The organism is Stenotrophomonas chelatiphaga (assembly GCF_001431535.1).
Classification (GTDB): domain Bacteria; phylum Pseudomonadota; class Gammaproteobacteria; order Xanthomonadales; family Xanthomonadaceae; genus Stenotrophomonas; species Stenotrophomonas chelatiphaga.
The window spans coordinates 1-47,424 of record NZ_LDJK01000004.1; the positions used below are offsets into that span (position 1 = coordinate 1).

At 67.6% G+C, this 47,424-nt stretch carries 41 protein-coding genes; 18 read left to right on the forward strand and 23 right to left on the reverse strand.

The genetic code is table 11. The features are described from left to right. Nucleotides 1–113 precede the first annotated feature (113 nt). A complete protein-coding gene (locus tag ABB28_RS00950) occupies nt 114–1,088 on the reverse strand; it encodes an RluA family pseudouridine synthase (RefSeq protein ID WP_057506832.1) in 975 nt (324 codons plus the stop codon). A 408-nt stretch (nt 1,089–1,496) separates the two neighbouring features. Here ABB28_RS00950 and ABB28_RS00955 point away from each other — a divergent pair, with 408 nt between their 5' ends. Next, a complete protein-coding gene (locus ABB28_RS00955; protein WP_057506833.1) occupies nt 1,497–4,970 on the forward strand; it encodes an Rne/Rng family ribonuclease in 3,474 nt (1,157 codons plus the stop codon). A 177-nt stretch (nt 4,971–5,147) separates the two neighbouring features. Here ABB28_RS00955 and ABB28_RS00960 read toward each other — a convergent pair whose 3' ends face one another. From ABB28_RS00960 to ABB28_RS01005, 10 genes are all read right to left on the reverse strand, one after another. Next, nucleotides 5,148–6,083, reverse strand: a complete 936-nt coding sequence (locus tag ABB28_RS00960; protein ID WP_057506868.1) for an endonuclease/exonuclease/phosphatase family protein — start codon at nt 6,081–6,083, stop codon at nt 5,148–5,150. 5 nt (nt 6,084–6,088) lie between these two features. Continuing rightward, nucleotides 6,089–9,256: a discoidin domain-containing protein gene (locus ABB28_RS00965; RefSeq protein WP_057506834.1), complete on the reverse strand. Its 3,168-nt coding sequence runs from the start codon at nt 9,254–9,256 to the stop codon at nt 6,089–6,091. Next, nucleotides 9,253–10,089, reverse strand: coding sequence for a carbohydrate ABC transporter permease (locus ABB28_RS00970; RefSeq protein ID WP_042615044.1), 837 nt, complete (start codon nt 10,087–10,089; stop codon nt 9,253–9,255). Before ABB28_RS00970 ends, ABB28_RS00965 begins: the two co-directional genes overlap by 4 nt. Then, complete coding sequence (locus tag ABB28_RS00975) at nt 10,086–10,967, reverse strand: carbohydrate ABC transporter permease (RefSeq protein WP_057506835.1); 882 nt, start codon at nt 10,965–10,967, stop codon at nt 10,086–10,088. The genes ABB28_RS00970 and ABB28_RS00975 overlap by 4 nt, the downstream gene beginning before the upstream one ends. After that, the gene (locus ABB28_RS00980; RefSeq protein WP_083491852.1) at nt 10,964–12,334 is read right to left on the reverse strand and encodes a sugar ABC transporter substrate-binding protein; all 1,371 of its coding nucleotides are present in this window, start codon (nt 12,332–12,334) and stop codon (nt 10,964–10,966) included. The genes ABB28_RS00975 and ABB28_RS00980 overlap by 4 nt, the downstream gene beginning before the upstream one ends. Then, a complete protein-coding gene (locus tag ABB28_RS00985; RefSeq protein WP_057506836.1) occupies nt 12,303–13,907 on the reverse strand; it encodes a glucoamylase family protein in 1,605 nt (534 codons plus the stop codon). Before ABB28_RS00985 ends, ABB28_RS00980 begins: the two co-directional genes overlap by 32 nt. Nucleotides 13,908–14,145: 238 nt before the next feature. Then, a complete protein-coding gene (locus ABB28_RS00990; protein ID WP_057506837.1) occupies nt 14,146–17,205 on the reverse strand; it encodes a TonB-dependent receptor in 3,060 nt (1,019 codons plus the stop codon). 76 nt (nt 17,206–17,281) lie between these two features. Continuing rightward, nucleotides 17,282–18,346 (reverse strand): LacI family DNA-binding transcriptional regulator, encoded by a 1,065-nt coding sequence (locus ABB28_RS00995; RefSeq protein WP_057506838.1) that lies wholly within the window; start codon nt 18,344–18,346, stop codon nt 17,282–17,284. A gap of 147 nt (nt 18,347–18,493) precedes the next feature. Further along, nucleotides 18,494–18,754 (reverse strand): BolA family protein, encoded by a 261-nt coding sequence (locus ABB28_RS17610; protein ID WP_083491856.1) that lies wholly within the window; start codon nt 18,752–18,754, stop codon nt 18,494–18,496. 14 nt (nt 18,755–18,768) lie between these two features. Next, nucleotides 18,769–19,068 carry a YciI family protein gene (locus tag ABB28_RS01005; RefSeq protein ID WP_057506840.1) on the reverse strand — a complete coding sequence of 100 codons (300 nt, stop codon included), beginning with the start codon at nt 19,066–19,068 and terminating at the stop codon, nt 18,769–18,771. Nucleotides 19,069–19,437: 369 nt separating this feature from the next. Between ABB28_RS01005 and ABB28_RS01010 the strand changes: the two genes are divergently transcribed. The 3 genes from ABB28_RS01010 to ABB28_RS01020 are packed head-to-tail and all read left to right on the forward strand — an operon-like array spanning nt 19,438 to nt 22,970. Further along, on the forward strand, nt 19,438–20,343 hold the full coding sequence (locus ABB28_RS01010; protein WP_057506841.1) for a segregation and condensation protein A: 906 nt from the start codon (nt 19,438–19,440) through the stop codon (nt 20,341–20,343). Between the two features lie 13 nt (nt 20,344–20,356). Next, entirely contained in the window at nt 20,357–21,265 is a 909-nt protein-coding gene (gene scpB, locus ABB28_RS01015; RefSeq protein ID WP_057506842.1) for an SMC-Scp complex subunit ScpB, read from the forward strand. Next, nucleotides 21,258–22,970, forward strand: coding sequence for a pseudouridine synthase (locus ABB28_RS01020; RefSeq protein WP_057506843.1), 1,713 nt, complete (start codon nt 21,258–21,260; stop codon nt 22,968–22,970). Before scpB ends, ABB28_RS01020 begins: the two co-directional genes overlap by 8 nt. A gap of 127 nt (nt 22,971–23,097) precedes the next feature. Here ABB28_RS01020 and ABB28_RS01025 read toward each other — a convergent pair whose 3' ends face one another. The 3 genes from ABB28_RS01025 to ABB28_RS01035 all read right to left on the reverse strand — a co-directional run bounded on the left by ABB28_RS01025 (nt 23,098) and on the right by ABB28_RS01035 (nt 25,599). Further along, nucleotides 23,098–23,535 (reverse strand): hypothetical protein, encoded by a 438-nt coding sequence (locus ABB28_RS01025; protein ID WP_057506844.1) that lies wholly within the window; start codon nt 23,533–23,535, stop codon nt 23,098–23,100. Nucleotides 23,536–23,626: 91 nt separating this feature from the next. Next, complete coding sequence (locus ABB28_RS01030; protein ID WP_057506845.1) at nt 23,627–24,454, reverse strand: amidohydrolase; 828 nt, start codon at nt 24,452–24,454, stop codon at nt 23,627–23,629. Continuing rightward, the gene (locus ABB28_RS01035; RefSeq protein WP_057506846.1) at nt 24,451–25,599 is read right to left on the reverse strand and encodes a pyridoxal phosphate-dependent aminotransferase; all 1,149 of its coding nucleotides are present in this window, start codon (nt 25,597–25,599) and stop codon (nt 24,451–24,453) included. Before ABB28_RS01035 ends, ABB28_RS01030 begins: the two co-directional genes overlap by 4 nt. Before the next feature lie 149 nt (nt 25,600–25,748). Here ABB28_RS01035 and ccmA point away from each other — a divergent pair, with 149 nt between their 5' ends. The 9 genes from ccmA to ABB28_RS01080 are packed head-to-tail and all read left to right on the forward strand — an operon-like array spanning nt 25,749 to nt 32,524. After that, the gene (ccmA, locus tag ABB28_RS01040; protein ID WP_057506847.1) at nt 25,749–26,387 is read left to right on the forward strand and encodes a heme ABC exporter ATP-binding protein CcmA; all 639 of its coding nucleotides are present in this window, start codon (nt 25,749–25,751) and stop codon (nt 26,385–26,387) included. Continuing rightward, entirely contained in the window at nt 26,384–27,079 is a 696-nt protein-coding gene (gene ccmB / locus ABB28_RS01045) for a heme exporter protein CcmB (protein WP_057506848.1), read from the forward strand. Before ccmA ends, ccmB begins: the two co-directional genes overlap by 4 nt. A gap of 33 nt (nt 27,080–27,112) precedes the next feature. Continuing rightward, nucleotides 27,113–27,862 (forward strand): heme ABC transporter permease, encoded by a 750-nt coding sequence (locus ABB28_RS01050; protein WP_057506849.1) that lies wholly within the window; start codon nt 27,113–27,115, stop codon nt 27,860–27,862. Further along, nucleotides 27,859–28,044 carry a heme exporter protein CcmD gene (gene ccmD / locus ABB28_RS01055; RefSeq protein ID WP_057506850.1) on the forward strand — a complete coding sequence of 62 codons (186 nt, stop codon included), beginning with the start codon at nt 27,859–27,861 and terminating at the stop codon, nt 28,042–28,044. Before ABB28_RS01050 ends, ccmD begins: the two co-directional genes overlap by 4 nt. Further along, entirely contained in the window at nt 28,041–28,502 is a 462-nt protein-coding gene (ccmE, locus tag ABB28_RS01060) for a cytochrome c maturation protein CcmE (protein ID WP_057506851.1), read from the forward strand. Before ccmD ends, ccmE begins: the two co-directional genes overlap by 4 nt. Next, nucleotides 28,503–30,422, forward strand: a complete 1,920-nt coding sequence (locus tag ABB28_RS01065; RefSeq protein WP_057506852.1) for a heme lyase CcmF/NrfE family subunit — start codon at nt 28,503–28,505, stop codon at nt 30,420–30,422. Between the two features lie 14 nt (nt 30,423–30,436). Next, the gene (locus ABB28_RS01070) at nt 30,437–31,054 is read left to right on the forward strand and encodes a DsbE family thiol:disulfide interchange protein (protein WP_057506853.1); all 618 of its coding nucleotides are present in this window, start codon (nt 30,437–30,439) and stop codon (nt 31,052–31,054) included. Between the two features lie 37 nt (nt 31,055–31,091). After that, nucleotides 31,092–31,523, forward strand: a complete 432-nt coding sequence (locus ABB28_RS01075; RefSeq protein WP_152983342.1) for a cytochrome c-type biogenesis protein — start codon at nt 31,092–31,094, stop codon at nt 31,521–31,523. After that, nucleotides 31,517–32,524, forward strand: a complete 1,008-nt coding sequence (locus ABB28_RS01080) for a tetratricopeptide repeat protein (RefSeq protein ID WP_057506855.1) — start codon at nt 31,517–31,519, stop codon at nt 32,522–32,524. The genes ABB28_RS01075 and ABB28_RS01080 overlap by 7 nt, the downstream gene beginning before the upstream one ends. A 127-nt stretch (nt 32,525–32,651) precedes the next feature. Here the strand turns inward: ABB28_RS01080 and dksA are convergent, their stop codons facing one another. Continuing rightward, nucleotides 32,652–33,935 carry an RNA polymerase-binding protein DksA gene (gene dksA / locus ABB28_RS18510; RefSeq protein WP_083491854.1) on the reverse strand — a complete coding sequence of 428 codons (1,284 nt, stop codon included), beginning with the start codon at nt 33,933–33,935 and terminating at the stop codon, nt 32,652–32,654. Nucleotides 33,936–34,306: 371 nt separating this feature from the next. On the opposite strand from dksA, the gene yidD reads away from it, so the two are divergent. From yidD to ABB28_RS01105, 3 genes are read left to right on the forward strand one after another with little or no spacing between them, the layout of a single operon-like run. Beyond that, complete coding sequence (yidD, locus tag ABB28_RS01095) at nt 34,307–34,561, forward strand: membrane protein insertion efficiency factor YidD (protein WP_042615209.1); 255 nt, start codon at nt 34,307–34,309, stop codon at nt 34,559–34,561. A 1-nt stretch (nt 34,562) separates the two neighbouring features. After that, nucleotides 34,563–35,909, forward strand: coding sequence for a dihydroorotase (locus ABB28_RS01100; protein ID WP_057506858.1), 1,347 nt, complete (start codon nt 34,563–34,565; stop codon nt 35,907–35,909). Beyond that, nucleotides 35,909–36,748, forward strand: a complete 840-nt coding sequence (locus ABB28_RS01105) for a M23 family metallopeptidase (protein WP_057506859.1) — start codon at nt 35,909–35,911, stop codon at nt 36,746–36,748. The genes ABB28_RS01100 and ABB28_RS01105 overlap by 1 nt, the downstream gene beginning before the upstream one ends. Before the next feature lie 255 nt (nt 36,749–37,003). Here the strand turns inward: ABB28_RS01105 and ABB28_RS01110 are convergent, their stop codons facing one another. The 5 genes from ABB28_RS01110 to efp form a co-directional block, all read right to left on the reverse strand. Beyond that, a complete protein-coding gene (locus ABB28_RS01110) occupies nt 37,004–37,708 on the reverse strand; it encodes an isoprenoid biosynthesis enzyme family protein (protein ID WP_057506860.1) in 705 nt (234 codons plus the stop codon). Nucleotides 37,709–37,718: 10 nt separating this feature from the next. Beyond that, nucleotides 37,719–38,414 carry a phosphoglycolate phosphatase gene (locus ABB28_RS01115; protein ID WP_057506861.1) on the reverse strand — a complete coding sequence of 232 codons (696 nt, stop codon included), beginning with the start codon at nt 38,412–38,414 and terminating at the stop codon, nt 37,719–37,721. Then, nucleotides 38,411–39,127, reverse strand: a complete 717-nt coding sequence (gene ubiG, locus ABB28_RS01120; RefSeq protein ID WP_057506862.1) for a bifunctional 2-polyprenyl-6-hydroxyphenol methylase/3-demethylubiquinol 3-O-methyltransferase UbiG — start codon at nt 39,125–39,127, stop codon at nt 38,411–38,413. Before ubiG ends, ABB28_RS01115 begins: the two co-directional genes overlap by 4 nt. 42 nt (nt 39,128–39,169) lie before the next feature. Beyond that, nucleotides 39,170–40,513 carry a TRZ/ATZ family hydrolase gene (locus ABB28_RS01125; protein WP_057506863.1) on the reverse strand — a complete coding sequence of 448 codons (1,344 nt, stop codon included), beginning with the start codon at nt 40,511–40,513 and terminating at the stop codon, nt 39,170–39,172. A 200-nt stretch (nt 40,514–40,713) separates the two neighbouring features. Next, nucleotides 40,714–41,280, reverse strand: a complete 567-nt coding sequence (gene efp / locus ABB28_RS01130) for an elongation factor P (protein WP_057506864.1) — start codon at nt 41,278–41,280, stop codon at nt 40,714–40,716. 120 nt (nt 41,281–41,400) lie between these two features. Between efp and epmB the strand changes: the two genes are divergently transcribed. Beyond that, nucleotides 41,401–42,405 carry an EF-P beta-lysylation protein EpmB gene (epmB, locus tag ABB28_RS01135; RefSeq protein WP_057506865.1) on the forward strand — a complete coding sequence of 335 codons (1,005 nt, stop codon included), beginning with the start codon at nt 41,401–41,403 and terminating at the stop codon, nt 42,403–42,405. A 7-nt stretch (nt 42,406–42,412) separates the two neighbouring features. Here the strand turns inward: epmB and ABB28_RS01140 are convergent, their stop codons facing one another. From ABB28_RS01140 to ABB28_RS01150, 3 genes are all read right to left on the reverse strand, one after another. Further along, nucleotides 42,413–44,545 carry a putative bifunctional diguanylate cyclase/phosphodiesterase gene (locus ABB28_RS01140; protein WP_057506866.1) on the reverse strand — a complete coding sequence of 711 codons (2,133 nt, stop codon included), beginning with the start codon at nt 44,543–44,545 and terminating at the stop codon, nt 42,413–42,415. Beyond that, a complete protein-coding gene (locus ABB28_RS01145; RefSeq protein ID WP_083491855.1) occupies nt 44,542–45,474 on the reverse strand; it encodes a phosphate/phosphite/phosphonate ABC transporter substrate-binding protein in 933 nt (310 codons plus the stop codon). The genes ABB28_RS01140 and ABB28_RS01145 overlap by 4 nt, the downstream gene beginning before the upstream one ends. Nucleotides 45,475–45,552: 78 nt before the next feature. Beyond that, entirely contained in the window at nt 45,553–46,317 is a 765-nt protein-coding gene (locus ABB28_RS01150; RefSeq protein ID WP_057506867.1) for an RNA methyltransferase, read from the reverse strand. 115 nt (nt 46,318–46,432) lie between these two features. Here ABB28_RS01150 and ABB28_RS01155 point away from each other — a divergent pair, with 115 nt between their 5' ends. Continuing rightward, entirely contained in the window at nt 46,433–47,260 is an 828-nt protein-coding gene (locus ABB28_RS01155; protein ID WP_042615229.1) for an inositol monophosphatase family protein, read from the forward strand. Nucleotides 47,261–47,424 lie beyond the last annotated feature (164 nt).

The following is a 47,424-nucleotide window of genomic DNA, read 5'->3' on the forward strand; positions in this document are numbered from 1 at the left end:
AACGAGGCCCGCAGGAGCGGGTTTTGCCGTCCCCCGCACAGCCCCGGCGCCCGGCCCAACCCGGGATGCAGCCCGAAAACCACCCGCCGCGAGGGGCTCCGCCGTTCGCCGACCTACTTCAACCGATCCAGCGCCTCGACCAGTTCCTCGGCCAGCGGCGCGTTCAACACGTAAGGGGTCTTGCCCGCGTCCAGCGCGAATTCCAGCGAGGCCGCATGGAGGAACAGCCGCTTCAGCCCGATCTGGTCACGAAACCGCTTGTTGACGACCGGATCGCCGTACTTGTCGTCACCGGCCACCGGATTACCCAGGTGCTGGGCGTGTACGCGGATCTGATGGGTGCGCCCGGTTTCGATCCGCACCTCGCAGTAGGAATGGCCGCCGCGGCGCTCCAGCACCTTGAAATGGCTGATTGACGGCTTGCCGATCGCATTCACCTGCACGTGCCGCTCGCCACCTTGGCGCAGGCCCACGTGCAGCGGCGCATCCACCGTCATGGTGCCGTCGGGCATGCGCCCGGCCAGCAGCGTCAGGTATTTCTTGCGGATGCCGGCACCATGGTCCTCGCGCAGCAGTGCCTGCAGCTCGCTGAGCGCCGAACGCTTCTTGGCCACGATCAGCAGCCCGGAGGTGTCACGGTCCAACCGGTGCACCAGCTCCAGCGTCTTGCCCGGACGCAGCGCCCGCAGCGTTTCGATGGCACCGAAACTGATCCCGCTGCCGCCATGGCTGGCCACCCCGGAGGGCTTGTTCAGGGCCAGCAGACGCTCGTCTTCATAGACAATGGCCTGCTCCAGCCGGCGCATGAACGACTCCGGCGGGCCAGCCTTGTCTCCCTCCTCGCTGAGATGGACCGGCGGGATGCGGATCACCTCCCCGCCCTCCAGCTTGCGTTCGGCCTTGGCGCGGCCGCCGTTGACCCGGACCTGGCCGCTGCGGACCAGCTTGTAGACCAGGCTGCGCGGCGCCCCTTTCAGTTGTCCGAGCAGGAAATTGTCCAGCCGCTGTCCCGCCCGGTCGTCGGGTACGGTGATCATGCGCACGGAAGGCTTGTCGGAGTTGGGCTTTGCGGGGTCTTGAGCAGTCATCAGCCTGTTTATTCTGTTACACTCGGGCGGCGAGATAAGGGATTGATTTCGTTGGAAGTTACTCCGGGCCAGAAGCCTGTCTTCCAACGAATCCGGCACAGTGCGCGACCACCGCCCCCGGGGCGGCCATGTTAGCGGCTCACCGGCGCTCCCGGCCATCGCCGATTGCCTGACACGCAGTCGCGCTGAACATGTCCCGTGTGGCGCTCCAGTTTAGGCTGACAGCTGCCGCCGGTCCCGCAACACCCAAAAACCAGATAACAAGAGCGCTCCCGCGGCCTGCCGTGGTGTCGTAGCGCTGGAAACCCGGGCCACCCTCCCCGCGCCTGCGCGAATGGGCGGCCAGCCGTATCCAGAGGCGAAACTCCATGGCGTTCCGCGCGGTAGCCGCTTGCGAGGAACGCAACAATGAAGCGAATGCTGATCAACGCCACGCAGGCCGAAGAACTGCGTGTCGCCATCGTGGATGGCCAGTCGTTGTATGACATCGACATCGAGCAGCCGGCCAAGGAACAGAAGAAGTCCAATATCTACAAGGGCCGGATCTTCCGCATCGAGCCCTCGCTGGAAGCCGCCTTCGTCGAATACGGCGGTGGCCGCCATGGCTTCCTGCCGCTGAAGGAAATTTCCCGCGATTATTTCCAGGCCGGCGTCGACCACAACAAGGCCGGCATCAAGGAGCTCCTGCGCGAAGGCCAGGAAATCGTGGTGCAGATCGACAAGGATGAACGCGGCAACAAGGGCGCTGCCCTGACCACGTTCATCTCGCTGGCCGGCCGCTACATGGTGCTGATGCCGAACTCGCCGAGCGCCGGTGGCGTCTCGCGCCGGATCGAAGGCGAAGACCGCGCCGCGCTGAAAGACGCGCTGGACAAGCTGAACATTCCCGACGAAATGGGCGTGATCATCCGCACCGCCGGCGTCGGCCGCGATGCCGAAGAGCTGCAGTGGGACCTGGATTACCTGCTGAACGTGTGGCGCGCCATCGCCGAAGCGGCGCTGAGCAAGCCCGCCCCGTTCCTGATCTACCAGGAATCGCGGCTGATCGTGCGCGCCCTGCGCGACTACCTGCGCGCGGACATCGGCGAGATCCTGGTCGACACCGAAGAGATGTACCAGCACGCCCGCGAGTTCATGCAGCAGGTGATGCCGCAGACCCTGCGCAAGCTCAAGCACTACACCGACGACATCCCGCTGTTCAACCGCTTCCAGATCGAGTCGCAGATCGAAGGCGCCTACGAGCGCAACGTGCGCCTGCCGTCGGGCGGTTCGATCGTGGTCGACCAGACCGAAGCACTGACCGCCATCGACGTGAACTCCTCGCGCGCCACCAAGGGCAGCGACATCGAGGACACCGCGTTCCAGACCAACCTGGAAGCGGCCGAAGAAGCGGCCCGCCAGCTGCGCCTGCGCGACCTCGGCGGCCTGGTGGTGATCGATTTCATCGACATGTCCTCCAACAAGCACCAGCGCGAGGTCGAGAACCGCCTTGCCCAGGCGCTGAAGTACGACCGTGCCCGCGTGCAGGTCGGCCGCATCTCGCGCTTCGGCCTGCTGGAAATGAGCCGCCAGCGCCTGCGTCCGAGCCTGGGCGAATCCAGCCAGCTGGTCTGCCCGCACTGCGACGGCCACGGCCGCATGCGCAGCGTGGAATCGCTGTCGCTGTCGATCATCCGCGTCGCCGAAGAGCATGCGATGAAGGAGAACACCGGGCAGGTGCTGGTCCAGGCCCCGGTCGAGATCGCCAACTACCTGCTCAACGAAAAGCGCAGCGCCCTGCGTGAAATCGAAGCGCGCCACGAAGCCCCGATCGTGATCGTGGCCGACGAGCAGCTGCACACCCCGCACTACACCGTGACCCGCCTGCGCGAGAACGACCTGGGCGAGGAAAGTGGCAAGCCGAGCTACCAGCGCGGCACCCCGCGCAAGCTGCCCGTGCATGCCCTGACCAAGGGCCAGCTGAACATTCCGCCGCCGGCCGTGACCCAGGTCCAGCACAATTCTCCGGCCCCGATCCGCGAAGAAGCCGCGCCGCAGCCGGCACCGGTTGCCGTGGCCGCTCCGGTCGCTGCACCGGCCGCTACCGGCGGCGTGGTCGGCTGGTTCAAGCGCATCTTCGGTGGCGAACCGGCTGCCGCACCGGCTCCGGCACCGGCCGCACGTTCGAACGGCGCTGAACATGGCCGCAAGGACCGCAACGGCAAGGATCGCAACGGCAAGGACCGCAAGGACCGCCGCGACGACAGCCGCAGCGCCGGCAATGGCGCCCCGCAGGCACAGGGCCAGGGCCGCAAGGAACGAGGCGAACGTGGTGAGCGTGGTGAGCGCCGCCAAGGCAACGGCCAGGGCGGCAACGCGCAGGTCGTGGCCTCCGCCAACGCGCAGGCCGGCAGCGGCAATGGCCAGCAGCAGCCGAAGCAGCGCCAGGAACAGGGCCAGCAGGGTGGCAAGCAGCGCAATGAGCGTGGCGAGCGCACCGAGCAGGCCCAGGCGCCGGCACAGGCCCAGCAGCAGCCGAAGGTGAAGCAGCCGCGTCAGCCGCGTCCGCAGGAAAGCGACAAGCCACAGCGCGACGGCAACGACATCGCCGCCGCCGCTGCCGCGGCAACCGTGCCGATGGGCGTGGACGCAGCTGCCGACGCGGCCGCCGCATCGCGCCTGGCCAACCAGCAGCTGCGCGGCGAAGTGGCCGACACGGTCGCTGCCACGCCGGCGGCGCCGCAGGCAACGGAAGCAGCAGCACCGATCCACGCTGCCGTGACCGATGCCGAAGCGGAAGCAGTGAATGCAGTGGGCACCGAAGCAGGTGCCGACGGCATCAGCGCGCCGGCCTCTGAGGACGGCAATGGCGAGGGCGGTTCGCGCCGTCGTCGTGGTCGTCGTGGTGGTCGTCGCCGTCGTCGTGGCAATGCGGAAGGCACCGCCACTGATTCGCTGGGTCATGACGATTCGGACGAAGACGACAATGACGCCGACGAGCAGGACGTGGCTGCGGTCTCCGGCCTGGCCGATGTGGCCGGTACGGAAAAGCGCGAGCCCGCCTCGACGCGTCCGCAGCCTGAGTTCGACTTCGATGACGAAGGCGACGCGCCGGCTCCGGCCGAACGCGAAAAGCGTGCAGCTGCCGTGCTGGCGACCGCCGCCATCGTGCCGGCTGCCGCCAGCGCGCTGACCGCCTCGCCCGCCGCGGTGGTGGAAGCCCCGAAGGCCGTGGAAGCGCCGAAGGTTGAAGCCGCGAAGGTCGAGGCCCCGAAGGTGGAAACCGCTCAGGCCGAGGCCCCGAAGGTGGAAGTTGCGAAGGTCGAGGCCCCGAAGGTGGAGGCCCCGAAGGTCGAGGCAACGGCCGTCGAGGCAGCGGCCCCGCCGGCAGTGACCGCCGAGATCGACCGTCCGCAGCACGATGCCGTCACGCCGGTGCAGGCCGACGTGCGGAAGCCTGAAGCGCCCGTCGCTGCAGCGCCCGCTGCGGCAGTGCCGGCCGCCGCCGAGCAGGCTCCGAGCTGGCAGCCGGTGCCGCAGGCAGCGCCCAAGGTGGAGGCCGTCCAGGCCGAAGCCGAAGCGCCGAAGCCTGCCGCCATTGCAGCACAGCCGGCACCGGTGCAGACCAGCATGCTCGACGCCATCGATGCCGCTGCGCCGCAGGCTCCGGCCGTCACCGCACCCGCGGCGATTGAGCCGGTCGTGACGCCGGTTGCCGCTCCGCTGCCGGCTGCGGTTGCCGCCCCGGCCGTGGTCGAAGCGGTCGAAGCCGCCGAGCCGGCCATCCTGGCCGGTGGCACCGATGCCGCCGCCCAGGCTGCGGTCGTGGCCCAGCCGGCAGCGGACGCCGAATCGGAAGCCGAGGACGACAAGGCCAAGCCGGGCAACCTGCCGCAGGGCTGATCCCCTGCCGTGGTGCAAACGAAAACAGCGGCCTTCGGGCCGCTGTTTTTTCATGCGTTGGTGGCGCCGAGCCGTGCTCGGCGAGCGCAGCGGCAAGGGCGTGACGACCAACGGTCGCCACCCACCCGCGCAGAAGCTGACGGCCAGCGGCCGTCACTACCCGGCCAGCGGCCGGCGCTATCTGGGCGCGGACGCGGTGTCCGGTGCGAACTGCAGGCGCGTCCACACGCCGTAATGGTCCGACGCCCAGCGTCCGCCTTCGTCGGGCTGGTCGAACAGGATCTTCGCCTCGCGCGCCAGCAGTTGGTCCTGCTGGAAGAAGATGTGGTCGATGCGCGATGGCGCCTCGAAATAGTGCCGGTTGAGCGTGCTGACCTGCGCCAGGTCATTGTTGATGTGCACGCTGCCGTAGCTGTCGCCGTAATGACTGCGCAGCTCGCTCAGGTCACCCGCATCGACCATCGCATTGAAGTCACCGGCGATCACCACCGGTGCACCCGCCGAGGTGCTGCTGATGAAACGCAGCAGGTCTTCCACCTGGGTGCGGCGGGTCTGGATGCCCTTTTCATCGGAACGTTCATTGAGGTGCGTGGCGTAGACATTGACCGGCCTGCCATCGACCTCGATGCGCAGGTGGCCCACGGTGCGGTAGTCACCCAGTGGCTGCAGCAGGTGCTGGCCGCGCGCCAGTACCGGCCGGCGCGTCAACAGCGCATTGCCGTAGCGCTTGGCCGCCCCGGGCGGATCGGTGGATACGAACAGGTACGAATAGCCCAGTCGAGTGGCCAGCCATTCGGCCTGGTTGCGCACGTTGCGCTTCTGGATCACCTCCTGCAGCGCGATCGCATCCGGCTGCAGGCGCTGCAGTTCGGCCAGGATGGTCTTGCGGCGCCCGGGCCAGTCCTCGCGGTCATGGTGCAGGTTGAAGGTCACCATGCTCATGCCCGCCTCGCGCGTCGCGCCGACCGGCGCGCTGTTCAACGCAGCGACCGCGGCACGCGGCGGGGCATCCGCCGACAGCGCCACACCCGGCAGCAGCAGTGACACGCACACGGCTGCACCCAGCAACGTCCGCACGACACCTTGCGTGCCCTCCCCGCCCCTCACCCGCATGCTGGTCACCCCTTGCGTTCGGCCCGGCGCACGGCGGCCGGGACCTCGATCTCGATCTTCGCCGGCACCTGGTGCACGTGCAGTTCGCCGCCGATCCATTCCACCGGCTCGCCATTGATCGTGGTAGCGCCGGGCTCGCCCGCATACGGCCACGGCAGCACCAGGCCACCGGCAGGCGGCAGCACGCCGGCACCGACGTCCAGCACCAGTTGCCTGTCGCTGCGTTGCAGCCGGTAGTCCAGCTGGCCCTGCGGCGTGCGCAGTCCCTTCACCGCGATGCCCTGCCCCTCGAACCAGCGCACCGGCACGCCCGCGGCCAGCACCAGCGCCTGGTCCACGTCACGGTTGTAGGCAAACATGTCCAGCGCCGAACGCACGAAGTCCGAGGCCACCCAGGCATGCGGCAGGTCGCCGACGAAGAACGGCTTGCGCGGCGTGCGCGACACCACTTCGGCCCACTGGTTCCAGGCCTGCGGCGAGCGGTCCTTGAAGAAGAATTCGGTTGCCTGCCAGGCGCGGTCACGCCAGCCCAGGCGCACGAAGGCGGCGACGTTGCGCCATTCGTACGGGGTGTAATCCTTCCACTCGCGCTTGCCGTCGCGGCGTGCCACGAACTCGGTCCAGTAGCGCTGGAAGGTGTTGTCCAGCTGTGGCTGCGGCAGACGACCCTGCTCACCGCCGGGCGCCAGTGCGATGGTGGTGGAGGTCGCGTCGAAGTCGCCCAGCTCCGCCGATCCCGGCAGGAAGTCGATGCGATGCTGGTCCATCGCCGCATACAGCGATGCCTGCAGGTCGGCGCGGAATTCATCGCGCGCGCCGGTGATCGCCAGCACTTCCATCTTCTGCAGGCGCTCGGCGATGATCCCGGCGTCCTTGTAGCCGCGCAGCGCCCAGAAGTTGTCCCAGTACGAATGCATCGGCTTGGCCGAATAGCCTTCGTGGCTGATCGAGGCCGGCATCATCCCGTAGAACGCCGGATTGCGCGCGCGGTTCTCTTCGGTGCGCTCGCTGGCGCGCAGCCGTTCCATGTAATGGAACGCGCCCACCACGTGCGGCCACATCGCCTCCAGGAAGGCATCGTCACCGGTGTAACGCCAGTATTCGGCGATGTTGTAGATCAGCTCGCCGTGGCTGTCGTTTTCCGGCACGGGGTCACTGCCGCGGTCGTCCACGCAGCACGGCACCTTGCCGTTGTCGAACTGGAACGGGGCATACCACTGCACGTAATCGCGCACCGCATCGCTGCGGCCCATGCGCAGCAGGCCCTCGGAAATCATCGCGCCATCGCGGATCCAGCTGCGCCCGTAGGACCGCGTACCGGGCTGCAGGCGCGGGCCCACGCGGGAAATCAGCATGTGCGCCAGCGCCGTGCGCAGCGTGTCGGCCAGCGGCTGGCCCTCGCGCGGCAACTGCAGCTGCAGGCCATCCAGCTTTTGCCGCCACATCGCCGCCACCTGTGCCTGGGCTTTGCCGGCGTCAAAGCCGCGCGGATTGAAGCTGCCCACCTGGGGCAGCACCAGCGCCACTTCGCGGCTCTGTCCCGGCTCCAGCTTGAACGTGTACAGCAACGCGCCGGACGCCATCCCGGTCGGGTCCTTCACCGAGGTGGTGGTCGGCAGCGTGCCAGCGGCCAGGTGCATCACCTCCAGCTTGCCGTCGAACGGGGTGGCGAAGCGCGCATCCGGCGTCTGCACCGGATACAGCCGCGGCTCGCCGTTGACCTTCACCAGCCCTTCTTCCACATCCAGGCTGTCGATCCGGCTGAAGCCGCCGACGGTGTTGAGGAACTGGGTCGGCGGATTGACCTGCCAGGGGCGGATCGCCAACGCCAGGGTGTATTCGTGGGCCACCTTGTCCGGGTTCTTCAGCGAATAACGCGCCACAAGCTGCGAGGTGTCCGGCGTGCCCTGCACGAAACCGGTGACCGACAGCGACGCCTTGTCATGCTGCCAGTCCACGCTGGCGATCGGCAGGTAGCTGTCCTGCAGCGACTGGATCGGGCTGACGTCGGCCCAGCTGACCAGTTTGCCGTCCAGCTTCAGGAACGGCTCCACGCTGAAGCTGCCACGCGCCATTTCCAGCGCGCCGTCTTCGCTGATCAGCGCCTGTTCGCGGCCGCCATCCAGTCCCAGCAGGGTCCAGCTCGGCTGCTCGCCCACGTACGCGCGCGGCAGCGAACCACGCGGCAGGTCGGCGGCCACCGATGACAGGAACGCATTCGGGGTGGCGGCGAAGGCCAGCGGCTTCAGCGCGATATCGCGGATGCCATAGCGCCAGTTCGGGCCGCCCTGCAGGTCGAAGCGCAGGTAGCGCGCATCGGTTTCCGGCAACGCCAGCCAGTCACGGCCACCACTGCCGGCGGTCACTTCGCGGATCGTGCGCCAATCGCGCCCGTCCTGCGAAGCGCGCACGGTGTAACGCGTGGCCTCCAGGCCGGGCAGCCAGTCGATGACCGCCCCGCCCACTTCGCGCGGCTTGCCCAGGTCCAGGCTGATGGTCTGCTGCTTGACCCCGCCGCTGACCCAGAACGTATCGGCCTTGCCATCGATCATGCGGTCCTGCAGGGCCGGGGCGGTATCGGCCAGCACCTCCGGGTGCAGCGCCGAATCATCCTGCGCGGGCAGGCCCTGCAGGGTCAGCTTGTCGAAGCACACCGTGCCGCGGCCGCCGACCTTGCTGTAGATGGTGAACTCCATCGACGCGCTGCGCTTGAGTTCCTTCTCCGGCGACGGGCCCCAGGCCTTGTCGATGTGGCGCTTGCGGAACTCCACCGGGGTCCAGGCCTTGGGGAACGCGTAGCCCGGGCGGTTGACCCACCACACGTTGTCACCGCTGGCGTCGATCAGCTTGAACTGCAGGTCGTTGGCCGGCGAATCCCCGCGCAGCTGGAAGCCGAAGCGGTAGTTGGCCGGGTAGTCGATGTTCAGCGCGCGGCGCACGCCGACATAACCGGAGACCTCGTGGAAGTCGTAGTCCAGGCACATCGCGCGGCCGCCGCCGGCACCGGCGACGTTGCGCAGCGAGCCGCTGACCTGGTCGGACAGCACCAGCGTCCATTGGCCCATGTCGTCGAAATCGTCGATGACCTTCGGTGCGGGAGCGGCAGGAGGCGGGGCAGCAACTGCCACGCAGGACCACAACAGCGCCAGGCCGGCGACGATTCGACGATTCACCCTTTGACACTCCCCAACATGAGACCCTGGATGTAGTACCGCTGCAGCAGCAGGAACAGCGCGAGCACCGGGATCACCGTGACCACCGCGCCGGCCATCATCATCTCAACATCCATGATGTGTTCGCGTGACAGCGTCGCCAGTGCGACCGGCAGGGTGTAGTGCTCCTGGTCGGTCAGCACGATCAGCGGCCACATGAAGTCGTTCCACGCGCCCATGAAGGTGAAGATGGACAGCGTGACCAGCACCGGCTTGAGCATCGGCAGCACGATCTGGAAGAAGATCCGCATCTCCCCTGCCCCGTCCATGCGCGCCGCTTCCAGCAGTTCATCCGGGATGGAGCGCGCGTACTGGCGCACCAGGAAGATGCCGAACACGGTGGCCAGCGCCGGCACGATCACCCCACCGAAGCTGTTGACCAGGCCCAGCTGCTTCATCAACAGGAACAGCGGCAGCATCGCCACCTGCGCCGGAATCACCAGCGCGGCCATCAGCACCTGGAACAGGCGGTCACGGCCGACGAATCGCAGCTTGGCGAAGGCGTAGCCGGCCATCGTGTTGAGCAGCAGCGACCCGAGCGTGATCGCCACCGACACCAGCAGGCTGTTGGCGAAGTTGACGCCCATGCCGGTGCGCGCGAACAACTCATGGTAGTTGGCGAAGGTGACGTGCGAGGGCGTCAGCGGCGGCGGGAACGTGGTCGCCTCGCCGGCCGGCATCACCGACACCGACACCATCCACAGCAGCGGCGCCAGGCTGACCAGTGCCAGCACCAGCAACCCGCCGTTGATCCACCACCCGTGCCAGCGTGACTGGCCGATTTCGCGACTCATACCATCTGCCTTTTGCGCCCGAAGCGCAGCATCACCGAGGTCACCGCCAGGATGATCAGGAACAACAGGAACGCCACCGCCGATGCACGGCCGAGGTTCCACCACTTGAAGCCTTCTTCGAACATGAAGTACAGCACGCTGACGGTGCTCTGCAGTGGGTCGCCGCGGGTCATCACGTAGGGTTCGGCGAACAGCTGGAAGTAGCCGGACACGGTGATCACCCCGACCACCAGCAGCACCGGGCCGAGCATCGGCAGGGTGATGTGCAGGAACTGCTTCCAGCGCGACGCGCCGTCGATGCGCGCGGCCTCGTACAGGTCATGCGGGATCGCCTGCAGGCCGGCCAGGAAGATCACCATGTTGTAGCCGAAGTTCTTCCATACCGCGAACAGCATGATCGTCGGCATGGCCCAGTCCGGATCGCCGAGCCAGTCGATCGGGCTGATGCCGATGTGCCCCAGCCCGTAGTTCACCAGCCCGTAGCTGGTGTGGAACAGGTAGCGCCAGATCACTGCCACCGCCACCAGCGTGGTCACCACCGGGGCGAACAGCGCGGTGCGGAACAGGGCCTTGAAGCGTGCCGCCGGGGCGTTGAGCAGGATCGCCGCGCCGAGCGACACCGCGATGGACAGCGGCACGCCGATCACCACGAAGTACGTGGTGTTCCACAGCGATTTCCAAAACATCGGCGTCTGCAGCAGGTCGATGTAGTTGCCCAAGCCGACGAAACGCAGGTTGGCGCCGTCGGCCAACGAGTACAGGTCGAAGTCGGTCACGCTCAGCGCCAGCGCCGAAGCCACCGGCAGGCCGAAGAACACACCCAGCACGATCACCGCCGGTGCAGCGAAGATCCAGCCCGCAAGCGAGGAACGGTTCATGGCTGGCCTCCGGTGGCCACGGGCGCGGCATCGCGCTGTTGTTCGATCACCTGCTCATGCATCCAGCGCCGCTTGGCCAGCACTTTGTCCACCCGGTCATCCAGTTCAGTCACCGCAGCATCCTGCGCCTGCCCGCCGCGCACCACTTTTTCAGTGACGATGCGCATTTCCTGCACGATGCGCTCCCATTCCAGCACCTTCGGCGTCGGCTTGACGCGCTCGAGCTGGTCACGGAACGCCGCAGCCAGCGGATCACCGGCCAGCGACGGGGCCTGCCAGGTGCTGCGACGCGGCGGCAGGTCGCCGATGATGGAATGGAAGCGTTCCTGGATCGCCGGCCGCGACAGGAACTCGATCAGCTTCCACGACGCTTCCTTCTGCTGCGCCTTGCGGAAGATCACCAGGCTGGTGCCCCCTGCGATGCCGGCACCAAGGCCGTCCGGACCCGGCAGTGCGGCAGTGCCCCACTTGCCGGCCAGTTCCTTCGGTTCCAGCTTCTTGAACTCGCGGATGTTCCAGGGGCCGGAGATGTAGAACACATTGAAGCCACGGAAGAACTCGTCCCAGACGTTGGAGATCTGGGTTTCGGACATCTTCGGTGCCCAGCCCTTTTCAAACATGTTGGCGTAGAAACCCAGCGTGCGACGGAAGCCGGGGCTGCGGAAGTTGCCGCGGGTATCGTCATCGCGCAGCAGCGGATCGGGCTGCTGCAGGGCGAAGGACAGCTGCTGCTCGAATTCGTTGATCGGCATCAGCACCGCGTAACGGTTCGGGCCCTGCATCTTCTTGATGTCGGCCATCTGCTGTTCGAACTCGGCCCAGGTGCGCGGTGGCGCATCGTGGCCGGCCTGCGCGAGCAGGTCCTTGCGGTAATACAGCAGGCGGGTGTCGACGTACCACGGCACGCCGACCACCTCGCCATGGATCACATTGGTGTCCCAGATGCCGGGGAAATAATCGGCCGGTTCGACCACGCTGGAACGGTCGATGTACGGCTGCAGCGGCTCCAGCGTGTTGAGTTCGGCGAACTCCGGGATCCAGGTGTTGCCGAGCTGGCAGACATCGGGCAGCCCGTCGGCGGCGAAGGCGGTCAGCAGTTTTTCGTGCGCGGCCGTCCACGGGATGTTCTGCACGTCCACCCGGATGCCGGGGTTCTCCGCTTCGAACTCGTGGATCAGCTCGGCCACCACTTCGGCCTCGCGCCCCATCGCCCAGAAGCGCACCGTGGTGCCCTCTTCCTTGCGCGCGCAGCCCCCCAGCACCAGGCCCGCCACCAGCGCGGCGACCCAGCGCAGGCGACGGCCCGGGGACGTGTTCTTCGTTGCCAGCTCCGGCTTACTTGCCGGGGTTGTTGTTGCGCGATGCATTCTTCTGTTCCTGTGCCGCGGCGGCGCGTGATTCTGCAATGCCGACCGCGCGTGCGTCGGCGGCCTTCTCGTCTTTTTCCAGCTGCAGCGGCTGCTGTTCGCCTTCCGGGGTCAGCCAGCCGCCGCTGAAACCAGCGCGCTCCAGCCCCTTGCGGATGTGCGGGTTCTTCTTCATCACCTCCCACACGAAATCGTTGCGGTAGTTGGCGATCATGGTCAGGATCGGGCCCTGGTCGATGCCGATGTAGTCACTCGCCACCCAACCGCGGTCGGGCACCATGCGCCCGGTCTTGATCGGGATGTCGTAGTTGAAACTCGGGTTGAACGAATCCAGGAAGCCGTAGCTGGAATAGATGTAATCACCGAAGCGCTTGTGCATTTCCTGGGTGGCCGGGATCACTTCTTCCGGCGCGAACACGATGGAGGAAATGGCCGCGGTGGGGGCGATGGTGCCGTCGTCGAAATTCTCGCGCAGGCCGGCGCCGCGCGAAGAGTAATGGCGGAACTGGCGCTGCTCGCCACGGTATTCCTGGGTGGTGTTCTGCGGGCCGTCGCTGGCGGTCAGGCCCCAGACGTTCTGGCCGTATTCCTTCCAGTTCATCGGGTTGCTGATCGCATACTCGCGCTGGGCCAGCGCGGCCGAACGGCTGTTGAGGAAATAGGTGCTGCCGCGTTCGCGCATGTAGGCGTCCTGGATATCGCGGAAGTCGATCCAGACATGGCTGTACTGATGGCCGAACAGCGGACCGAAGGACAGGTATTCCTGGCCCTGGTAGACGCCCCAGTCGTTGTCGTAGGTGCGCGTCCACACCGTCCAGGCATCCGGGCTGACCGGATGGGTCGGCGAACCCAGCGCCAGGATGTAGACGATCATCGCCTCGTTGTAGCCCATCCAGTCGTGTTCGATGGTGCCGCTTTCCGGGAACCAGCCCATCGAGATCAGCGGCGAACGCTCCTGCAGCCACGGCCAGTCCACGCGCTTGTACAGGGTCTCGGCGATGTCACGGATTTCCTTCTCGCGCGAATCGCCGCCGTCGTAGTACGACTGCGCGAACAGCACGCCCATCATCAGCAGCGCGGTATCCACCGAAGACAGTTCCACCCAGCTGTCGTAGCGGTGGCCGTCCTGCATGTCCAGGAAGTGGTAGTAGAAGCCTTTGTAACCGCCCTTGCCGGTGCGCTGCGGGCCCATCGGCACATCGCGCAGGAAGCGCAGCGTGGTCAGGGTGCGGTCCACCGCCTGGTTGCGGCTGACCCATCCGTTTTCGATGCCGATCGGATAAGCGGTCAGCGCGAAGCCGACCGAGGCGATGCTCGCGAACGGCCGCGAGGGATAGCGGTCCGGGGTCAGCCCGTTGATCTCATTGCTGGTGTCCCAGAAGAACTGGAAGGTGCGGCGTTCGATGTCATCGAACAGCGGCGGCAGCTCCGGCTTCATCGGGCGCGGTGGCAGGTCGGCTTCGACCAGGATCACCTGCGGGGCCGGCTTGGCCGGCTCGGGCGCGGCCTGCGGCTTGCAGCCGGCGGCGGCCAAGGTGATCGCGGCAATGGTCAACAGGTGGCTTACCCGCATCGGCCCCTTCCTTTTGTGCTGTTCAAGAATGGAGAGCATAACGTCCAATGACCTGAAATCGTTTACAAACGCGTCCCGAAAAAAAACCACCGCAGTGGTTGGACGCCAACGCTCATTGCCCAGCCCACTGCCCCCTCCAGGGCAGTGGGCTGGACAATGGACGGGCCCGAAGACCCGCCATTGCCTTCCCACGGTACCGCCCGCAGGCGGTACCGCGTCGTGCATCAGGCGTTCCGGATCAGAACCGGAAGCCGACTTCCGCCTTCACCTGGCGCGGCGTACCGACGATGTCGCCGGTTTCGTTGTAGCTGGCCAGCAGCTTGCCGTTGGTCTTGGTGTAGTTGTAGTTGGAGAAGTTGTCGAAGTTGAACACGTTGATGATGTCGATACGCGCGTACAGCTCGGTCTCGTGCGCCATCTTGAACGTCTTCGTCGCCTGCAGGTCGACCGAACGGTAGCCGAAGATCTTGCCACCGAGCAGGAACTTGCCGTTGCCGTTGGGCACCGCGGCGCCCGGGGTCGGCAGGTCGAAGCCGGTCGACTGGGCGACCGGGTACCAGTCGTTCACTGCGGTCGGGGTGGCCAGGGTGACCTTGCCGCCGAAGGTGATGCCCCAGAAGCCCGCGTACGAACCGGTGACCACCAGGCGGTGGCGCGGCGCGCCGTTGGAGCGGATGGTCGGGTAGTCCTCGATCAGGCCGCGGTCGAAGGCGTACTTCTCGTTGATGTCGCGGTTGTGGCGTGCGGTCGTCCAGGTGTAGGCGATGGACGAACCCCAGCCGCTTTCCTGGGTGAACGGCTTCTGCGCCGACAGCAGGACCTGGGTCGCGCGGGTCTTGATGCCCTGCTGGCCGATGATCAGGCTGCCGAAGCCCGGCACGTTGCAGCTCCAGGCCTGGCTCAGGCCCGGATCGCTGCCACCGCACAGACGCGGGTCATCGAAGAACTGGCCGGTCGGGTAACGGTTGCCCAGGGTGAAGGCGAAGCCGTCGTAGCTCAGGGTGCGGGAAATGGTGGCATCGGTCAGCCACTCACCGACCTGGTTGCTCATGCCGAAGCTGAACTGATCCGAGTACGGCACCTTCAGGTTGTTGTTCAGCAGGTCCACTTCCAGACCGGCGTTGCTGGTCGAACCGACCAGCGCCTGCAGGTTGCCGATGCCGTTGAGCAGGTTCGGGTTCCAGTCATAGCAGGCGGCCTGGCCATTGAGGCAGGTGCCGGTGTTGGGGTTGCGGAAGTAGATGGTCGGCTGCGGCAGCGCCAGCTTGGTGGTTTCCAGCTGCAGGTTGTCGAACAGGTCGCGATCGTAGGAACGACCGGCACCGCCGTGGAACACGTGCTGCTCGTCGGCGTTGATGTCATACGAGAAGCCGATGCGCGGCTGCCAGGCATCCTTGAACGCCTTGCGGTTCTTGCCGGTGCTGATGTAATCGCTGATGTCCAGGCCGCCCAGTGCCAGCGAATCGGCGTAGGTCTGGCCGGCGGCAGCGCGCGGATCCTGCGAGTAGATCGCGTCGACAACCGCCTGCGGGGTCACGAAGTCCAGGTAGGCCGGGGTCTTTTCGTAGTCCCAGCGCAGGCCGAGGTTCAGCTGCAGGTGGTCGTTGACCTGCCAGTCGTCCTGGATGAACAGGCCGATCTGCTTGGACTTGGAACGCACTTCGCCGGACACGCCCGACACGCCGGTCACCGGCTTGACGAACTGCGCCTTGTACGGGATGTCGGACGGGAAGTCCGGATCGCCCAGGGTGTAGGTGAAGGCCGGGTTGATCTGTGCCGCATCCGATGCGTACAGGTCGATTTCCTTGTACTTGGCGCCCATCTTGATGGTGTGGTCGCCGTTCCACTCGATGCCATCCAGGGTCAGGTTGTCTTCGATCGCCCAGCCCTTCTGGCCCTTCACCTGCGAATCCAGCGCGGAGGCGCCACCGATCTTGACCAGGGTACGGTCTTCGGTGCCGTCCGGCGCGGTGTAGGTGTAGCCGTTGCCCAGGGTCAGCGGGGTCGGGTTGTTGAACGAATCTTCATGGGTGAGCATCAGTTCGTTGTAGTAACGCTCACCGCTGTGGTTCCAGCGCAGCGCGTAACGACGGTCGGTGTTGACCACTTCACGGCCGGCTTCCGGCGCGGTCTGGCCACTGAACTGCTGCTGGGTCTCGTCGCGATCCTGGAAGCTCAGTTCGATGCGATCGTTGTCGGTCGGCTCGAAGTCGATCTTGGCGAAGATCAGGTCCTGCTGGAACGGCTGGCTGGCCGGGCCGAGGCCGGCGGCCGCGTCTGCCGGCAGCAGGCCGATGCGGTTGGTGACCGAGCCTTCCGGGGCGATGGTGACCGGCAGGTCGAAGCGCTTGGCTTCGTAGGTCACGAAGAAGTGCGCCTTGTCCTGGACGATCGGGCCACCGAGCGCGAAGCCGTATTCCTTCTCGGCCGACGCTTCCTTGGTCTGGCCCGGCTGGCGCTCGGCCGGGGTCTTGGCGCGCATGTCTTCGTTGGTGTAACGGTAGAAGGTTTCACCCTTGAACTCGTTGGTACCGGACTTGGTCGCCGCGGTCACGGCCGCGCTGGACACCTGGCCGTATTCGGCCTTGTAGTTGCCGCTGATGACCTTGTATTCACCGATCGCCAGCTGCGGGAACGGGTTGCCGGCGCTGCCGGACTGGCCGGCCACGCCGCCGCCCTTGACGTAGCTCTTCTGGCCCACGCCGTCGATGTAGACGTTGGTGCCATCGGCATTGGTGGCACCGCCACGCAGGGAGGTGTTGCCCTTCGCATCGCGGGTGAAGATCAGGCCCGGCACGGCGTCGGCGAACTCCAGGAAGTTGCGCGAGACCTGCGGGGTGGTCTGGATCTGCTGCAGGCTGACGGTCTTGCCGACTTCGGAGGTGCGCACTTCCTGCAGCAGGGTCGGGGCGACCACGGTCACCGCATCCAGGGTGGTGGCATCGCCGGCCGGAGCCGCCGCTGCCGCGCCGCTGAAGTTCAGCGTGGCGGCCGAGGCCACGGTCACGGTGACCTTCTGCGTCTGGCCATTGGCCACCACGTCGTAGGTGCCCGGATCCAGGCCCATCAGCGAGTAGCTGCCGTCAGCGCGGACGGTGCCGCGACGGGTGGTGCCGGTGGCCACGTTGGTGGCGACCACTTCGCTGCCGGCCTGGGCCGAAGCAACGGTGCCGCGCAGGCTCGCGTTGGCCGACTGGGCCATCACGTCCGGTGCTGCAGCGATGGCCAGGCAGCTGACCAGGGCGCACGTCAGCAGACGGCGAGCCGGCATCCGACGATGGTGATTGAACTGCGTCATGAAAATCTCCGGGGGTGGTGGCGACCGCGATGGCCGCCCCTTTCATGTCAAACAAAAAATGGAATCGCCTCTGGCTTCAACGGCCGGATGGCGTGTGGGTTTGGGTCCTGCGGGAAACACTCTTGCTTGAATCACGCACGATCAGCTTCGGCACAAGCGTCTGCTTGTCACCCGCGCTTTCCGCGCTTTTTGAATCCATCAACTGCATCAGGCGCGTCATCGCCATGTCACCGAGCTCGGCGATACTCACCTGCATCGTCGTCAACGACGGGTGAACGAAACGGGCCAGCGGAATGTCATCGAAACCGGCCAGCGCCACGTCATCGGGCACCTTCAGGCCTGCCTGCGCGAACGCATACAGGCAGCCCAGCGCCATCATGTCGTTGGCCGCGAATACCGCATCGGGCAGCGTTCCGGCTGCCAGCAACTCCTGACCGGCACGGTGGCCGGAAGCTTCGTCGAAATCGCCGGGCAGCTCGATGCCCTGCGCATCACTGCCAAAGGCAGCCAGCGCATCGCGGAAGCCCCGCAGGCGTTCGCGTGCATCGTAGTTGGAGTCCGGGCCTGAAATGAAGGCAATGCGGCGGTGGCCGACGTCGAGCAGGTGGCGGGTCATCGCCACGGCGCCGGCGTGGTCATCGATGCTCAACACAGGATGATCCTGGTCGGGCAGGTAGGTATTGATCAGCACCGTGGGCAGCGACTGCGGCAGGTTGTCGGTCAGGAAACCCGGGCTTTCCGCATACGGGGACAGCACCAGCAGGCCATCGACGCGGCCGCGCATGGCACGCAGGGCCGCGCCCTGCTGTTCCTGGTCGCCGTGGTAACTGGACACCAGCAGGTGCTGGCGGCGGATACGGGCGATCTGGTCGATGCCGCGCATCAGTTCGGAGAAGAACTCGCCGTACAGGTCGGGCAGCACCACCCCGACGGTATTGGTGCGCCGGCTGCTCAGGCTGCGGGCGGCGGCGTGCGGGGTGTAGCGCAGGCGCGCAGCCACCTCCAGCACCAGTTGGCGAACCGGCTCGGCGACATTTTCGTGTCCATTGAGCGCGCGCGAAACCGTGGCCACGGAGACCTTGGCTTCCCGCGCAACATCCTTGATGGTGATCGCTGCCTTGTTCACAAAGTCGCCCTCCACGACTCCAGCCCTACGGCTTGGCGCGGAATGTAAGCGTTTCCAATGTCCGATGTAAACACTTCGTTAGTCCTATAGGTCGTGGGGCGTCCGCCCGCTGTCCACCGCGGGACGCCCCGGGGACGTCACAGGACAGCAAGGGACACCGGATCAGCCAGCCTCGACCGGGGTCTGCGCACGTATGGAAAGCGCGTGGATATCGGTCTGCATCATGTCGCCAAGTGCAGCGTACACGGCGCGATGTCGTGCAATCTGCCCCATTCCGGCGAAGTGCTCGCTGACCACGTGGACGTTGAAATGACCGCGCCCGTCACGCGCCCCGGCATGGCCGGCATGACGGTGACTGTCGTCTTCAACATGCAGGTGCACGGGACCCAGTGATTGCTGCAACGCATCACGGATTCGCTCCATCCGCTCGGCGTTGCTCACGGCAGGACCTTGCGGAACGGGCGGACCTCGGTGCGCACGTAGACGCCGGCTGCCACGTAGGGGTCGGCGTCGGCCCATTCGCGGGCGGCGGCCAGCGAATCGAACGCGGCGATCACCACGCTGCCGCTGAAGCCGGCCGGACCCGGGTCCTCGCTGTCGATCGCCGGGCACGGACCGGCCAGCAGCAACCTGCCCTGCTCCTGCAGGGCCTGCAGCCGGGCCAGGTGGGTCGGGCGGGCGGCGATCCGGGCCGGAAGCACGTCCTGGCCGTCGTAGCCTTCAATTACGTACCACATCGATTGTCTCCTGTTGTCCTGCGGGAACTGGCGCTGATTCTAGCGGCTGCCTGACCACGCGCTGTGCCTGACTGGACACCGCGATTGCAAAGCCGTAACCTGTTTGCATTGCACGTGACTGGACGCAGCGTCCCGTCGGTCCCATGGCCCCGCAGGCCACCGATGATCGAACCGCTGCCCCCGACCAGACCGCGTAGACGACCTCCCCGTAGTTTCGTCGCTGCCGCCAGTGCGGTGCGTCCTGCTTTATTGATGTGTGGAATCGCGCCGATTCCGGCGTGTCCTGGTTTCCGCCATGGCCTGTCAGGCAGTTGCCTGGAGGCAATGGCCGGCACCGCGACCGGTCCGTTGCAATCCTGATGTCCTTTGATGACCTCTGAAACCGCGCTAGACGCGACCCCGTCAATCCGGCCGCCCACCCCACAGCAGCAGGAAATGCCGCTGGCCGTGGTGCATGGGCAACCGGTCCTGCAGATACCGCAGGACCTGTACATCCCGCCGGATGCACTGGAAGTCATCCTGGATGCATTCGAAGGGCCGCTGGACCTGCTGCTGTACCTGATCCGCCGCCAGAACCTGGATGTGCTGGACATCCCCGTCGCCGAGATCACCCGGCAGTACGTGGAATACATCACGGTGATGCGCGAGCTGCGTTTCGAGCTCGCCGCCGAATACCTGGTGATGGCCGCGATCCTGGCCGAAGTGAAGTCGCGGATGCTGCTGCCGCGGCCTGTCAGCGAGGACGGTGAGGAAGCCGATCCGCGCGCCGAACTGGTCCGCCGGCTGCAGGAGTACGAACGTTTCAAGCAGGCCGCCGAGGATATCGACGCCCTGCCCCGGCAGGACCGCGACACCACCGTGGTGCATGCCTTCGTCCCCGACCGCGCGGCGATCCGCCTGCCGCCGCCGGTGGAACTGAAGGAAATGCTGGTGGCCCTGCACGACGTGCTCAAGCGCGCCGAGCTGTTCACCGGGCACGCGATCAAGCGCGAAGCCCTGAGTGTGCGCCAGCGCATGGGCGACCTGCTGGGCCGCATGGAAGAAGGCGTGTTCTACCGTTTCGAATCGCTGTTCACCGCCGAAGAAGGGAAGCTCGGCGTGCTGGTCACCTTCCTGGCCATGCTGGAACTGGCCAAGGAGCAGCTGCTGGATATCGTGCAGGAAGCCCCGCTGGCGGCGATCTACGTCAAGTCGCTGGCGGCGGGAAACACCAATGAGCCGCTGTCTTTCAGCAGCGAATTCGATGACAACGACGCAGCCAACCCGAACGAGTGAGCGCGAATTGCCGATGGATCAACCGCTGATCAACCGAATCGTCGAAGGCGCGCTGCTGGCATCGCCGCAGCCGCTGACCCTGGTGCAGCTCAAGGAGCTGTTCCCGGAAGACGAGCCGGCGCCGGCAGGCAGCGTGGAACGCGCACTGGAAACCCTGCGCGAGGCCTGCGGCGAGCGAGGCGTGGAACTGGTGGAGGTGGCCTCCGGCTTCCGTTACCAGGTCACCGCCGAAGTCCATGGGCATATCAGCCGGCTGTGGACCGAGCGCAAGACGCGCTACACCCGCGCCACGCTGGAAACGCTGGCGCTGATCGCCTACCGGCAGCCGATCACCCGTGGCGAGATCGAACAGGTCCGTGGCGTTGCGGTGAGCAGCAACATCATCCAGGCGCTGGAAGAACGTGAGTGGATCCGGGTGATCGGCCACCGCGATGTGCCTGGCAGGCCGGCGCTGTTCGGCACCACCAAGGGTTTCCTGGATTATTTCGGCCTCAAGCGCCTGGATGAACTCCCGCCGCTGTCCGAGCTGAAAGACCTGGCCGAACTGGAACCGCAGCTGCCGCTGGGGCCGGATGGCCAGCCCGATGCACCGCTGCCGGCCGCGGCCGCCAGCCCGGGCGCAGCCGCCAATGATGACGATGCCCCCGCCCCCGGCGGCACCGACGAAGAAGGCATCCCGGCCGCCGCAGGCGCCGATGCCGGACCCCTACCCCCTGCCGCGCCCGTCGCGGCAGACCCTGATGAGCAAGCACCTTCGCCCAGCGACAACGGGCACCCCGACACCGCGCCGGGCACGCGCGCGGCGCCAGTGAACGAGAGCGAAGACAACGCCGTCGCGAAGACGACCGTGGCTGTTGACCTAGCCGATTCCGAACCAGAGGCCGACGATGAAACGTCGGCCGGAGCCAAAGTTAATGAGTGATACCCCCCGCAAGCTGTCGTTGAACAAGCTGTCGCTGAAGCGCGAAGCCACCTCCGAACAGTTCAAGCTGGAAGAACGCCTGCATAAGGTGCTGGCACAGGCCGGCCTCGGTTCGCGCCGTGCGCTGGAGCAGCGCATCGCCGAGGGCCTGGTCAAGGTCAACGGTGAAGTCGCGCAGACCGGCATGTCGGTCCGCAGCGGCGACCGCATCGAGCTGGATGGCCGCGGCTTCGTCGCCACCGCCCTGGCCGAGCCCTCGCGCGTGCTGGTCTACAACAAGCCGGAAGGCGAAGTGACCACCCGCGAAGATCCCGAAGGCCGCCCGACCGTGTTCGAGTCGCTGCCGGCGCTGAAGGGCGCCCGCTGGATCGCCATCGGCCGCCTGGACATCAACACCACCGGCCTGCTGCTGGCCACCACCGACGGTGAACTCGCCAACGCGATGATGCACCCGTCCTTCGAAGTCGAGCGCGAGTACGTGGTGCGCGTGCGCGCCCCGGAAGGCCAGGAAAAGGTCGACGACAACACCATCCTGCGCCTGCAGCGGGGCGTCGCGCTGGAAGACGGCCCGGCCAAGTTCGATGAAGTCGAGCGCATCGGCGGCACCGACTCGCACGACTGGTTCCGCGTGGTGGTCAAGGAAGGTCGCAACCGCGAAGTCCGCCGCCTGTGGGAATCGCAGGGCTGCCAGGTCAGCCGCCTGAAGCGTACCCGCTACGGCACCGTGAGCCTGCCGCGCGAACTGACCCGTGGCCATTCGGTGGAACTGCCGACCGCCCAGGTCGAAGCGCTGCGCGCCAAGTTGAACCTGGAAGAAGGCGCACCGTCCGCGCTGACCCTGCAGCCGGTGATCGGCCAGCGCCGCGCGGCCAAGACCACCGTGCGCATGGGCCGCGAAGGCGGCCGGGGCACGGCCTACGTCAACGGCCACAACACCGCCGATGAAGGTCGCGAGCTGCGTCGCTTCGACAACGTCCGCGAAGAGCGCGGTCGTGGTCGCGGTGGCAAGGGCGGCGGTGGCTTCAAGGGCGGCCTGACGGTCAGCGGTGAAGCCGCGGCCAAGCAGTCGCAGCGTCCGTTCAAGGCGCGCCCGCAGAAGAATGACCGTGGCCTGCCGGAAGGCAATCCGGCGGCATTCCGCAGCTGGTATGTGCCGGACGGCGTCAGCACCGGCCCGAGCGGTCACCGCAACGCCGGTCCCGGCGCAGCGCGCGGCCCGGGTGCCCGTGGTCCCGGCGGCCCCGGTGCCCGTGGTCCGGGTGGTCCGGGTGCGCGCGGTCCCGGTGCACGCGGTCCGGGCCAGGGCGGTGGTTACGGCCAGGGCCAGGGTGAAGGCGGTCGTGGCGGTTACGCCAAGCCGAAGTCGCCGGGTGCCGGTGGCAATCGCGGTGGCCAGGGCCAGGGCGGCCAGGGCAACAAGCATCCGTATGGTCACCCGGGCAACGCACCGTCGTTCCCGTCCGACCATGCCAACCCGGGCTTCAGCCCGTACGGCAGCACCCCCCGTCCGGCCAGCGGCAATCGCGGCCCGGGTGGCAATCGTTCGGCCGGTGGCCCGGGCGGCAACCGCGGTCCGGGTGGTCCCGGTGGCAACCGTGGCCCCGGCGGCCCGGGCGGCAACCGTGGCCCGGGTGGCCCCGGTGGCAACCGTGGCCCGGGCGGTCCGGGTGGCAACCGCGGTCGCGGTGGCCCGCGCGGCGGCTGATTCCCTCGCGTGATGCAGCAAAAAACCCGGCTTCGGCCGGGTTTTTTATTGGATAGGGCGCCGACCTGGATTATCGGTGGGTGACGACCGTTGGTCGTCACCCACCCAGCGGCCGTCACTACCGCCCTCAGCGCCGTTCGATCGTGAACGCCGTGCCGTCGATCCCCAGGTCCCAGCCCTTGCCGGTGCCGGCCAGCGCCAGCGAGATATCACCCTTGGTCATCGCCACCGCACCGCTGGAGCGGACTGCGCCGGCATGCGCGCTGACCGCCGCATACGTGCCGAACAGGTCATCGGGGGAGTAAGCGCCGCTGAAACGGCCCGTGCCATCGACGATCTTCGACTTGCCCACGGTCAGGCCACCGCCCTTGACCTTCAGCGTGACCGGCATGCGCATGCCGTTGTCGCAGGTGATCGTCCCGGTGCCGGAGGCGGTCTTGTAGAACACCGACCAGCCGGACAGGTCATAGCGCAGGCTGCACTCGATGTTGCCGGCAGCCTGTGCGGCGGGCGCAACGAAAGCCGAAGCGAACAGCACAGCCATCAGGGAAACAGTGTTCTTCATCGTCGGGAAACTCCGGATTTCATGATGCGCCGAATCTAGCAGCGCGACGCCCCGTCAGGACAGGGGCGGTGGCCCCCATCCCGGGCGCGGTTCAGCCGGCGCGCGGCGGCGGATCCAGTTCGAAGCGGTCCGCGTCCAGCATCGCCGGGAAGCGCGCGCGGTGGGCAGCCAGCGCCTGCGCCGACAGCGTGGTGGTCACCACCTGCTCGACTTCGCGCACTTCCACCTGCGGCTGGCCGAGGTAATCGATGACCGCGCTGTCGCCGGCGTAGTGCAGGTCGTTGCCGTCCACGCCCACCCGGTTCACCGCCGCCACGAAACACAGGTTTTCGATCGCGCGTGCGCGCAGCAGCGTCTTCCACGCATAGGCGCGCGCCGAAGGCCAGTTGGCGACGAAGATCTGCAGGTCGAAATCCAGCTGCCCAGCCCGCTCCACATCGAAACGGTTGCGGCAGAACACCGGGAAACGCAGGTCGTAGCAGACCTGCGGATTGATCCGCCAGCCCTTCCATTCCACGCTCAGGCGTTCATGTCCGGCGGCATAACGTTCGTGTTCGCCGCCGTAGCGGAACAGGTGGCGCTTGTCGTACTGCTGCAGGTCGCCGTCCGGGGTAGCGAACAACAGCCGGTTGTAGACCGCATCGCCTTCGCGCAGCTGCACGCTGCCGGTGACCGCGGCGCCCAGTTGAACCGCCTGCTCGACGATCCACGCCACGGTCGGGCCGTGCATGTCTTCGGCCTGGCTGATCGCCGCGTTGGAAAAGCCACTGGTGAAGGTTTCCGGCAGCACCACCAGGTCGGTCGTGCCTGCCAACGGCGCCAGCAGCGCGGCGTAATGCGCGCGGTTGCCGGCCGGATCGTGCCAGCGCGTATCGCCCTGCACCAGGCTGATGCGCAGGTCCTGCGGTGCGCCGCTCACAGCCGCTGCAACCGTTCGATGGCCGCATCCAGCGTGGCTTCGTTCTTGGCAAAGCACAGCCGCACGATGCGCTGGCCAACCGGCGGCGCCTCATAGAACGGCGACAGCGGGATCGCCGCCACGCCCTTTTCGATGGTCAGCCACTTCACGAACTCATGGTCGGGCAGGTCGCTGATCGCCGAATAATCGACCAGCTGGAAGTAGCCGCCCGGCACCGCCAGCGGCACCAGCCGGGTCTGCGCCAGCTGCTCGCGGAAACGGTCGCGCTTGGCCTGGTAGAACGCCCCCAGTTCAAGGTGATGCTGCGGCTCGTCGCGGATCATCGCGGCGAAACCGTACTGCGCCGGGCCGAAACTGGTGAAGGTGTTGTACTGGTGGACCTTGCGGAATTCCGCGCTGAGCGCGGGCGGTGCGATCGCATAGCCGATCTTCCAGCCGGTGCAGTGGTAGGTCTTGCCGAAGCTGGAAATCACGAACGCGCGTGCGCGCAGTTCCGGGTGGCGCAGCGCCGATTCGTGGCGGCGGCCGTCGTAGATGATGTGCTCGTACACCTCATCGGAGATCAGGTAGATGTCGGTGCCACGCAGCAGGTCGGCCAGCGCCTGCAGGTCGGCCTCGGCCAGCATCGCCCCGGACGGATTGTGCGGGGTGTTGACCATCAGCAGGCGCGTGCGCGGGGTGATCGCCGCGCGTACGCGGTCCCAGTCCACCGCGAAGGTCTGCGGGTCCAGCGGCACGTGCACCGCGCGCGCGCCCGCCAGGTCGATGGCCGGCTCGTAGCAGTCATACGCCGGGTCCAGCACGATCACTTCCTCGCCGGCACGCACCACGGCGTGGATGGCATTGAAGATCGCTTCGGTGGCGCCACTGGTGACGGTGATTTCGGTATCCGGATCCACCTGCGCGCCGTACAGGTCCAGCGACTTCTGCGCGATCGCCTGGCGCAGCGGCGCCACCCCGGTCATCGGCGGGTACTGGTTCAGGCCATCGGCCATCGCGGCGGTGGTGGCATCGATCAGGCGCTGCGGCGCGCTGAAATCGGGAAAGCCCTGGCCAAGGTTGACGGCGCCGTGTTCGGCGGCCAGCTGGGACATCACGGTGAAGATGGTGGTGCCCACCTTGGGCAGCTTGGTCTGCGGTTGCATCGGCCTGTGCGGGGTTGGAAGACAGGCATGTGAGTGTAGCGCCTTGACGGCCAGCGGCCGTCACTACCTGCCAGCGGCCGTCACTACCGGCCAGCGGCCCTCTCTAGCCTTTACAATCAGGGCCCGTGTTCGGCGCAGAGAATCGCCCCTTGGATACCCCTGCGCTGCTGGCCGCACATGGCCTTTGCTTCTCACGAGATGACGAACGCGTGTTCGGCCCGCTCGATTTCCACGTGGACACCGGCGAAGCGCTGCTGGTGCAGGGCGACAACGGTGCCGGCAAGACCACCCTGCTGCGCGTGCTGGCAGGCCTGCTGCGGCCTTCGGCCGGGCGCGTGGAGATCGATGGCCGCGCCGCCAGCACCGCCGAACGCGCCCGCTTCGTGGCCTACCTGGGCCACCTGCCAGCGATGAAACCGGACCTGGATACGCTGCAGAACCTGCATTTCCTGTGCGGCCTGCATGGCCGTCGTGCGCGCCAGATGCCCGGCAACGCATTGGCGGTGGTCGGGCTGGCCGGCCACGAAGACACCCTGGTACGGCATCTGTCGGCCGGGCAGAAGCGCCGGCTGGCGCTGGCGCGGATGTGGTTGTCGCCGGCACCGCTGTGGCTGCTGGACGAACCCTATGCCAACCTCGACCTGGAGGGCATCAACCTGGTCAACCGGATGATCTCCGCGCACCTGCGCGGCGGTGGCGCGGCGCTGGTCACCACCCACGGCGCCTACGCCGCCCCGCCGGTGCGCACGCGCCAGCTGCAGTTGGCGCTGCCGCAGGTGGCCGCATGATCGCCCCCGGCACCGAACCCGGCCTGTGGCAGACCGCGCGTGCGCTGGCCGTGCGCGACCTGCGGCTGGTCTGGCGCCGCCGCGGTGATGCGCTGCAGCCGGTGCTGTTCGCCTTGCTGGTGGTGGTGCTGTTCGCACTGGCGTCCGGCCGCGATCCACGACAGCTGGCCGGCAACGCCGTCGCGGTGCTGTGGCTGGCAGTGCTGCTGGCCGGACAGCTGGCGCTGGATTCGCTGTTCCGTTCCGATGCCGAAGATGGGTCGCTGGAACAATGGCTGCTGGCGCCGGTGCCGCTGGCCTGGCTGGTGCTGGTGCGCGTGCTGATGCACTGGCTGACGACGGCCCTGCCGCTGATCGTACTCAGCCCGTTGCTGGCGGAAATGCTGCATCTGCCACATGACCAACTACCGATGTTGCTGGCATCGTTGCTGCTGGGCACGCCGCTGTTGAGCCTGATCGGCGGCATGGTGGCGGCACTGACGGTAGGCATCCGGCGCTCTGGTATCCTCGTGGCGTTGCTGTCCTTGCCGCTGTACGTGCCGGTGCTGGTGTTCGGTGCAGGCAGCGTCGCTGCGGCCGCACGCAACCAGGATCCGTATGGCGCGCTGCTGATGCTCGCCGCCGGGCTGGTGGTGGCGCTGGTGCTGGCGCCACTGGCTACCGCTGCCGCCATCCGCATTTCCTTGAGCTGAGCCACACCGACAACCCGGGATAGCCGCTACCGCATGCAACCGATCGTCCGCTGGTTCCACCAACTCGGCTCGCCGCCCACCTTCGACCGTTTCGCCCGTCGCTGGTCCCGCGTCTTCCACCTCGCTGCGCTGCCGGTGCTTGCTTTCGGGCTGTGGCAGGCGTTGTTCGTGGTTCCGGCCGATTACCAGCAGGGCGACAGCTTCCGCATCCTGTTCGTGCACGTGCCCAGCGCATGGATGAGCCTGTTCGTCTTCGCGCTGATGGCGCTGTATGCGGCCATCGCACTGGTGTGGAAGATCAAGGTCTGCGAAGTCCTGGCGATGGCGTGCGCGCCGATCGGTGCAGGCTTCACCCTGATCACCCTGCTCACCGGCAGCATCTGGGGCCGGCCGATGTGGGGCACCTGGTGGGACTGGGACCCGCGCCTGACCACCGAACTTATCCTGCTGTTCCTCTACTTCGGGGTGATCGGGCTGTACATGGCCATCGAAGACCGGCGCAACGCCGCGCGCGCGGCGGGCCTGCTGGCCATCGTCGGGGTCGCGCTGCTGCCGGTCATCCGGTATTCGGTGGACTGGTGGGGCAGCCTGCACCAGGGCCAGACCATCCGCCTGTTCGGGCCGACCACGCTGGATGCCAGCATGCAGCTGCCGTTGTGGCTGATGGTGATCGGCACCAAGCTGTGGTTCGTCGGCTCGCTGCTGGCCAAGGCGCGTGCGGACAACCTGCAGCGCGAAGCCGGCAAGGACTGGGTGCAGCGCCAGCTGCAGGGGGAACCATGACGTACCTGGGCTACGTGGTCGCCGCCTACGCGGTGTTCGTCGGGGTGCTGGCGATCGATGCGATCGGCTCGCACCTGCGCCTGCGTCGCGCGCAGCAGGACGCCCGCCAGCGCCAGCTGCGCCAGCAGGCACGCCGCTCGGCCAGCGCCGGCAACGGGCTGCCGCTGGAGCTGGAGCGATGAATCCGCAGCGTCGCCGTCGCCTGCTGTGGGTGCTGCTGCTGGTGGCTGCGTCCGGCCTGGCCACTGCGCTGGTGGCGATGGCCCTGCAGCGCAACGTGGCCTACCTGTACACCCCGGCCGAAGTGCTGCGCGGTGATGCCGGCAGCGCCGAACGCTTCCGCCTGGGCGGCATGGTCGCCAAGGGCTCGCTGAAACGCGAGCCCGGCTCGCTGGTGGCGCTGTTCACCGTCACCGATGGCGATGCGGACATGACCGTGCGCAGCGACCAGATCCTGCCAGACCTGTTCCGCGAAGGCCAGGCCGTGGTGGTGACCGGGCGCCTGCAGGGCGACCGTTTCATCGCCGAAGAAGTGCTGGCCAAGCACGATGAAACCTACATGCCGAAGGAACTGGCCGACAAGATGGGCAAGGCACACGTCAAGCACGATGTGCCCGTGCCCGCGCCCGAGGTGCGCTGAGTGCTGCCCGAACTGGGACAGATCCTGCTGCTGCTGGCGCTGTTGGCGGCGCTGCTGCAGGCCAGCCTCCCGCTGATCGGCGCCCAGCGCGGCATCGCCAGCTGGATGCAGGTCGCGCGGCCGGCCGCGCTGGCGCAGTTGCTGCTGGTGGCGGCCGCCTTCGCGGTGCTCACCGCTGCGTTCGTGCAGCAGGATTTCTCGGTGCGCTACGTGGCGGAAAATTCCAACACGCTGCTGCCGATGGTGTATCGCTGGTCGGCGGTGTGGGGCGCGCACGAAGGCTCACTGCTGCTCTGGGCGCTGGTGTTGGCCGCATGGACCGGCGCGGTGGCGCTGGGCTCGCGGCGGTTGCCCGACACCGTGCAGGCGCGCGTGCTGGCGGTGATGGGCCTGGTCAGCATCGGCTTCCTCGCGTTCCTGATCTTCACCTCCAATCCGTTCGCGCGCCTGATCCCGGCGCCGCTGGAAGGCCGTGACCTCAATCCGCTGCTGCAGGACCCCGGGCTGATCATCCACCCGCCGATGCTGTACCTGGGCTACGTGGGGTTCTCGGTGCCGTTCGCGTTCGCGGTTGCCGCGCTGCTGGATGGCCGGGTCGACACGCGCTGGGTGCGCTGGACACGGCCGTGGACCAATGTGGCCTGGGCGTTCCTCACCCTGGGCATCGCGCTGGGCAGCTGGTGGGCCTACTACGAACTGGGCTGGGGCGGCTGGTGGTTCTGGGATCCAGTGGAAAATGCCAGCTTCATGCCGTGGCTGGCCGGCGCCGCGCTGATCCATTCGCAGGCGGTGACCGAAAAGCGCGGCACCTTCGCCAGCTGGACGTTGCTGCTGGCGATCGCCGCTTTCGCGCTGTCCCTGCTCGGCACCTTCCTGGTGCGCTCGGGCGTGCTGACCAGCGTGCATTCGTTCGCCGCCGATCCCTCGCGCGGCATGTTCATCCTGCTGTTCCTGGCGATCCTGGTGGGCGGGGCGCTGCTGCTGTTCGCGCTGCGCGCCGGCCGCCTGGGCGTGGACAGCGGCGATCCGCGCCGCGGCTTCACCGCCACCTCGCGCGAGACCCTGCTGCTGGCCAACAACCTGCTGCTGGCCAGCGCCTGGGCGATGGTGCTGCTGGGCACCCTGTATCCATTGCTGGCCGATGCGATGGGGCTGGGCAAGATCTCCGTCGGGCCGCCCTACTTCGGCAGCCTGTTCCTGCTGCTGATGGCCCCGCTGGTGTTGCTGCTGCCGTTCGGCCCGCTGGTCAACTGGCAGCGTGACCAGCCCTCGCGCGCGCTGGCGCTGCTGCTGCCCTGGCTGGCGCTGGCCATGCTGCTGGCCGCGCTGGCCTGGTGGCGCGCACCGCAGAACGGCTGGAAGGTCGGCCTGGGCGTCGGCGCGGCCGCCTGGGTGGGACTGGGCACGGCACGCTTCATCTGGCAGCGCCTGCGTGGCAATGGACGCTTCACCGCGGAAATGACCGGCATGCTGCTGGGCCATGCGGGCATGGCGGTGTTCCTGGCCGGCGCGCTGCTGGTTGAAGCGCTGAACGTGCAACGCGAAGTAGCCCTGTCACCCGGGCAGACCGTGGTGGTGGGCCGCCATGAAATCCGCTTCGAAGGCGTCGACCACCGCGAAGGCCCGAACTTCAGCGCCGACCGCGGCCACCTGCGGGTGTTCCGCGATGGCCGCGAACGCGCGCTGCTGCACCCGGAAAAACGCCTGTATGCCAGCGGTGGCCAGGTGATGACCGAAGCCGGCATCGATGCGCGGCTTTCCGGCGATGTCTACGTGGCAATGGGCGAGCCGCTGGGCAACAATGCATGGGCCGTACGCGTGCATATCAAGCCATTCGTGCGCTGGATCTGGCTCGGGGCGCTGTTGATGGCGCTCGGTGGCCTGGTCGCTGCCGTTGATCGTCGTTTCCGCCGTCCGTAGGAGTCCTGTTTTCCATGTCCGAATCCCCCGCCCCCCGCCCTTCCCGTCCGCTGCCCCCGGTGGCCATCGTGATCGGCGTGCTGTTCTTCTTCGGCCTGCTCGGGCTGATGGTGTATGGGGTGATGAAGAGCGGCGATCCGCAGCGCGATGTCCTGCCCTCGCCGCTGATCGGCAAGCCGGCGCCGGCCTTCGAACTGCCGGTGCTGCACGATCCGGACATCCACGTGCGCAGCGAAGAACTGCGCGGTGCGCCGTACCTGATCAATGTCTGGGGCAGCTGGTGCGCCGCCTGCCGCGAAGAACACCCGGTGCTTACCCGCTTCGCCGAAACCAAGCGCGTGCGGGTCATCGGCTACAACTGGAAGGATGAACCGGCCGATGCCCTGCGCTGGCTGGAACAGCTGGGCAATCCCTTCATGGTGGTGTTGAGTGACATCGAAGGCCGCACCGCGATCGACTGGGGCATCACCGCCGCACCGGAAACCTTCCTGGTGGATGGCAGCGGCGTGGTGCGCTGGAAGTACAGCGGCGCGATGACCCAGGCGGTGGTCGACCAGAAGTTGATCCCGGCACTGGAACAGATCGAAAAAGCCCAGGCCGATGCCGGCAATGCACTGCACGCCACGCCCTGACCCGCAGGGCGCGCGCCGGTTCGCAGGCGGCCTGCTGATGGCCGTGCTGCTGCTGGCGTCGCTGTTCTGCAGCGTCGCCCGCGCACAGCAGCCGGTCCACGACGCGCGGCCGCTGCAGTTCACCGATGCCGCCGAAGAAGCACGCTTCCATGCACTCGCCGCGCAGCTGCGCTGCGTACAGTGCCAGAACCAGTCATTGGCCGATTCCAATGCGCAGATCGCCCAGGACCTGCGCCGGGAAGTGCTGCAGTTGATCCAGCAGGGCCATGACGATGCCGAGGTGAAGCGCTTCCTGGTGCAGCGCTACGGCGAGTTCGTGCTGTACCAGCCCACGCTGCAGCCCGGCACCTGGCTGCTGTGGGGCGGGCCGCTGCTGTTCCTGCTGGGCGGCGGGCTGGTGGTGTGGCGGCTGGTGCGTCGCCGGGGCGGCGCCGTGGTGGTCGACGAAAACCGCGGTGACGGCTGGTGACGGCCGCGTTGGCCGCACTTGCCGGCGTTGCCGGCTTGCTGCTGGCACTGGCCGTGCTGTGGCCGTTGCGCGCGCGTGGGCGGCTGGGTTTCCTGGCTGCCTGCCTGAGCATCGGCGCGGCAAGCGCCAGCCTGTACCTGCTGGTCGGCGATCCGCGCGCCGCGCAGGCACCGGCCGCGCCCTCGCTGGCGGAACTGCGCGATGGCGTGCAGGCGCTGGAACAGGCACTGGAGCAGGAACCGCAACGTGCCGATGGCTGGGTGCTGCTGGGCCGCTCGCGCGCTGAACTCGGCCAGCTCGATGCCGCTGCCGCCGCGTACAGCCGCGCTGCAGCGCTGGCGCCGGACGACGCCGGGGTGCTGGTGGAAGCCGCCCAGGCGCGTGCGCAGGCCGATCAGGAAAAGCGCTTCGATGACGTGGCGATCGGTTGGCTGCAGCATGCGCTGCAGGTGCAGCCCGATGCCGAACGCGCGGCCTGGCTGCTGGGCATCGCGCTGCGCCAACGCGGCCGCGATGGCGAGGCGGTGGCCGTGTGGTCCGCGCTGCTGCCGCGCCTGCAGCCCGGGGCGGCGGCGGCGCTGGAACAACAGCTGGTCATCGCACGCGCTGCGGCCGGTGCCCAGGCGCCCGCTGCGGCAGCGGGCGCAGTGCAGGAAAAGGCGGCGGCGCTGGTGCGCGTGCGGATCGCGCTGCCGCCCGGTTTCGATCCCACGCAGTGGCCGCAGGGCGCGGCCCTGTTCGTGCTGGCGCGTGCACCGGGAGGCCCGCCGATGCCGGTGGCGGTGCGCCGCTATCCGCTGCAGGCGCTGCCTGCGAGCGTCAGCCTCAGCGACGCCGACAGCCCGATGCCGACCCAGCCGCTGTCCGCGCATGCACGCGTGGAGGTGCTGGCACGGCTGTCGCGCGATGGAACCGCCGCGCACGCCGATGGTGACCTGCAGAGCGAGCCGGTGATGGTGCAGCTGCCGCAGCGCGGCGAGTTGGAACTGCAACTCCGGTAACGCGGTCAGCCCACAGCCCGCTGCGCTCGCCGACCATGGGTCGGCGCTACCGCCCTGGCCGGACGCGCAAACGAAAAAGCCCGGTGCGAACCGGGCTTTTCGTCATGCATCGGCATCCGCGCGGGGCTTAGTCGCCCTGCTGCTTCTGCATGTGTTCCCAGCGCTCCTGCGCATCGATGGTGCGCTCGGCGGTCAGGCGCGCCTCCAGGCGATCCAGGCCGATCTCTTCACCGGTGTCCACGCAGTACCCGTAGTCACCTGCTTCCAGGCGCTTGAGCGTGCTGTCGATCTTGCCGATCAGCTTGCGGTAACGGTCGCGGGTGCGCAGTTCCAGCGAGTTCTCGGTTTCGCGGGTCGCGCGCTCGGCTTCATCGCCGATGTCACGCACTTCCTCACGCAGGTTCTCGATGGTCTGCTTGGATTCTTCCACCAGGTCGGCGCGCCAGTCCTGCAGGCGCTTGCGGAAGTACTCCTGCTGCAGGGGGCTCATGTATTCCTCTTCCGCGCCCGGCTTGTAGCCGGTGGGCAGGATCGGACGGCCGGTGGCTTCGTCGGTCTTGTACTCGACCACCTTGTACTTGCTGCGCGGCGCCGGAGCGGTCGAGCGTGCGGTCACTGCCACGGCAACCTTGCCCACCGGGCGGGCGACAGTCTTCGGGGCGGCATCGGATTTCACAGGGGTTTTCGCGGACGATTTCGAAACGGGCACGGGATTCTTGATTTGCGGGGCCTGCTTGGCTGGCGCCTTGGCCACCTTTTCAGGTGCCTTGGTGCCGGCGTCGCTGGCCGGGACAGACGTGGCCGGAACCGGCGGCGCCGGCTTCGGTACGGACTTCACTGCAGGCACTGCCGCCGGTTTGCCGGTAGCCTTGCCGACCGCGGGCTTTGCCGTGGCGGTCTTGTTCACCGCCGGACTGGCCGACGGCTTGCTTGCGGTCGCCTTGCCGGAAACCGGCTTGGCGGCCTTGGCCGCCTTGGCGACCGTGGAAACCTTCTTTGCCGGGGCCGGCGTGGCCACGGGCTTCTTTACTGCCGGCTTGCTGGCCGGCTTGCTGGCCGCCTTGGCAGGCTTGGCAGCGGCCTTGGCCGGCTTGCTGGCGACCTTGGCCGGCGCTTTCTTCGCCGCTACCTTGGTCACTGCCGTCTTCCTGGCCACCACCTTCTTCGCCGGTGCCTTGGTGGCCGCAGCCTTCTTGGCCACGACCTTCTTTACCGGCGCCTTCTTCGCGGGCGCTTTCGCTGCTGGCGCCTTCTTCGCCGTGGCCGTCCTGGCCGCTGTCTTTCCCGTCGCCTTGGCCACCGGCTTGGCCGGCTTGCTGGCTACGGACTTGGCCGCCGTCTTCTTCGCAACAGGGCTGGCGGACTTCTTGGCGGCCTTGACGGCCTTTTTTGCAGATTTTTTAGCAGCCACGAAACGCTCTTCCTTGGATTCCCCGGGGCCCGGGAAAGCGGGCCTTTATAGCCTACCCGGCCGACTGCAGCAACCGCGTGACAGGACGCACACACGGCCCTTGCAACACGGGGCTGTGGCATGCCCGGAACCCGCATGACCTGCTGCGCGGCACGGAACCTGGTCGACGGACACAGCCGCCGACATGGCTGCGGCGCAGGACGCGTGCGGCAGCCAACGCCCCATCCTGCGACAAATATGCGCCGCTGCCAACCATGTGCCCCAACGGGCCTGTACTGAATGGGCCGAGGCCCTCCACCGGGCGGCGCGGGCCACCCTCCCATGCCGCCGCGATTCACCCCAAGCGAGGACACTCGTTTTACTATGAACCGGTGATCTCCCACCTGCTCATCGCCCTGCTGCGCTTCTACAAGCGCTTCATCAGCCCGCTGCTCGGGCCGCGCTGCCGCTTTGTCCCCAGCTGTTCCGAATATGCCATGCAGGCCATCGCCGGCCACGGTCCGCTGCGTGGCAGCTGGCTTGCCGTGCGCCGTATCGGCCGCTGCCACCCCTTCCATCCCGGCGGATTCGATCCGGTGCCTGAACGCACCGAAGATCCCGCCTGCCGCTGCAAAGGAAACCACTGACATGCCTTCCACGCTGATTACCAACGCCCGCCTGGTCAACGAAGGCCGCGTCTTCGATGCCGACCTGCGCATCGAGAATGGCCGCATCGCACGCATTGAAAGCGGACTGGCCGCACGCGATGGCGAGCAGGTGGTCGATGCCGCCGGCCGCTGGCTGCTGCCCGGCATGATCGATGACCAGGTGCACTTCCGCGAGCCAGGCCTGACCCAGAAGGGCGACATCGCCACCGAATCGGCCGCCGCGGTGGCCGGTGGCCTGACCACCTTCATGGACATGCCCAACACCAACCCGCCGACGCTGAACGCCGACGCCCTGCAGGCCAAGTACGATTCCGCCGCCGGCCGCGCGCGCGCCAATTACGGCTTCTACATGGGCGCCAGCAACGACAACCTGGAGCACATCCAGCGCCTGGATCCGAAGACCGCGCCGGGCATCAAGGTGTTCATGGGGGCCTCCACCGGCAACATGCTGGTGGACAACCCGGAGACGCTGGACGCAATCTTCCGCGACGCACCGACCCCGATCATCACCCACTGCGAAGACACGCCGATGATCGACGCGCTGATGAAGGAATACCAGGCGCAGTACGGCGACACGCTGAGCGCCGAGCAGCATCCGGACATCCGATCGCGCCAGGCCTGCCTGAAGTCGTCGGAACTGGCGGTATCGCTGGCCCGCAAGCACGGCACCCGCCTGCACGTACTGCATATTTCCACCGCCGACGAACTGGCCCTGTTCGAGCGCGGCCCGCTGATCCGCGCCGACGGCAGCCGCAAGCAGATCACCGCCGAAACCTGCATCCATTTCCTGCGCTTCGACCGCACCGATTACGCGCGCCTGGGCAACCTCATCAAGTGCAATCCGGCGATCAAGGACGTGGCTGACCGCGAGGCGCTGACCGCTGCGCTGGTGGAGGACATCATCGACGTGATGGCCACCGATCATGCCCCGCACACCTGGGAAGAAAAGCAGAAGCCGTACGCGCAGGCGCCGTCCGGCCTGCCGCTGGTGCAGTACGCGCTGACCGCCGCACTGGAACTGGTGCACGAAGGCAAGCTGGACATCGCCCGGGTGGTGCAGAAGTTCGCGCACGCGCCGGCCCAGCTGTTCGACGTGGCCGAACGCGGCTTCCTGCGCGAAGGCTATTTCGCCGACCTGGTGCTGGTGGAAGACAAGCCGTTCACCGTCAAGCGCGAAGACGTGCTGTCCAAGTGCGGCTGGTCGCCCTTCGAAGGCACCACCTTCCAGTCGCGCATCGCCTCGACCTGGATCAATGGCCAGCTGGCCTGGGACGGCACGCAGATCGTGGGAGCGGCCAACGGCCAGCGCCTGGCGTTCAACCGCTGATGCGGGCGCTGTTGCTGGGCTCGGTGCTCGCCGGCGCCCTGCCCGTGCTGCTGTCCGCGGCAGCCCCGGTCGAAGCACAGGCCACCGACAGCCGCGTGGTGTTTCCGGCCAGCGCCTCGCAGGGCGCGATGGTGATCGGCAAGGTGCCGGCCGGCAGCAGCGTGCGCTATGCCGGCCGCAGCCTGCGGGTGAGTGGCTACGGCAGCGTGGTGTTCGGCATCGGTCGCGACGAGCAGGGCCCGCTGCAGGTTGAAGTACAGCGCCCCGACGGCGGCAGCGAGCGCGTCGCCATCGCGGTGACGCCGCGTGACTGGCCGGTGGAACGGGTCAACGGCGTGCCGCCGAAGACGGTCAATCCACCGCCGGCCATCGCCGAACGGATCAAGCGCGAACAGGCCCAGGTGACGGCGGCGCGGGCGCGCGATGACAACCGTGCCGACTTCGCCCAGCCGTTCGTGTGGCCCGTGCAGGGTCGCATCAGCGGCCGCTTCGGCAATGCGCGTGTCTACAACGGGCAGCCCGGATCGGGCCATTCCGGCATGGACATCGCCGTGCCCACCGGCACGCCGGTCAAGGCGCCGGCGGCTGGCGTGGTGACCTTCGCCGCACCGGACCTGTACCTGACCGGCGGCACGCTGCTGCTTGACCACGGCTTCGGGGTGAGCTCGAACTTCCTGCACCTGTCGCGCATCGACGTGAAGGTCGGCGACCGGGTCGAACAGGGCCAGGTGATTGCCGCGGTGGGGGCTACCGGGCGGGCGACCGGCCCGCACCTGCACTGGGGCATGAACTGGTTCGACACCCGCATCGATCCGCTGCTGGTGCTGGAACGCAGGTAGCGCCGAGCCGTGCTCGGCGGAATCTTTCAGAGCACCGCCCGCTGCGCTCGCCGACCATGGGTCGGCGCTACCAACTCGTCCTGCTAGCGCCGAGCCGTGCTCGGCGGAATCGGTCAGACCACCGCCCGCTGCGCTCGCCGACCATGGGTCGGCGCTACCGTTTCGTTCTGGTAGCGCCGAGCCATGCTCGGCGGAATCATTCAGATCACCGCCCGCTGCGCTCGCCGACCATGGGTCGGCGCTAGCCGCGCGGCATCAACCGCGCGCGGCCCACCACACACGCAACAAGGTGCGCACCGGCGTTGCTTCAATCGGCTTGCCACTGGCCTGCGACTGCAGCCGTGCACGCGCCAACGCCGCCCAGATCCGCCGCGGCCGCGGGCCGGCAACGCGCAGTTTCCAGTCCTTCAGCAGTTCACCGGCCCAGCGCCGTGGAGCGGCGGCAGCATCGGGTTCCAGCAGCGAGCGCGGCACGCCGGTCACGCCCGCGTCGTACAGCCGCTGCGCCAGCGTCTGCAGCAGCACGGCCTGGCCCGCACCGGCGCGCGGGCGGTCTTCGAACAGCACCACCTCCACTGCCGCCACCGCTTCGGCGAACGCGGTCAACGCACGCTGCGCGGCGGCCGCATCCACGGCCACGGCACGCGCCTCCACCAGGCTCGGCAGCGCATCGGCCAGTACCGCCCACGGTGCGCGGATCGGCTCCAGCACGCGGCCCAGCGGGTGGCGCGAGCGCTGGCCCGCCCAGCTGCGCAGCTCTTCGCCCCACCAGGCCAGCTTGGCATCGGCCGGCAGCGGGTCGCCGCTGGTGTTGAGCATGTCATCCAATTCCTGCAGCAGCGAAAACCACGCCACCGCCCGCGCACGATGTTCCGGCGCGACGAACGGCTCGGCCACCGACCACTCGGGCCAGCGTGCACGCCACTTGTCCAGGAAGCTGTCCAACGCACTGCTGTTCACTACGTATCCTTCAATGCTTGACCGGCAGTGCCGGGAGGGTCGGCCAGCGTGCGGCCTGCTGCAGCGAGTGCGCATCATCCAGCGCAACATCGGCGTTCCAGCTGGCCGGGTCGTCATCGGCCAGGCGATAGCCCCACAACGCGGCGACCGACGGCATTCCGGCAGCGCGCGCGGCGATGATGTCGCGCTCGTCATCGCCGACGTACACACAGTCCGACGGTGCGATGCCGATCGCCTGCGCCGCATGCAGCAACGGCAGCGGGTGCGGCTTGCGCTCGGGCAGCGAATCGCCGCCGACCAGCACCGCACAGCGCGCCTGCCAGCCGTGCTGCGGCAGGATCAGCCGCGCCAGGTATTCGGGCTTGTTGGTGACGATGCCCCAGCGCACGCCGGCAGCGTCCAGCGCGGCGAGCATGCCCGCCACCCCATCGAACAGCGTTGCATGCTGGCCGATCAGTGCCTGGTAACGCTGCAGGAACTCCGGGATCAACGCATCGCGTTCATCGCCGGGCAGCTCGGGGAAGGCCACGGCCAGCATCGCCCGCGAGCCCTTGGAGACCACCGGGCGAAGCGCTTCAAGGGAGATCGGCGGCCGGCCGCGAGCGGCCAGCATGTCGGCCGCGGTCGCCACGAAATCCGGCGCGCTGTCCAGCAGGGTACCGTCCAGGTCGAACAGCACCGCGGGCGGGAAGCGCACTGCGGTCATGCCGGCTTGGTCGCGTGGGCAAGGTAGTTGATGTCGGTACGGCTGGACAGCCGTGCGCGGTTGCGCCACGGCTCGTAGGCCATGCCGCTGACGTCCTGCAGTTGCAGGTCGGCGTCGCGCAGCCAGCGTGACAGCTCGGCCGGGGTGATGAATTCCTGGTAGTGGTGGGTGCCCTTGGGCAGCAGCCGGGCCACGTATTCGGCCCCCACGATCGCCACCGCGAACGCGGCGGCGGTGCGGTTGATGGTGGACAGGAACAGCTGGCCGCCGGGTTTCAGCAGCCGCTTGCAGGCTTCGATGATCGCACCGGGGTCCGGCACGTGTTCCAGCATTTCCATGCAGGTCACCACATCGAAGCTGCCCGGCTGCTCGGCGGCCAGATCCTCGGCGGCCTGCACCCGGTAGTCCACGGTCACGCCGGTTTCCAGCGCATGCAAGCGCGCCACCTTGACCAGTTCCGGCGCCAGGTCGATGGCGGTCACCTCGGCACCGGCCTGGGCCAGCGCCTCGCTGAGCAGGCCGCCACCGCAGCCGATGTCCAGCACGCGCAGGCCGCGCAGTGGTGCGCGGTCGGCGACGTATTTCGTGCGCACCGGGTTGAGCGCATGCAGCGGCTTCTGCGGACCTTCCGCGTCCCACCAGCGGTTGGCCAGGGCGGCGAATTTGTCCAGCTCGGCCTGGTCGAAATTGGAAGAAGCGTTCGGGGCGTTCATGGGGTGTCCTTGCGGCGCCGGAAGGCGCGCGGATGGGATGGATCAGGCGCGCACGTGGCGGATGCGCTCGCGCCACTGGCGCGCGTTGGCGATGATGCCCGGCAGGTCCATGCCGACCAGTTCGCGCTGCACCAGCTTGGGCTGGCCGGCGATCCACACATCGCTCACCTGCTGGCGGCCGGTGGCATACACCAGCTGCGACAACACGTTGTGCAGGGGCTGGGTTTCCAGCGCGGACAGGTCCACGCAGACCAGGTCGGCCTGCTTGCCGACTTCGATCGAGCCGATGCGCTGTTCGAAGCCCAGCGCACGCGCGCCGCCCAGCGTGGACGCGCGCAGCGTGCTCGCCGCATCCAGCGCGGTCGCATCGTTGGCCACGGCCTTGGCCAGGATCGCCGCGGTGCGGTTTTCGCTGAACATGTCCAGGTCGTTGTTGCTGGCACAGCCGTCGGTGCCGATGGCCAGGTTCACTCCCGCGCGCTGCAGCGCGCAGGCCGGGCAGAAGCCGGACGCCAGCTTGAGGTTGGACTCAGGGCAATGCACCACGCTGACGCCGCGCTCGGCGCACAGGTGGATTTCCGCGTCGGTCAGCTGGGTCATGTGCACGGCGATCAGGCGGTCGTTGACCAGCCCCAGCCGATCCAGGCGCGCCAACGGGCGCTGGCCGTGCAGCTTGATCGAATCGCTGACTTCCTGCGCGGTCTCATGCGTGTGCAGGTGCACCTGCATGTCCAGCTGGTCGGACAGCATGCGCACGCGCTCGAAGTTCGCATCGTTGACCGTATACGGCGCATGCGGGGCGAACGAGGTGCCGATCAGCGGATCGTTGCGCCACTGGTCGTGCAGCTCGCCGGCCTTGGCGAAGTACTCGTCATCGCTCTTGGCCCAGGCGGTGGGGAAATCGATGATCACCGCGCCGACCAGCGCGCGGAATCCGTGCTTCTTGTAGACCGCGGCCTGCACGTCGCCGAAGAAGTAGTTTTCGTTGGCGCAGGTGGTACCACCGCGCAGCATTTCGGCGATCGCCAGGGTGGTGCCGTCGGCCACGAATTCCGGCCCGATCACCGCTGCTTCCACCGGCCAGATGTGCTGCTGCAGCCAGGTCATCAGCGGCAGGTCGTCGGCCACCCCGCGCAGCAGGGTCATCGGATTATGGGTATGCGCGTTGACCAGGCCCGGCATCAGCGCCGCCTCCGGGCGGCTGACCACCTGGGCGGCAGTGAAACGTTCGCGCGCCTGGCTGCGTGGCAGGATCGCGATGATCTCGCCGTTGCGCACCGCCACTGCGTGGTCTTCCAGCACCACGGCATGCGGCTCGATCGGGACCACGTAACCGGCTTCGATCAGCAGGTCACAGGCTTCGGGGAGGTGCGGGCTATCGCTCATGCGGGCTCACTGGCTGGGGGGCGGCGAGATACTGCTGGGGGACACGCCCCTGAGTCAGGGGCTGCCGCGAAGCGGCGGGGTCTGGAGACTCGTGAAGCGGGGCCCATGATCTGCCGAAGCAGATCATGGGAGCGCCAGCGCGAATGCGATGGCGCGTACCCAGCCAGCGGCCGTCCCTACCGTAATCCAGCTGTACCGGATTACTTTACGCGTGCGGAGTATTCGCCCGAACGGGTGTCGACCTTGATGGTCTCGTCCTGGTTCACGAACAGCGGAACGCGGACCACCGCGCCGGTTTCCAGCGTGGCCGGCTTGCCGCCGCCGCCGGAGGTGTCACCACGCACGCCCGGATCGGTCTCGGTGATCTTCAGTTCAACGAAGTTCGGCGGCTGCACGAAGATCGGCGAACCGTTCCACAGGGTCACGATGCAGGATTCTTCACCCTTCAGCCACTTCTCCGCGCCGCCCATGCCGGCCTTGTCGGCCTGCACCTGCTCGAAGGATTCCGGGTCCATGAAGTGCCAGTACTCGCCGTCGCTGTACATGTAGTCCATGTTGGTGTCGACGACGTCGGCCACTTCCACGTCATCGGTGGCCTTCATGGTCATTTCCACGGTCCGGCCGGACTTGATGAAGCGGTAGCGCACGCGGGTGAAGGCCTGGCCCTTGCCCGGCTTGATGAACTCGGTTTCCGAGATGACGGCCGGTTCATTGTTGACCAGGATCTTCATCCCGTTCTTGACATCGTTCATGCCCGCAGTGGCCATGCTCAAGCTCCTCAAATGGCGAAACCGCCGCGTGTGCGGCGAGCCGGATAGAATGGAAAGCCCACCGGAGGCCGGTGGGCACTGATTTATGTCCCCATGATAACCGCAGGCCCCCTGTCCATGCAGCTCTCCGCCGCTCACCGCCCCGTTTCCGCCCGCTGGCAGCAGCTCTGGCGCCAGGCGATACGCGACCCCGGCGAACTGCTTGCGCGGCTCGGCCTGGAGCCTGCCGCGCTGGGTGTTTCCGAGGCGGCCCTGCAGCAGTTCGCGCAGCGCGTACCGGAAGGGTTCGTGGCCCGCATGCGGCATGGCGACCCGCACGATCCACTGCTGCGCCAGGTGCTCCCGATCGACGCCGAAATGCGCCAGGTGCCCGGTTTCAGCCTGGATGCGGTCGGCGATGGTGCGGCCAAGAAGGCCACCGGGGTCATCCAGAAGTACCGCGGTCGGGCGCTGCTGGTGACTACCGGCAGCTGCGCGATCAACTGCCGCTACTGCTTCCGCCGCCACTTCGATTACGGCACCGAAAACGCCGCCAAGGGCGGCTGGCAGGAGGCGGTGCGGGCCATCGCCGAAGACCCGGGCATCGACGAGGTCATCCTGTCCGGCGGCGATCCCCTGTCGCTGGCCACGCACAAGCTGGTGGAGCTGACCGACGCGCTGCGCGCCATCCCGCATCTGCGCCGGCTGCGCATCCACAGCCGCCTGCCGGTGGTGTTGCCCGAGCGCGTGGACGATGAACTGGTGGCCTGGCTGGGCAGCCTGCCGTGGCCGCTGGCCTTCGTGATCCACGCCAACCATGCCAACGAATTCGATGCCAGCGTGGATGCCGCCCTGGCGCGCCTGCGCGCGGCCGGCGCGCAGCTGCTGAACCAGGCCGTGCTGTTGCGCGGGGTCAACGACAGCGAAGACGCGCTGGCCGCGCTGAGCGAACGCAGCTTCGCCGCCGGGGTGATGCCGTACTACCTCTACCAGCTGGATCGCGTGGAGGGCGTGGCCCACTTCGAAGTGGACGATGCCACGGCCAAGGCCCTGATCGCCGCACTGACCGCACGCCTGTCCGGCTACCTGGTCCCCAAGCTGGTCCGCGAACTCCCCGGCGACCCCAGCAAGCGCCCCGTATAGCCGGAAATCAGGCGCCGGATTCGATCATCTGCACCACTGCGGTGGCGGTGATCGGGTGGCTCAGCCAGTACCCCTGGGCCAGGTCGCAGCCGCGCTGGCTGAGCAGGTCGAACTGCACTTCCTGCTCGATGCCTTCGGCCACCACGGTGATTCCCAGCGCGTGGGCCATGGCGATGATCGCGGTGGTCAGCGCCAGGTCATCCGGGTCGCGCTGCATGTCGGCGACGAAGCTCTTGTCGATCTTCACCCCGTCCACCGGCACCTGGCGCAGGTGGCTGAGTCCTGAAAAACCGGTGCCGAAATCGTCCAGCCATACTTTCACGCCGGTGCGGTGCAGCTTGTCCAGCAACTGGGCGGCCAGCATCTCATCGCCTATCACGGCCGTCTCGGTCAGCTCCAGGTGCAGGCGCGAAGCCGGCAGTCCGGATTCGTGCAGGCACTGCGCGACCAGGTCCGGCAGTTCGCCGCCGCGCAGCTGCCGCGGTGACACGTTGACCGACACGAACATCCCTTCGCCATCGCCGCTGCGCGGCCACTGGGCCGCTTCCATGCAGGCCGCGCGCAGCACCTTCGGGCCGATCACTTCGATCAGTCCGCTCTGCTCGGCCACTTCGATGAACACCGATGGCGGGATCGTGCCCAGCGTCGGGTGCTGCCAGCGCAGCAGCACTTCCACCCCGACCATGCGCCGGTCGCGGGTGCGGAAGATCGGCTGGTAGGCCAGCCGCAGTTCACCGCGTTCCCAGGCACCGCGCAGCTCCTGCTCCATGTGCACGCGGCGTTCCACGGCGTGGTCCATGGCGCGGCTGTAGTAGCGATGGCAGTTCTTGCCCGCCATCTTGGCCTGGTACATGGCGATGTCGCCGTTCTTCAGCAGGGTGGTCGCATCGGCGGCATCATCGGGGAACAGGGTGACGCCGATGGACGCGCCCAGGAACAGCTCGCGGCCCTGTACGCGCAGCGGCTTGCCCAGCTCGCGCACCAGCAGGTCGGCCAGCTCGCGCGCCTGCGCGGCGACATCACCTTCGGCCAGCAGGATCACGAATTCGTCGCCGCCGAAACGCGCCAGCAGCGCCTCGTCGCCGCCCGCCGCGGACACCGCCTCGCTGATCCGCTGGACGAACTGCAGCAGCGCTTCATCGCCTGCTTCGTGGCCCAGCGTGTCGTTGACCCGCTTGAAGTCATCCATGTCGGCAAACAGCAACGCCAACTGGTGGCCCGACGCGCGCGCCGCCATCAGGCGATGGTCCAGCGTCTCGCGGAACGCCAGCCGGTTGGTGAGCCCGGTCAGGGCATCGGTATAGGCCATGTGCCGCACTTCGCGGTCATGCCGGGCGATGGCATCGCGCATCCGGGCGAAGGCGCGCACCAGCTCGCCGACTTCATCGTCGCGATGGTTCTCGCGCAGCGGCACCTGGTAGTCGCCGGCCTCGATCTGCCGCGCCGCCATCGCCAGCCCCCGGATCGGCGTGACCAGGGTGCGCTGCACGTACAGCACCACCGCCACCCCGATCGCCACCAGCAGCGCCAGCATCAGCAGCAGCCAGCCAAGGTGGCGGGTGCCGACCTGTTCCAGCCGCTGCGCCAGGGTCTGGCTGGCCTGCGCCTCCAGCACCTGCACTTCCTTCAACGAAATGCCTACGCGCACGCCACCCAGGCGCTGGTTGCCGACCATGATCGGCATGCTGTTTTCCAGCACCTTCGGCGATTCCTGCACCAGCGCGGCCTTGGCGGCCACCGCCTTGGCCGCGAGTGGATCGGACATCGCACGCCCATAGTCCGGCACGGCCACCGACCCGTCATGCAGCAGGCGGCCCTTGGCATCGAACACCAGCACGTAGCCCACCGCGCGTTGCCGCGACACGTTGCGCACCAGCGCACCGACCTGCTCCAGGTCGTTGTAGTACAGCGGGTTGGACAACGCATCGGCCAGTTCACGGGCCATCGTCTCGCCGCGGCTGCGCATGCTGCGGTCGAACAGTTCGTGGATGACCGTGCCGCTGAGGCGGGTCACTTCCCGCTGGGAGGCCGCCTGCCGTCCCAACAGCACCGCCAGGATGGCCACCACCACCAGCATCGCCCCGCCCATCGCCAGCACGAAGCGCGCCTGCATTCCCGATCCCAAGCCCAGGCGCTTCATTCCACTTCCATCCGCACGCGTACCAGTCCTCGTTTCAAATCATCCAGCCGCCGAAGCATCCGCGCATCGACGCGATGGAAGCCGGATGTACCAAAAAACCGTGCCAATGCACCTTTCGCCTGCGGGTCCTGCGCGGCCTGCAGCAGCACCTGCTGCAGGCGATCGCGCACCTGCGGATCCAGGTCCGCGCGCACCACCTCCACCGCGCGCGGATACGGCGCAGTGCGATGGATCACCCGCAGGTCATGCTTGAACGCCGGTGGCACCCGGCGTTCATCGTCCCAGTCCACGCTGCTCACCGCACCGGCGTCGACCATGCCCTTCTGCACGAAGGTGGCGATGTTCAGCTCGGTACGCGCGAACACGTAACCCACCGCATCGGCGGTGGGCGTGTCATCGGGCTCCTGCAGGATCTGCGGCACCAGGCCGTTTTCCAGCAGGGTCATGGCCGGCACCAGGTAGGCACTGGTGGAGGCCGAGTTCTGCAGCGCCAGGGTATGCCCGCGCAGGTCCGCCAGCTGGTGCAGTTGGCTTTCGCGGCGCACGAAGAACACGCTGTGGTATTCGCGCACCCCGCTGCGTTCGGTCAGCAGCAGCGGGCGCGCATCCGCGCGCTGGCCCAGCGCCACCGCGGTGCTGGCCGTTTCGGTGACCCAGTCAACGCGTCCGCGGCGCAGGTAACTGGCCATCTGCTGCGCATCGCGCGCCATCAGCACGCGGCCTTCGGTGATGCCCAGGTCGTGCATGTGCGCCACCACGTAATCCAGCAGGGGCTGCAGCTGCGCATAGTGTGACTTCGGATCGTCGCTGATGCGGCCCAGCACCAGCACGTGACGCTGGTCCGGCCGCCCACTGCTGGGCACCGGCGACGCGGCCATGCACGCGCCTGCCAGCAGCAGGCACGCCAGGCCCAGCAGTCCCCACTGCATGCGTCCCAGCCAAGCGTTCACGATGTTCCCCCTTGATGTAAGGGAAAGACTACCCGAAAAAGTGAGAACTGCGTCAGGCTATTTTTTGTCGCCGTGTGCCAGACGGGCCATGCGCTGGGCGTCGGCCAGGATGCCGCGCAACAGGCGGACTTCCTGCTCGCTGGGCTCGCTGCGCAGGAACAACCGGCGCAGTTTGCGCATCGCCGATTCCGGCGCCCTGCCCTTGTGGAACTCGATCTCGTCCAGGGTCTCGCCGAGCTGGCCGAAGAAGCTTTCCATCTGCTCATGGCTGGCGGGCTGTTCGCGCAGGCCCGGCTCGACCACTGGCGTAGCAGCATCGCCGAGCAGGCGCATGCGCACCTCGTAGGCCAGCACCTGCACCGCCGCGGCCAGGTTCAACGAACTGAACGCGGGATCGGACGGAATGTGCACCGCGGCATGGCACAGCTGCAGCTCTTCGTTGGTCAGGCCGGTGCGCTCACGACCGAACACAATGGCCACTTCGGCGCCTTCGCCCGCCTTGGCGGCGACCCGGGCGGCGGCCACGGTGGGCAGCAGCTCTTCCAGCTGCACCCGGCGCGCACGCGCGGTGCAGCCCAGCACGAGGGTGCAGTCGGCCACGGCATCGGCCAGGGTCGCCACTACCGGGGCATCGCCCAGCACGTCTTCGGCGCCGGCCGAACGCCGGAAGGCATCTTCGTCGAGCGGCTTTTCCGGGGCGACCAGCACCAGCCGGGCCAGGCCCATGGTTTTCATGGCACGCGCGGCGGCGCCCATGTTGCCGGGATGCTGGGTCCCGACCAGGACGAAACGGATACGGGGAGCAATGGATGGATCGGACATGAACGCGGTAGTCGAGCTGGACGGCCTGCAATGGTAAACTGTGCGGCCGGCCACTGCGCCGGACCTGCTCTTTTCCCCCGCCGATCCCCCCTCTGCCCTCCCGGGAGCTACCGCCATGCAGAAACCCGCCGTCACCGTCATGGTCAAGGCCGCCCGCCTCGCCGGCAACGTATTGTTGCGCAACATCAACAAGCTCGAGGCGCTCAACGTGGTGCAGAAGGGCCGCATGGACTATGCCAGCGAGGTCGATGCGGACGCGGAAAAGGTCATCGTCAAGGAACTCAAGCGCGCCTACCCGGAATACGGGGTGATCGGCGAGGAAGGTGGCACCCAGGGTGCCAACCGCTACATGTGGGTCATCGATCCGCTGGACGGCACCAGCAACTACCTGCGCGGCTTCCCGCACTACTGCGTGTCCATCGCGCTGGTGGAAAACGGCGAGCCGACCGATGCGGTGATCTTCGATCCGCTGCGCAATGAACTGTTCACTGCCAGCCGCGGTGCCGGCGCGGTGTTCAACGACCGCCGCATCCGCGTGTCCGACCGCAAGGACCTGGAAGGCACGATGATCCACACCGGCTTCGCCCCGCGCGAGCGCGCCCGCGCCAGCGCCCAGCTGAAGGCGGTCGACACGCTGCTGGTGCAGGCCGAAGACGTGCGTCGCACCGGCTCGGCCGCGCTGGACCTGGCCTACGTGGCCTGTGGCCGCGCCGATGCCTATTTCGAGGCCGGGGTGAAGTCCTGGGACATCGCCGCGGGGATCCTGCTGGTCCGCGAAGCGGGCGGCAAGGTCTGCGATTACAAGGGCGCCACGCTGGGGCGGATGGACAACCGCGGCCCGGAAAACCACCAGGTGGTGGCGGGCAACCTGAAGGTGGCCGAGTCGCTGCAGAAGGTGCTGGTCAACACCGGCTACGCCGCCGAGTTCGACGCGAAGTTCTGATTTCGCTTGAACCGGGTGGGTCGGACGGCGCCTTCGGGCGCCGTTCTGCTTTGTGCGGCAACGGCGACGGCAACGGCAACGTCAAAAGCTGGGGGCCGCGTGCTGGTGGGGCGGGGTGGATTGGCGGGAATCGCCGTGAATCCATCCATGGAGGCTCGCCATCC

Coding starts and splice junctions, on each gene's coding strand:
- ABB28_RS00950 (WP_057506832.1), bottom strand. CDS start 1,088: ATGACTGCTCAAGACCCCGCAAAGCCCAACTCCGACAAGCCTTCCGTG.
- ABB28_RS00955 (WP_057506833.1), top strand. CDS start 1,497: ATGAAGCGAATGCTGATCAACGCCACGCAGGCCGAAGAACTGCGTGTC.
- ABB28_RS00960 (WP_057506868.1), bottom strand. CDS start 6,083: ATGCGGGTGAGGGGCGGGGAGGGCACGCAAGGTGTCGTGCGGACGTTG.
- ABB28_RS00970 (WP_042615044.1), bottom strand. CDS start 10,089: ATGAGTCGCGAAATCGGCCAGTCACGCTGGCACGGGTGGTGGATCAAC.
- ABB28_RS00975 (WP_057506835.1), bottom strand. CDS start 10,967: ATGAACCGTTCCTCGCTTGCGGGCTGGATCTTCGCTGCACCGGCGGTG.
- ABB28_RS00980 (WP_083491852.1), bottom strand. CDS start 12,334: ATGCATCGCGCAACAACAACCCCGGCAAGTAAGCCGGAGCTGGCAACG.
- ABB28_RS00985 (WP_057506836.1), bottom strand. CDS start 13,907: ATGCGGGTAAGCCACCTGTTGACCATTGCCGCGATCACCTTGGCCGCC.
- ABB28_RS00990 (WP_057506837.1), bottom strand. CDS start 17,205: ATGACGCAGTTCAATCACCATCGTCGGATGCCGGCTCGCCGTCTGCTG.
- ABB28_RS17610 (WP_083491856.1), bottom strand. CDS start 18,754: ATGGAGCGAATCCGTGATGCGTTGCAGCAATCACTGGGTCCCGTGCAC.
- ABB28_RS01005 (WP_057506840.1), bottom strand. CDS start 19,068: ATGTGGTACGTAATTGAAGGCTACGACGGCCAGGACGTGCTTCCGGCC.
- ABB28_RS01010 (WP_057506841.1), top strand. CDS start 19,438: ATGACCTCTGAAACCGCGCTAGACGCGACCCCGTCAATCCGGCCGCCC.
- scpB (WP_057506842.1), top strand. CDS start 20,357: ATGGATCAACCGCTGATCAACCGAATCGTCGAAGGCGCGCTGCTGGCA.
- ABB28_RS01020 (WP_057506843.1), top strand. CDS start 21,258: ATGAGTGATACCCCCCGCAAGCTGTCGTTGAACAAGCTGTCGCTGAAG.
- ABB28_RS01025 (WP_057506844.1), bottom strand. CDS start 23,535: ATGAAGAACACTGTTTCCCTGATGGCTGTGCTGTTCGCTTCGGCTTTC.
- ABB28_RS01035 (WP_057506846.1), bottom strand. CDS start 25,599: ATGCAACCGCAGACCAAGCTGCCCAAGGTGGGCACCACCATCTTCACC.
- ccmB (WP_057506848.1), top strand. CDS start 26,384: ATGATCGCCCCCGGCACCGAACCCGGCCTGTGGCAGACCGCGCGTGCG.
- ABB28_RS01050 (WP_057506849.1), top strand. CDS start 27,113: ATGCAACCGATCGTCCGCTGGTTCCACCAACTCGGCTCGCCGCCCACC.
- ccmD (WP_057506850.1), top strand. CDS start 27,859: ATGACGTACCTGGGCTACGTGGTCGCCGCCTACGCGGTGTTCGTCGGG.
- ccmE (WP_057506851.1), top strand. CDS start 28,041: ATGAATCCGCAGCGTCGCCGTCGCCTGCTGTGGGTGCTGCTGCTGGTG.
- ABB28_RS01070 (WP_057506853.1), top strand. CDS start 30,437: ATGTCCGAATCCCCCGCCCCCCGCCCTTCCCGTCCGCTGCCCCCGGTG.
- ABB28_RS01075 (WP_152983342.1), top strand. CDS start 31,092: ATGGCCGTGCTGCTGCTGGCGTCGCTGTTCTGCAGCGTCGCCCGCGCA.
- ABB28_RS01100 (WP_057506858.1), top strand. CDS start 34,563: ATGCCTTCCACGCTGATTACCAACGCCCGCCTGGTCAACGAAGGCCGC.
- ABB28_RS01105 (WP_057506859.1), top strand. CDS start 35,909: ATGCGGGCGCTGTTGCTGGGCTCGGTGCTCGCCGGCGCCCTGCCCGTG.
- ABB28_RS01115 (WP_057506861.1), bottom strand. CDS start 38,414: ATGACCGCAGTGCGCTTCCCGCCCGCGGTGCTGTTCGACCTGGACGGT.
- ubiG (WP_057506862.1), bottom strand. CDS start 39,127: ATGAACGCCCCGAACGCTTCTTCCAATTTCGACCAGGCCGAGCTGGAC.
- ABB28_RS01125 (WP_057506863.1), bottom strand. CDS start 40,513: ATGAGCGATAGCCCGCACCTCCCCGAAGCCTGTGACCTGCTGATCGAA.
- efp (WP_057506864.1), bottom strand. CDS start 41,280: ATGGCCACTGCGGGCATGAACGATGTCAAGAACGGGATGAAGATCCTG.
- epmB (WP_057506865.1), top strand. CDS start 41,401: ATGCAGCTCTCCGCCGCTCACCGCCCCGTTTCCGCCCGCTGGCAGCAG.
- ABB28_RS01140 (WP_057506866.1), bottom strand. CDS start 44,545: ATGAAGCGCCTGGGCTTGGGATCGGGAATGCAGGCGCGCTTCGTGCTG.
- ABB28_RS01145 (WP_083491855.1), bottom strand. CDS start 45,474: ATGCAGTGGGGACTGCTGGGCCTGGCGTGCCTGCTGCTGGCAGGCGCG.
- ABB28_RS01150 (WP_057506867.1), bottom strand. CDS start 46,317: ATGTCCGATCCATCCATTGCTCCCCGTATCCGTTTCGTCCTGGTCGGG.
- ABB28_RS01155 (WP_042615229.1), top strand. CDS start 46,433: ATGCAGAAACCCGCCGTCACCGTCATGGTCAAGGCCGCCCGCCTCGCC.